The sequence below is a fragment of the Diaphorobacter sp. LR2014-1 genome (assembly GCF_002916785.1).
Classification (GTDB): Bacteria; Pseudomonadota; Gammaproteobacteria; order Burkholderiales; family Burkholderiaceae_C; genus Diaphorobacter; species Diaphorobacter nitroreducens.
This window is the reverse complement of the sequence record NZ_MTBE01000014.1, coordinates 1-56547: the sequence shown is the minus strand read 5'-3', so window position 1 is coordinate 56547 and position 56547 is coordinate 1. Positions and strand designations below refer to the sequence as shown.

The following is a 56547-nucleotide window of genomic DNA, read 5'->3' as shown; positions in this document are numbered from 1 at the left end:
CCGCGCGTGACGACGTTCGGCAGCGTCTTGTCGATCTGACCGCCGTAATCGGTGTAGACGGTGCCCTGGTTCATCTTCTGCTGTCGCGGTGAGACGACGGCGCGGATCACCGAGTCATTGACCTCGCTCTGCGACAGGAAGCCCGCCCAGCGCCCGACGCGGGTCAGCAGGTCCGGGGCGACCTGTGCCAGCAGCCGGCTGCGCAGCCCCTGGTCGCCATCGGCCCACCACTGTCGGCAGGACGGATAGCCGCCGCCGCTGTCCACCTGTGCCAGCCCTGCATCGCGGGTCGCGTCGTACGGCCAGGCCGTGCGCGGCGTGCGGGAGTGGTAGATGTCGTAGAAGCCGGCCGTGTCGAGGAAGTAGCTCGACCCAATCCAAGTCACGTCGTTCACCTGCTCGTCGGAGAGCGTCGGCCGGTTCATGAACAGCTTGGCGCGCGACGGCCCGTAGCAGTCGTGCGTGAAGTCGGCGACCTCCTGTGCCAGCACCGGATCGTCGATGCGCGTGGCATCGACTTCCATGCGAATCTGACGCAGGTCCGTGCCACAGGGAATCGCCGCCACCGCGGCGCCGGTGACCGCCTTCGAGATGGCGTGCATGAAGAACCACCACACCGGCACCAGCGCACTCTGGTTGTCGAGCGTGGTATAGACGTTGGCCCAGCCCGTGTCGTTGGGCAGCGGGACGCTGACCTGACATTGTGCGGAGCGCGTGGTGTCGAACTTGATCGTGGCGAGATCCACCGGGATGAACGGGATGCCGGCGAACATGATGACCACGATCGCCACCCACACCCGGTTCTCGATGCGCATCGACGACAGCACGCCCTTGTTGCCCTCGTCCGCACCTTCGCTGCGGGCCTTGAGCCATTCCTGGATCACGATGGCCACGAACGGCAGCGCGAACACGCCACTGGCCACGAGGATGTTCCAGATGCCGTTGTTGACCACCCAAGCCACCAGGGTCAGGTAATACTCCAGGTAGTCCGTGGTGTAGAGCGTCATGCCTGTCTCCCGGTCTCAGCCGTGCCGCAACAGTTGGCTGGCTTCCAGTGCGACCACGGCGATCACGGCCGCGGTCTCCGTGCGCAGCAGGCGCTGATGCGTCTCGCGGGACGGCTCCCGCCGCAGCAGGCGCCGGCGCATCCACCACCAGCCATAGGCCGTCGCCCCGTAGAGGCACAGCCGCCACACGAAGAAGTGGCCGGCGTGCGCCTGCAGCCAGTGCTGCCAGTCCTCGACGCCGCCGACCACGTGGATGCCGGCGATGTTCACCGCCACCGCGGCGGCGACCACTAGCAAGGTCCACAGCAGCGCCACGCCGACGCGGCGGTTGAACAGCCATGGCAGCCGCAGCCAGGCCAGCCGGCTCATGGCGTACCGCTCCGCGGCTTCTGGACTTCCCGCAGACGGTCGCGTGTGGTGTCGCCCTCGAAGACGCCGCGCGAACCGGCAGCGCGGGTGCTGTGGCGCTGGATGATCGCCATCGCCGAGTTGCCGGCCAGCGTGCGGCGCAGCTCCAGTTCGGTCTTGAGGTTGTTGATCTCCTGCTCCAGCGCGCTGTTCTCCTGCTCGACCGCCCGCACGGCCAACTCGTTGGCGGCGACGTTCGGCTCCTTCTTGCCGGTCAGCAACGTGCGTTGCAGCAGCAGGGCCTTCTCCAGCACGCTGGACAGCGCCGCCTCGGACGCGAGGCGGCGGCCCAGCACGTCCTGGTCGGGTTCATCGCGCAGGGCCTCGATCACGCCGCGGGTGATCGGCAGCGAGCTGCTGCCGGCTGCGTCGAGATTGGCCAGCGTCGTCGGCCGGGCGCCCGTCACCAGCTCCTGCAGCACCTGCAGCTTGGTCTCGTACTCTTCCTGGATCACTGGCGTGAGCCCGACGCCAGGCGTGGTCTGGGTCTTCGTGCAGTTTTCGCAGGTGCGTTGCTCGCGTTCGCCCAGCACGCGGTTCGCAAAGGCCGCGGCCGCGCCAGGCGACGACCAGGTTTGGCAGGTCAGGCGGTTGCCGCAGGCGTTGCGCGCGATCGACGAGGTATCGGTGGCGCTGCGCCCGTTGAGCAGGTTGTAGCCCGCGCGCGTCACATCGCCGACCACCTTGATCGAACTCTGACCGGAGCCGCCCGCGTTGCCGCCGCCGACCCAGGGCACGCCGTTGTTTCCTTTGTTGGACTCGGCCTGCTCGATGGCGGAGACGGCATCGGTGCTGCTGACCGCATCCCGCAGCGCCATCCCTTCGGCGAGCTGGTCCCAGCCGGCTTGGCCGCCGGCCATGTCCGCCATGCGATTGGCGATGGCCCGGCAGGTCATCTTCGAGCGGTCGAAGTCCAGGCGCGCCTGCAGGATGCCGTTGGTGAGCAGGTTGTACAGGCCCGGGTCGGCGCGCTGGATGATCAGGGCCGGCAGCGAGGCCACGGCGCTGGTGGCGTTCTGGATCACGTTGCTCATGATCGTCTGGAAGCCGTTGGTGATGCCGTTGAGCTGGTTCTGCAGCGTCGTGGTGATGCTCATGTCGCCGCAGATCAGGTTGCTGTTCCAGCCGATCCCCACGCCGATGCTCTGCATGTTGCCGGCACCACCCATCGACACGGCCCGGCCGCCGCCAATGCTGTAGAGCACGTCGTCGCCGATCACGCTGCCGCTGACGTTCACGCCATTGGGATCGATGCGGGTCTGCGCCCAGGCGACGCCGACGACCAGCGTGATGGCCGCCACGAGCAGCGTGGCCCGCAGGGGCGACTTCGCGCGGCGCAGGAAGTCAGGGAGGGATGCGGTCATCGTGGGTTCCTCACATGAAATCGACGCTGCCGAGGAAGACCTGGCCACGGCGCCGGCAGCAGGAGTACGGCCGCCACAAGGCCCAGGCGTAGTCGCCCTGCTGCGCCTGCACGCGGGTGCGGCTGTGCGGGAAGACCACGCAACTGTTCGAGAGCGTGGGCGTCAGCTCCTGCCACTTGCCCGTCGAGGTGTCGGTCTCCATCAGCGCGCCGGCCGGCCAGTAGCCGTCGCGGGCGTTGGCCAGCAGGGGCTGATACACGTGAATCTGGTTGCGGCGCGTCACGATGTCGCCGGCGCGCTGCGCGACCACGGCGCCGCTCTTGTGGTCGTCGGTCTGGTGCAAGAAGCCGCCGCGGGGATACACGTTGCCCCAGAGGTTCAGGCCGGTGCGCGTACCGATTTCGCGCCGGCCGGGGATGAGCGCTTCGGGGTAGAACGCTTCCGGGATGTTGTAGCGCCAGGCGATCGTGTCGAGCGTGCTCAGCAGATACGGCATGAAGGCCGTGCCAGCGCCTTCGCAGGTGTAGCCGGAGGCGCTGGCGAACTGGCTGAACACCATCCCGGCCGGATGGCCGATGACATCGGCGTTCTTGAACTTGGCGAGGTTGTTCTCGTTGTCGTGATTGGTCGTGCCGTCACCGCCAGCCTTGGCGGTCGGGTTGGGCATGCTCATCGCCCGGACTTCCAGCCACGGGTTTTCGCCGGTGTTCGAGTAGCTCGACACCACCGCATCGGGGACGTAGTGGCGCACCTTGACGGAGGTGCGCACCGAGCAGCCGAAGGGCGTGCAGTACAGCCAGTAGCAGATTCCGACCACGCGGTATTCGAGGCAGTCGGGGGACAGTGCCGACGAGACGATGGTGGCGGTGTCCAGGGCGAACGTCGACGTGGCCGCGCTCAGCAGCAGCGAGGCGGCGGTGGCGCGCAGGCGCCGGCGTGCCAGCGGGAGGCTCATGGCTGCGTGCTCCGGTAGGCGTTGATGCGCGCGACGGCGCGGTACACGTCGGGCTCGCCATAGACCACGTAGCGTCGATCGACCACCACGTCGGGAATCTTGGCGATGCCCAGTCCCCAGGCATCCGCGACACCTTGGTAGGCGTGGCCGATGCGGCGTTGAAGGGCCTCGCCGCCGTCATGCAACCGCTGCCGCACCAGGGCCTCGGCCTGTTGGGGGTCGGCCGGCAGGTGCGCGGCGAGTTCGACCTCGATGCGCGTGGCCTGGTCCAGCTCGATGACCCGCACGCCGGCCGGGGCCTGCACCGGATGATGGCTGTCGGTGACGACGAGCACATCGGCGGCCGCTGCGATGGGACCGAGCAGCGCGGCGCACAGTCCAGCGGCCAGCCGGGCGGCCAAGGGGCGCCGCGAGGCGGCAGGAAGGTTGGGGGAATGAGCCGGCATGTCGCGCCTCCGCGGAGTCGATGCAGACTCGTAGTCGAGCGCAACGCAGATCAGGGGACGACAAAGAAACCGAAACCGGTCAGTCCCGATTTTTCTGCGGGTCGGCGAAAAGAAACGGGAGCCAAGGGCTCCCGTGGTGATGAAATGAATGCGCCTGGGGTGCTGCTACAACAAGCCGACTTCGGCGAACGAGTACGGACTGCCCTTGCCGACGATGAAGTGGTCCAGCACTCGGACATCGACGGTGGCCAGGGCGCTCCTCAGCCGCTCGGTGATCGCACGATCAGCGGCCGATGGCTCGGTGGTCCCCGAGGGGTGCTGATGCGCCAGGATCAGCGCCGAAGCGTTGAGCGCCAGCGCACGCTGGACCACCACCCTCGGATACACCGAAGTCTGGTCGACCGTGCCCTTGAACAGCGGTTCGTAGGCGAGCACCTGGTGCTGGTTGTCGAGAAACACGACGGCGAAGATTTCGTTCGGCTCCGCGACCAGTTTCAGGCGCAGGTAGTCGCGCACGGCGACGGGACTGCCCAGCGCTGGACCGGCCTTGAACACGCGGTTCTCCAGCAGGGTGATGGCCTGCTGGATGATCCAGTCTTCGTGCTGGGCGGCGATCAGGGTGAGCGACTCCGGGCAGGAGTCGGCGATGACAAGAGACATGGCGAACCTCCAATGGATGAGATCGGAGGGCGCCTGCCCCTGGAGGGCAAACCCTCCTGGGGACGATGGGGATGGAACAGGTGACGAGCGGGCATCCACCACCGCGGATGCGGTGGCTGTTCGCGTCAAGGGATGCGATGCGAACGGGTTTCGATCAACGCGGACGAGCCGCGCCGCAGCCTTGAAGATCGATGGCTACCTGGGCATGTCACCGGCGACGCCGGCGGGCATGTCTGGGGAATGGGCGGGTTCGGCTGCGGTCGTGCTGCCGGCGGCAAGCAGGTCGATGGCCGACAGCAAGGCATCGCCTTCGACGGGGCCGTGCAGCAGGAGGGTCTTGCCGGACTCGCGGTCGCGCAGTTGCAAGGCCGGCGTGGCCGCGATGCCCTGCTGTGCTGCTTCCACCGCCTGGGCACGGATGACGGCATCGGGGCGCTCGCTGTCGAGACAACCCTGCATGGCTGGCGTGAGGTCGGGATAGCGCAGGCCCTCCGGCAGGCCCTGGCCGTCGCCACGGGTGTTCGCGTAGAGCCACGCCACGGCCTGCCAGAACGCGGCATGTCCGCCCGTCTCGCCCGCGCATTCGGCCAAGCGTGCCTCGGCAGTCGCGGCCGGCTCGTGCATGGACAGCGGCAGGTGGTGCCACTGCCAGTTCACTTCGGGATGGGCGTCGATCCAGCGCTTGAGTGCGGGGAAGTAGGCTCGGCAGTACGGACACTCCAGGTCGGCGTACCCGACCACCGTGAAGCGCGCATCGGCACGGCCATACAGCCAGGGCGGGCCGGCCGGTTTCGACGCTTCGGACCCGGCGACGGCCAGGGATACGGGCTCGGTTGCCGGGTGCGGCACGCGCAGCAGCATCCACGAGGCCACCGCAATCGTCACCACGATCAGCAGACCGATCCAGGGATGACGGCGGGCGAATGAAGGCATGCGCATCGTGTCGCTCCCGTCAGGCCAACGTGTCCAGCACCAGCGGTTCGATGCTCCGCGCACGGTCGATCTTCTCGGCCACGCGGAAGGCGGCATCCAGCTCGCTGATGCCGTGCTGCTGCATCAACTGGAAGCGTTCGGCCTTCTCCTCGGGCTCGGTCATCGCCATCGCCAGGTAGAGGCTGGGCGGCACGGCGCGGAACAGCACTTCCATCGACTTGGACAGAATGACGCCCTCGCTGAACTTGCCGGCCTCCTTGCGTGCCGAAAGCATCAGCGCCTTCTGCGAAGCGTTGAGTTCGCGGAAGCGCGCGATCTTCTCGACTTCATCGGGCGGCATCGACAGGCAGATCCACCACTCGATCATGTTGAGCATGGGCTCGGCCGCTTTCGGCAGGTCGTCCAGGTTCTGCGTGGCGAGCCAGAACCAGGCGCCGAGCTTGCGCCACATCTTGGTGATCTTGACCACGTAGGGCGCGAGCAGTGGGTTCTTCGTGATGATGTGGCCTTCGTCCGTCACGTTGATGATCGGGCGGCCCAGGAACTGGTCGCGCTCGGCGATGTTGTTGACCGTGTTGATGAGCGAGATATAGGCAATCGAGAGTTGGGCGTTGTAGCCCTCGCGCGCGAAGGTGGCCAGGTCCACGATGGTGATGTCCGCCTCGGGCCACGGCGTGCCGGACCGGTCGAACATCTCGCCGTCCACGCCCTGGCAGAACATATCCATGGCGTCGGCCATCTCCAGCAACCGGGCGCGCCGCATCTCCGGCAGCGTGGCGTCGCGGGCGCGCTCGCGCAGCGCGTCGCGCGCATCGCGCGTGAGCACCGTGCGTCTGTCCGCCACGCAATGCTGGGCCGCATCGAGAATGCACTGGCGGATCAGGCTGCGGTCGGCGCGCGTCATGCGCGCTTCTTCCTTGTCCTCGCCGCCGGTGATCATCAGTCGTGCAGTGATCTCCAGCTCCCCGAGGACGTCGCGCTGCTCGTCGCCTTCCACGGCCATGCCGGCATCGGTCTGGTCTTCGTCGAGCGCATCGGCGTCCAGCGTCTGTACCTGGCTCGGCGTATCGACCAGGCGCCAGGCGTCGGCGAACGGCGCCAGACTGACGCCCGCGCCCGGCGCGAGCTTCACCCGATGCACGGTGAGGCCCAAGCGTGCCGCGAAGTCGCCGAACAGGCCGAAGCTATTGCCCGCCTCGACGATGAACAGGCGCGGCCGATAGATCGCCGTGACTTGGTTCAGGATGTTGTTGAGCGTCGCGCTCTTGCCCGACCCCGTGGGGCCGAACAGGAACAGATGCGCGTTCATCTGCCGATCGAGGCGGTTCAACGGATCGAAGGTGATCGGACCGCCGCCGCGATTGAAGAACGTGATGCCCGGATGCCCCGTGCCCTGGCTGCGGCCCCAGACCGGCGCCAGGTTCGCCGCATGTTGCGCGAACATGAGCTGGGTGTACCACTGGAGCTTGTCGGCAGCCGGATCGAACACGCACGGCAGCCAGCGCAGATAACTGTTCAGCGGCGCCACCTCGTCCTCTTCGCGTACCGGTTGCAGGCCGGCGTTGAGCATCACGTTGACGAGCTGCAGGCCGCGCGCATCGAGCTGGGCCAGGTCGCGGCCGCGCAGGTAGAACGCCAGCGCGCCGCGGTAGAGCTTGTGCGCGCTGCCGATCAGGCCGCGCGCCTGCTGCACGTCCTGCCGGGTCTGCTCCGAGGCCAGGGTCTCGCCGACGGCCTTCCTGGTGAGGTGGTTGAGGTGCGCCTCCAGCACGTCCTGGGGCGTGGCGACCAGCGTCAGACACATCACCGTGTCCTCGGGCATCTGGTCGAACAGCGCGTTCATGGCATCGCCGCCCTTGCGCGTCTCGCCGGTCAGATGGCCCGTCACGGGTGGCGTGCGCAGGCGATCCATCACGATCACCCGATGCGGCATGCCGTCGAAGAACCACAGGCCGTTGGGCACGTCCGAACGGGGCTGGCCGAAGAACAGGCGCTGCGCGAAGTCGGTGCCGCTGGCGAGTTCGATCTCGCCCTCCTCCCGCTCTTCCGGGTAGCGGGTCAGCGCGTAGAAGCGTTCCCGATCTTCGGCAGTGGCGCCGAGCAGGGTCGGATTCGGGTTGAACCAGCGCAGCAGCCAGGCGTGGATGTCCGCCGCGCCGAGACGCCGAGCCTTCACGCCGGCATTCGCCAGCCCGCCGACGAGGCGGTCGCAGATCGTGGTCAGCGCCTGCTCGGGCGACTGGCCGCGCCGCGAGGTCTGGGCCGCGGACGTGCGGCGGTAGACCACCATGCGCACGCGCCGGACTTGGCCGCGCCACGGCAGGCGCGTCACCGTGGTGTCCTCGAACAGGCCCCCCGGCTTGGCGATGGCCCGCAGGTGATGGGCGAAGAAGCGCAGGTAGAAGTCGCTGAACGCGCTGCCCTGTGCACGCGGCTGCAGGTAGTTCGCCAGGGAGCGCAGATAGTTGTCCCAGTCGGCCTCGTCCTGGGCGTAGAGCTGCACCACCCAGGGGTTGTCGTCCAACTCGTCGAAGGAGTCCTGCAGGGCATTCTCCAGCGCATCGCGCGCCTGCCAAAGCCAGGCCATCTCGCGGCCCTCGGTACCGACCGGCGCCAGCTCGAAGAAGGCCGCCACCGACTGGCCATCTTCCAGCAACATGCACTTGCTGCCGGGCAGGTACTCGACCCAGGGCAGCAAGTCCGCGAACGACGGGGCGACGCCATAGAGCGCATCGTGGTCGGCCTGGGTGGCCGGCCTGCGCCGGCCCCGGCCGAGCGCGCTGCCCGGCTCGGCGACACCCTGTGCCGACAGCGCCGTTACGTGCCGTGCCCAGGCATCATCGGCCGCATCCACGGCGTCAGCAGGCGATACGTCGGGCTTGCGTGACCACGGCAGCGACCAGGCCATCAGTAGTCCTCCACGCGCTCGCCCGGCATCGCGTACTGCACGCGCTGGTAGAGCGGGAACACCGTGCTGTAGCCGGGCACCGGCACCGGGTCGGTGCCCGCCAGGTGCGGGAACACGTACATCACCAGGTCGGGGTTTGGCAGGCGGTGGAACTGGCGGTAAATCTCGTTCTGCGCGGTACGGGTGTAGCGCGCCTGCACGCCGGGCGCCGCCTGCACATCGGCATCGGCCAGCGGCCGGCGCAGGCCCTGGCGCGCATCGAGCAGTTGCCGCGCGGCCTGGCCGCCGCCCGCGCTGCCGCCGGTTTCCTGATGCCAGATGTCGAGCATGGTGCTGTCGCCGTGCGGCAGCAGCTTCTCCTTGCTGGTGGCGCAGCCGCCGAGCAGGGTGGCCGCCAGCAGCACGGCGGCCGCGTCAATCCAGATCCGAGGCATGGGCTTCTCCGGTGCGGTGGTGGACCCGACGCCCCTTGGCGTCGTAGTCGATGTCGAGCGGCTGCTCCAGATGCACGGCCACCCTGGCGCCGGGCTGCACGTAGACCGCCGCGAAGGCCTGGCCGTAGAGCTTGTTGACCCAATCGGCCATGTCGCGCACGCCGCCCGCGAGGATGCGGCCCATCGCTTCGTTGCCGCTGATGCCGACGGTGCCCAGCGAGCCGTTGCTGTTGGCGACCACGGCAACGCTGCCGTTGTCGGACTTGATGAGCGAGGCCGCGCCGGCGCCGGCTGCGGTGATGAGCGCCTGGCTTCCCAGGTACTGCTGGGCGTTGCTGCGCCGCTCGCCGCTGACGCAGGGGATGCCGTAGGGGTCGCTGATCCAGCCCAGGCCGCCTTGGATGCTGGCGCCGTTGTGACCCGAGTTGCCGCCGCTGCTACCGCCCTTGCTGCTGTCCTCCGGCACCGTGCGGATGGTGCCGTCCTGGAATACGAACGTGACCGAGCGGATTTGCCCGCGCACGCACGAGAGCGTCCAGTCGCCCGAGGCCGTGCCGCTGACCACGGCGCCGGCCACGTCGGGGATGTCGATGCCGTTGGCCGTGAGGTTGTCCGGGCCGATCAGCACCTTGAACGGATAGGGATCGTTGACGGTTCCATCGATCGGCACGCGCCCGATCAGCGCCGTCATGGCAACCGACCCCATGAGCGTCGAGTTCGATGGCACGGTGTAGACAGCCTTCGTGGATGCGCCCACCGCGCGGCTGCCGACGTCGGCGACGGATTCCACTGCGGCCGACAGGCTTTTCTGGGCCGACCCGAAGCTCAGGGGAAAGCTCGGCTCCTTGCTGCCGTTCTTGGCGTCGACCTTGGCATCGTCGGGCTCGACCCACTGCGTGCCACCGGCGCCGCGGTCGAAGCGCTGGCCGTCACCCTCTTCGAGCCCCAGTCCGACGGGCAGGTCGGACGGGCCACCCTTGCCGGCAAGGCCGTCCAGTTGCCGCTGCAGATCCTGCAGCAGCCCCTGGGTCTGCTGCCTGTCGCTGGCCACCTGGTTGCGTTCCTGCTCCAGGCGGTTGCGTTCGCCTTCCAGCGCGCTCTGGATGCGCTGGTCGATCGCGCTTTCCCGCGCACGCAGGCGCTCGTTCTCGGCCTTGTGCTGCTTGTTGTCGCCGAGCGCGCTCTGCAGCTCCGTGCGCAACTGCTTCACCTGGGCTACCAGCGTGGCGACGGTATCGCGCGGCGTGTCGCCGGCGATGCCCAGAGCCTTCATCTCCTCGGGCGTGAGCGTACTGGCCGCGCCCTTGGGAGCGGGCTGGCCGCCGGGAGCGCCGGAGAATAGCTTGATGCCGACGAACACCAGCAGCAGCGCCATCGGGATCAGCAGCCACTTGAGCAGCGGATTACTCTTCATCGCGCGCTCCTCCGGTGGAGCCCGCCGCGGCGGCCGGCGGCAGGTTCACGGTGGCGTCGATCGGGCTCAGCGCCGGCAGCAGCGACTCGGCCAGGCCGTGGCCGCGCGTGACCAGGTAGAGCACCGTGGTGTCGGACGCGGTACCGGCCGGCCCCAGGTTCGGATGCTGGAAGGTCGCCGCCACGAAGTTCCCCTGCAGGGCGCGCGGGTCGAGGTCGAGCCAGCGCGCCGAGGTATTGGTGAGTCGCAAGGCCGTCACCCACTGGTCTTCCAGGCGCCACGCGGCCAGTGCCCGCGCGTGCACCGGCAGCGTCGGCAGCAAGGTGTCCAGCGCGAGGCCGCGGCGCAGGTTCACACGCCCGATGCCGGCGACCGGCTCGACGGTGCGCAGCGGCGCGTACAGGTTCTGTGCGGCATGGCGCGTCAGCACGACCGGAACCGGCGTTTCGCGCCGGGGAACAGATTTGTCCGCGGGCGCTTCGGCCTGCTCGTCCACGCCGCCTGCTGCACCGCCGCCGTAGCGTTTCGCGGGGGCTTCCGCTTCCACGATGCGCACTGGCTCCAGCGGCGCCTGGTCGTCCTTCGCCGGCTCGGCGGCGATGTCGAGCAGGATCAGCGCGCCGGATTCCACGTCCTGCAGTTGCAGCCGCGTGGGCGGAATCGGCTCGCTTGCCCGCAGGTAGATCGCACCGCCCGCACTCTGCACGCGCAGGTGGTCGCCGACGCTGGCCGGCACGCCGACGCGCACATTGCGGTCGATGAAGACCACGCGCTCCTGACCGACCACCAGCGGCACCGGCAGGGGCAGGCGCTCCCAGCGCAGGATTTCCACGGCCTGGCTGGCCGGCACGAAACCGAGGATCAGCAGGACGCCGGCCAGGGCCGACAAGGCAATGGGCTTCATGGGGAGTCTCCCTGCAGATGGCCGGAGGCGTTGGCGGGCGCGCCGGCCTGGGGCGGTGTCGGCGGCGGTTCGATGCGCTGGGGTGCGCCGGCGTAGCAGTCCAGCGCCAGGCCGAAGGGGTTGTGCTCGGGATCGATGTCCAGCCGGACGACCTTGATGGGGTAGCGCACCAGGGCGCGCTTGACCTGCTCGGAGCCGTAGTATTCGTCCGCGCTCACGTCGAGCGTGACGATCCAATCGCGGTCGGAAACCACCTTGACGCGCGTGGCCGGATCATCGCCGTAGCCGCGGCCGGGAATCTCGTAGATGCCGCGCACGCGCTGACGCAGCTCGCCACTGGCGCGCCGGTACTCGTAGTCCTGTTGAAGGAAGGCCCGGCAGCTCGGCGTCAGGTAGGCCGACAGCGCGCGCAGGTTGCGCGGGTAGTCTTCCTCGCCGTTCGTGGGCCAGCGCTGCACCTGCTGCCAGATGTAGAACGAGAAGGCGTACACACTCTCGGGCGGCACGTCCCACCACTTGCGCGTGCTGCCCGAGCGCAGGTCCGGCGGCACATGGATGGTCAGACTCTTCGGCGCACTCCACCAACCGAAGCCGAGCAGCAGCGCCACCACGAACAACGCGCCGGCCCCCAGGCGCAGCGTCTTCACGTGCGCCTGCAGGTGCGCAACCTCGTTCTTGAAACGGCTCATGGCGCACCTCGATCGGCGTTGCGCCGGGTCGTCCAGTAGCCCGAGCGGGTGATGAGGCGCCGGCCGCCCAGGAGTGCCGCCAGCGCCGGGTGCCGCAGGGCCAGCCGCCACTGGAGCTGCCGGTACAACCAGGTGTCGGGCCGGCCGCGCTTCTGCGCGCGCAGAAAACCACCGCCGACGAAGACGCCCAGCGCGATACCGGCGACGATCAGCGTCGGCACCATGGCGATGCTGTGCGTGAGCCAGGCCAGCGGCAGGCCGAGCGCGAATCCGGCTGCGGCCGACAGGCCGGTGCAGATCCACAACTCGTCGGCGGTCAGCCCGCGCACGACCACCGGCTGGCGATTCAGCCGGTGCGGCAGGAAGCTGACCAGCGTGTCTTGCGGGGTCTCCGAGGGGACGGCCATCGCTTGCCGCCCTCACAGCACGCCGGTGGCCTTGGTGAGCAGCCAGATGCCGACCACCAGCAGGATCGCGCCCACGGCGACCGTCAGGCCGAACTGGCCCCAGGTGGCGCGGCCGGTGTGGATCTCCGAGTAGCGTGTGTAGGCGTGATAGCAGACACCGACGAACATCGAGGCGACCACGAGCAGCGCGATCAGCAGCACGATGTCGTAGCCGTAGTTCTGCAAGGTCTGCAGGATGCCGCTGCCTTGGCCGCGCGATGGGTCTTCCATGGTCGGCAGGCCCTGCGCGAAGGCCGACAGCGGCAGGCCCGCGAGCGCCAGCGGCAGCAGCGGTGCGGCGATGCGGGACGGAATGCGATGGGATGTCGGAGGCGTGTTCATGGCGTATGGCCTTTCGTGACGGTCAGGAGAGGAGGAAGAACGTCAGCACCAGGTACATCGCCACGAAGCGCACGACGACGGCGAGGAACTGACGTTCAGTGATGCGGTGCTCGGCCCAGCCGACGTAGGCGGTGCGCATGGCCCACACGCCCCACAGCAGCAACACGGCGAACACGAAGCCCAGCACCACGGCAGCAACGGCCGAAGGCGCGAAGCCGCCGTTGGCCTGGAAGGCGGCGACCTGATCGGCAGAGGGCGTCATGGCGACGGCTCCTCGTCGTCGGCGCGGTCGCGGCGGACGTAATCGCCGGCCAGCGGGACGGGATCGCGCGGCTGGGCGCGCTGGGGCACGAGGTAGTCCTGCAGGCCGGTGCGAACGCGCTGCAGGTCCGCGCGCAGTCGGGCGTAGTCGAAGTGGTAGCGGGCGCGTTCCTGGGGGGCGGTACTGGCGGCGTGCTCGGCGAGGCGGTCGAGCAGGTCGAGTTGGCGGGTGAGCGCGGCGAGCTGCTCACGCTCCGGGGTGTCGTCGGCGATGGCGGGTTGCATGGCCGAGAGCAACACGGCCAACAGCACGGCCAGCGAAGGCCATGCGGATGCGCGGCGGTTGGTCTGTCCCATCGTGCCATTCCCAAGTGAAGCGAATGGCCTTGATGCTGTGTCTCTTGCTCGGCTCGCGCCGCAATCAAACGGAACCGGTGGTCAACCGTATTTCAGATGTGATGCTTGCCTGTTAAGCCAATCCTTTGACTACCAGTCGTTCCAAAGCTTTACCGCCGCCTCGATGAACGCATCACAGGCCGCCTGTCGCCAGCACGTGTGGTAACCATCTCGCAGCAGGTAATACTGCTCGTTGGCACACACGAGGTCGGTTTTCGAGGCCTCCTGCCGATACCAATTCAAGGTGTTGACCACGCAGTCCTGATAGCTGGTGGTGAGCTTCTCGTTCGGCACGTTGTACAGCAAGCCTTCGATGTAGTACGAAGGTGCGATACCGGCCTTAATCAGGCCGTCTTCGACCATCCGGCTGCGCATGTTCTTGAACACCCGGGCCATAGGTTTGAGCCACTGCGAAGAGGCCTGATGCTTCGCCGTCAGGTTCGCCGAGTGCTGCTTTGGGTAGTTCGCGATTCGCTCGCCAGCAGCGTTGAAAAAGCAGATGCCTTCGACGTACTCAGAGTCGCTTGCTGACCGGAACTTGAAGTAGCGCCGGAATTGCGTCGCAACAATCACGTCCGACTTGCGCCGTGAGCCGCTCGCGTCAATGGCAATCGCCTTGTCGCCGGCTTTCACGGCCGAACCGTATTGCTCCTCAAGCACCGACAGTACGTCCCGCTTGAAGTCGGCATGTGTGTAGGTCGCGTCGCTGAATGCCTGCTTGTAGGCCGACTTTTCGTCATCGGACAAAGATTCGAGATCGCTGTGAAAGCAGTCGTCGAGCCGGATGACGATGTCCACGTCGCTCTCGGCGTAGATATTCGTGTCGTTACCGTACGAGCCTTGAAGGAACACTTTGAAGTTCTTGCCGGCATACGGCGTGGCGCTGTCCTCCAGGACGCTCTTGATCGTGTTGTAGGTGTTGCTCGACTGGGTAATCGATCCCTGGTGGGACCACGTTTCGAGCTGCGATTCTGGAATTGGCATGTTCTTCCCCTGGCTATATCAAGAGCTCGCGAAGCTGCGTCTCCCGCGACGCGAACGACTCCCGCCCTCGCTGGAACAAGACACCGAGCTTTTTGAGGTCGTGTTCCAGCAGATCAGTCGCCATTTCAGGCGTGACGTAGGAGTCGTTGATTCGGATGGTCGGTACGTCATGGAACAGGATCTGCCGCAGCTGGTCCATCGACTGCGTGTTGATCTCCAGGGTCTTCTGCAGCAACTGGACGCTGACGAGATATTTTTTCGCCAGCCACATCAACAGGCTCGGCTTCGGGTCGGGGTACATGCCCACGCCAACGCTCACAAGCCGGATGTCCTTGCGCTCTCTCTGAAGCGCCTGGACCGCATCGGCGATTGCGTACAGCGTCGGGTTGTTTGCGCAGTAGCCGCCGTCGATCAGCTCAATGTCCTCACCCATTGCGGTTCTGACAATCGTTCGCTCGAAGAACGGGTAGGCCGAGCACGACGCCTTGACAGCGTCTGCGATGCTCACACCAAAGCCCGGGACGAACGTACCGACTCGGCCATGCGCCTGCGCGACGCTGCCCTTAAAGATCATCGGGCGCTCGGTCAGCCACTTGGCCGTGACGATCCCGATGCCGGTCCTCACATCGCTGAACGTTGCATCGCCGAAGACCTCGCTCGCCAGCTTCTTCAGGGCCTGCGACCTAGCCGGAGCGGTCTTCTGCGACATCACGGTAGGCACGTGCTTGCGGTACAGCTCCAGGATGGAATCGACGCTGTGACCGAGCGCGATCAGTGACGCGATGATCGCGCCCGTACTGGTACCGAACACCAGATCGAACTTCTGGTGCAGTGGGCACCCGATCATCGCCTCGATTTCCTTGAGTACGCCCAGCGTGTAGAAGCCCTTAGCGCCGCCGCCGTCCAACGTAAGGACACGCAGGAAGGCAGACGACCCAGACTCTTCTGTCGACTCCATCATTTTCAATGTCCTCCCCACCGATGAAGAGCGTAGGCAACGCCGATGATCATCAGCTCAACCCTAAGCATGAGCCGTACCGCTCCAGCGTCCCTGGCTTGAGGCGAAGCTCTGCGAGATTCTGCATGGTGTCCGCACAGGTCCTCTTGTCGCTGCGGCGCTTGTGGTCATCATAAGAAGACTCATGTATGACTCGCAATCGATTCATGGACAGATTTTATGGCAGACCATATACTTTCCGCAATAACACGCACAAGCATTCGCTAACCCGAACGAGCCAGCCAGGATGTCGAACGAACAGCTTGCAGATCTCACCCAGCCACAACGCGATCGACTCGCGTTCGTGGAGTTGCGCGTGCGCTTCGTCGGGGAGATACGCCGCCAGGACTTGGTCACCCGGTTTGGCATCCAGTCCGCCGCTGCGTCCAGGGATCTGGCGCTGTACAAGGAGCTGGCCCCCGGCAACATCGACTACGACTCCAAGGGCAAGTCCTACGTCCTTGGGCCGGACTTCCAGCCGGTCTTCGCCTTCCCCCCGGAGCGGGTGCTGTCGTGGCTGACCCAAGGCTTCGGCGACGGCGAGCCGATGCGGCTCAAGGCGTGGGTGGCCAGCGAGAGCCCGTCTCGGCTCACGCACCCGGACCTGAATGTGCTCGCGAGCGTGACCCGGGCGATCCACCAGGGCTGTCCGCTCGGCATCGAGTACCACTCCATCTCCAGCGGCCGCACCGAACGGGAGATTGTCCCCTTTGCGCTGATCGACAACGGCCTGCGCTGGCACGTCCGCGCGTTCGATCGGAAGTCGCAGGAGTTCCGGGACTTCGTCATCACCCGGATCAAACGCCCCGTGGTGCTCAAGGGGCAACCCATGGCGCCCCACGAGATGAGCGATCAAGACATTCAGTGGACCCGGATCGTCGAGCTGGAGCTGGTGCCGCATCCGGATCAACCCCGGCCGGAGATCACCGAGATGGACTACAGCATGCGGGGCGGCGTGCTGCGGATGAAGCTGCGGGCTGCCACCGCCGGTTACATCCTTCGCCAATGGAGTGTGGACTGCACGCCCGACCACAGTCTGCGCGGGTACGAGTACCGGTTGTGGTTGAAAGACCACCTTGCCATCTACGGCGTACGAAATGCCGTGCTGGCGCCGGGCTACCGCTCCCCTGATCAACAACGGCTCGAAGCCGAGTCGGACTGAGGGGATGAGCATGCTGGCAAAACTCGAACGACTCATCGGCGAAATCGGCGATCTCAACAGCAAGTTGATCCTGCTGGTCGGTCCCAGCCGCAGTGGCAAAACCCAACTGCTCCGCCAGCTCGGCGCCAAGCTCAACATCGAGCCGCTCAACGTCGGCCTTGAGCTGGGGCGCCGGTTGGCTGCCACACCGAACAACAAGCGCGGTTTCTCGGCAGGCGAACTGCTGCGTGAGATCGCGGACAAGGAACGTACTGAAGATCCGCTGCTGCTCGACAACCTGGAGTTGTTGTTCGAGCCGGGCCTGCAGATCAACCCGCTTGACCTCGTCAGGCGGCTGGCTCATTCCAAGCGCGTCGTGGCCGTCTGGCCGGGCGAGCTGCGCGGTGATCGCTTGGTGTACGCCGACATAAGTCACCCAGAACATCGTGACTACAGCCGTGACGGCGTGGTCGTACTCGAAATTTGACGCTACGGGGAAGTGAGAACCATATGGCCAAGAACATGAAATACGGAGATCTGATCCAGTTCGAGCAGATCGAGTCAGTCATTCAACTGCTCGATGCTGGTCGCCCGGACGAGGCCAAGAAGCTCGTCGCGACCTATGTCATCTCCGATGACATGGCCGAGCGGATTTCCAAGCTCATGGTTCCCCAGCTCAGTTTTGACGACTCGGTCGATCACAAAGGTGTGCTCATCGTCGGCAACTACGGTACCGGTAAGTCGCACTTGATGTCGGTGCTGTCGCTGGTGGCCGAAGACGCCGCCTACGCGCCAATGATCCGCCACCCGAAGGTCGCCGAGGCGGTAGCCCCGATCGCCGGTCGCTTCAAGGTTCTGCGCATCGAGGTGGGCGGGCTGCAAATGCCGCTGCGCCAGATCATCACCCTGCAGCTTGAGCGTTTCCTTGAAAAAGTCGGCGTCGACTACACCTTCCCGACCGCCGACAAGGAGCTCAACAACAAGGACTCCTTCGAGGAGATGATGGCCGCGTTCGGCGAGAAATTCCCGGACCAGGGCGTGCTGCTCGTCGTCGATGAATTCCTGGAGTACCTGCAGTCCCGTCGCGACCACGAGCTGGTCCAGGACTTGGCCATCCTGCGTCAGATCGGCGAAGTCACCAAGCATCTGAAGTTCCGCTTCGTCGCCGGTGTGCAGGAGGCCATTTTCGACAGCGTGCGCTTCCAGCATGTGGCGGACAGCATGCGCCGCGTCAACGAGCGCTTCACCCAGATCCTGATCGACCGCCAGGACGTCAGCTTCGTCGTCTCCGCGCGCCTGCTCAAGAAGACGGCCGACCAGCAGAACAAGATCCGCGAGTACCTCACGCCGTTCGCCAAATTCTATGGCTCCATGAACGAGCGCATGGATGAGTACGTGCGCTTGTTCCCGGTCCACCCGGACTACCTGAAGACCTTCGAGCAGATCCACTTCACCGAGAAGCGCGGCGCGCTCAAGACCATCGAGTCCGCCATGCTGGCCATCCTCGATCAGGAAGTACCTGCCGACAAGCCGCTGTTCATCAGCTACGAGAGCTTCTGGAACACCATCAAGACCAATTCGGTGCTTCGTGCCGACCCGAACATCAAGGAAGTGATGCGCGTCTCCGAAGTGTTGGAGTCGCGTGTACAGCAGGCCTTCACGCGCCCGGCCTACAAAGCCATGGCGCTGCGCGTGATCAATGCGCTGGCCGTGCACCGCCTGACCACTGGCGGCGACATCCACGTACCCATTGGCCCCACGGCCGCCGAGCTGCGCGACGCCCTGTGCCTGTTTCAGCCTGGCGTGGAGGACATGCCGGGCGATCCGGCCGAGAACCTGCTGTCGATGGTGCAAACCGTGATGCGGGAAGTGCTGAAGACCGTCAATGGGCAGTTCATCTCCAAGGCCGCTGACACCGAACAGTACTACCTCGACCTCAAGAAGGACATCGACTACGACGCGCAGATCGAGAAGCGTGCAGAAGCCCTATCCGATGACGCGCTCGACCGCGCCTACTACAGCGCCATCAAGGCACTGATGGAGTGCAGCGACGATCTGCGCTACCCCGGTTTCCAGATCTGGCAGTACCAGATCGAGTGGCAGGAGCGTCGCGTCGAGCGCATGGGTTACCTGTTCTTTGGTGCCCCGAACGATCGCCCCACGGCCCAGCCCGAACGCGATTTCTACATCTACTTCATCCAGCCGTTCGACAAACCGAAGTTCAGCGACAACAGCCTCGCGGACGAGGTGTTCTTCCGCCTGAAGTCGCCCGATGAAGACTACAAGCGCTACCTGTCGCAATACGCGGCGGCACTCGATCTGGCGTCGACCGCCAGCGGTGGTGCGAAAGCCATCTACCTGTCCAAGGCGCAGGATTCGTTGCGGTCCATGAGCAAATGGCTGCAGGAAAAGCAAATGACCGCGTTCGAGGTCACCTATCAGGGCAAGACCAAGACCCTGCAGGACTGGTCCAAGGGCGTGTCCCTGCGCGACCGCGCACGTCTGGGCCCGGATGAGCGCATCAACTTCCGCGATGTGGTGAATATCGTCTCCGGCCTCGCCTTGGGCCAGCGGTTTGCTGACATTTCGCCCGAATACCCCACCTTCTCGGTGCTGGTGACGGAAGCCAACCGCAAGCAACTGGTCGGCAACGCGCTGCGGGCACTGGCTGGCGGCACCCGCACCAAGGATGCTGTTGCCATCCTGGACGCACTGGAACTGCTCGATGGCGAACGCGTCGATCCTGCCAACTCCCGCTACGCGCAGGAGGTGCTGAACCGCCTCAAGGCCAAGGGCCACGGCCAGGTGCTCAACCGCAGCGAACTGCTCTCGGGCACTTCGGACATCGAGTTTTTCGCGCCCATCAAATACCGGCTGGAACCCGATCTGCTGGTCACCGTGCTGGGTGGGCTGGTCTATTCCGGCGACATTGTGCTGTCGATCACCGGCGACAAGATCGACTCCGGCAAGCTGGCACAGCTGGCTGAACGCTCCATCGAAGAGCTCAAGCAGTTCAAGCACGTCGAGGCACCCAAGGAAATCAATCTTGCGGTACTGCGTGTCCTGTTCGAATTGTTCGACCTGCCATCTGGCCTGGCCCAGAAAGCCAGCCAAGGCGACACCGAGCCGGTCATCAAGCTGCAAGACAAAGTCAGCGCTCTGGTGCCGCGTGTACTCAAGGCGGGCTCCGACTTGCAACAAGGCAAGCTCGGCTTCTGGGGCCAGAACCTGCTGCGCGAGGAGGAAGCGAAAGACTGGCACGCCCGGCTGGATTCGCTGAAGAAGTTCACCGAGTCGCTGGCGCCGTACAACACCGTCGGCAAGCTCAAGAACCTGCGCGTCACGCAGGAAGATCTGGACGGCCAGAAGAAGAATCTGGAGATTCTGGCCGCCGTCGAGCGTCTGCTCGAACTGGTCGTGGAACTGGGCAGCACGGCGTCCTACCTCTCGCAGGCCGAAATGGTGCTGCCCGCCGAGCACCCGTGGGTGAAGCAGGCCGAGACCGCCCGCAAGGCACTGCAGGAAAAGCTGAGTCAGGACCGCACCGCCGAGCACGCGGCCGAATACCGGCAGACGCTCAACCAGCTCAAGAAGGACTACATCACCGCCTACATCGCCACCCACAGCAAGGCGCGGCTGGGCGTCGCCGAGGACAAGACCCGCAATGCCCTGCGCAAGGACGACCGCCTGCTGGCGCTGCGCGTGTTGGCCGGCGTGTCGCTAATGCCCACCAGCCAGCTCACCGCCTTCGAGGAGTCGCTCAACGGCCTGAAGAGTTGTTCATCGCTGGATGAGCCGACGCTGGTCACGGCAGCCGTTTGCCCCCACTGCCAGTTCCGCCCCTCTGCCGAGCAGCTGGAGCTGATCCCGGCGGCCAACCGCCTGCACAAGCTGGACGACGACCTGGACCAGTTGGTGGCCAACTGGCAGCAGACCCTGCTGGAGAACCTGGAAGACCCGTTCACGCAGGACAGCCTAGGCCTGTTGCCGCCCGCGTCCAAGAAGCTGATCGACGCCTTCCTGGCCTCACGCAAGCTGCCGGACCCGATGACCAGCGAGTTCGCTAACGCTGTGCAGGAGGCGCTATCGGGGCTGGAGAAGATCGCGGTCAAGGGCGACGAGATCAAGCAGGCGCTACTGCAAGGCGGTTCGCCGGCCACGCCGGACGAGCTGCGCAAGCGCTTCGACACCTTCATGAACGAGCGCTGCAAGGGCAAGGACGCCACCAAGCTGCGCTTCGTGATCGAGTGATGGACCCAACGGAGGAAGGCAATGGATATTGAAACCGCTGGGGCCATCAAGCTGTTTTTCCCCAACCCATCGTTGACATTGGTCTATTTCGAAGCCCTTGCCAATGCGCTGGATGCGGGTGCGACCGAAGTGTCCATCGATATTGATGTGCAGGCATACGACAAGCCGGACACGTTGAAGATCACCGTTACAGATAACGGCGATGGATTCACGGACGAGAATTTTGATCGCTTCAAAACCTTATTGAAGCCCAGAGACAAATTCCACAAGGGTATTGGTCGCTTGGTGTTCCTCAACTATTTTGATCGCGTTGAAGTCATCAGTACGCGAGACAAGTGGCTGCGGAAGTTTGTTTTCAAAGAAGGCTTTGACGGCAACGCGCCACTCCAAGAGCTTGGGGAGGTGCAGGGAGCCAATACGATATTGACGTTCACCGGCTTTGCGGGCGCGCGCGTCAAGTCCTATGACGATCTGAAGCCAGATGCCATCAAGCCGCTTTTGATCGAACAATTTCTGCCAACGCTTGACGCGCGCAAACGTGATGGCAGGGCGTTTACGATTTCGATCAACCTCAAGACAGCCGAGAGCAACACGCAAAAGGAATTTTTTCCTCACGAGGTGAAGATAACGCCCGCCGATTTGCCTTCAATGACCAAGATCACCATCCAGGATGATTCTCTGGATGCGTTCTCGACCATTGACATGCACTATCACGTCGAGCCGGTGTCGGGCAAAGGAAGCCTACTTGTTGCCTTCAGCATTGATGGTCGGACGATTCCGGTCAACTTGATACCAACTTCGTCTTTTCCTCCGGGCTACATGGGTGTGTTCCTATTCGAGTCGGAGATGTTTCACTCCAATGCCGACAGTTCGCGCCAAAAGCTGATACTGCCGGAAGGGCTCCAAGAAGCAAGTCTATATCGCGTCTTGCGCCGGGAAGTTGGCAAGGTGTTGGCAGACAAGATTCCGAAGATCACAGAAAAGAACGAAAAGGTAAAGGAAGAGTTCGAGGAGCAATTCCCGCATCTTCTGGGCTATTTCGAAAACGATACCGTTGGCTTGATTGATCGTGATGATGCTCTGGAGATCGCGCAACAGAAATTCTTCCGTGCTCAGAAGCAGGTGCTGCAATGCGAGACACTGACCGAAGCGGCGTATGTGAAGTCGCTGGAGCTGTCATCGCGCACTTTGACCGAATACATCCTTTACCGCGACAAGATCATCGGCCGCATGAAGGAAATGACGGCCGACAATGCCGAATCCGAAATACATAACCTGATCGTTCCGAGATTCAAGGAATTTTCGCGAGAAGCCATGCCTTCGGAGGTTTACCAGAACAACGCCTGGTTGCTCGATGACAAGTTCATGGTGTTTCGTACCATCCTGAGCGAGCAACGGATGGATACCGTCGTTAATGCCATACGGCTTGATGAAGAAAGCGAGAAGGATGCGGGCAGGCCAGATATTGCAATGATCTTCTCCGCTGATCCAAAAGATGCCAGCGCAGTGGACGTAGTCGTCATCGAAATAAAGAAGAAAACGGACGATGAAAAAGAAAACCAATACGCCATCAATCAACTGCTTGATCGTGCGGTGAAGCTGGCGGCGCATTGCCCCAACATCCAGAGAATCTGGTACTACGCCGTCATCCAGATCAGCGACACGATGGGAACTCGGCTGCGCCAGCAAAACTGGGCGCCACTTTTCTCCATGGGGAAGCTTTACTACCAGGAATTCCGAACCGAGCGAAGAGATGGAACTGTGGTTCCGACTCCAACTTTCGTCGTGTCCTTCGATGCCATCGTGGCAGATGCCGAAAGCAGGAACCACACATTCCTCGAAATCTTGCGCAATGGCATGAGGGAGTACGCCGCACAACAGGCCACGGGCCAGATGGGCAACTAGTCAAATGGCCAAGGCAAGCGGATTCGTCGTATTCCTCACGAAAGATCGGATGGACACATTCCTTGAATGTGTAGCCGAGGAGCGCGCGTTTGCCGAGCCTGTCGCCGACTTTCAGCACAGCCGAACCGCACCACTGGTTTGCTTCGTGGTTAACGCTGGGAAGTTGACGCACATTGGACTTGGGCGTCGTGGTGTGCGCGCTGGTACGGGCATGAGTCGGTTGAATATCGACAAGGCTGAAAAACTCGCGAACCCGCTGTCCGTTCGGAAACTGCTGAATCGTCTGCCCAAGCGCAATGCCGTATCCGTGCGTAAACGGTTTCGGTCGGGTGGATTGTTGACCGACAAAGGCTTCACCGCCGTCGTCGAAGTCATCCGCCAGATCGCGCCCCAAGCCAGCACACTGTTGGAACGCTTCAGTCAGACCAGAACGGAACGCATCCGACGGCTGTCGGAGCGAGCACGAGACAACTTGGCGCAGCAAAAAGAAGCGTTACTCACGGCGTTGTCGATAGCCGGGATCAGTCGCGACCCTGTTCAGGAGTGGACACCATCGGATGAAACACCGGTGTCTTTTCTCGACGGCCTGCCCAGCGTTCGGCTGCGCGAAGATCCGATGGTGGTCCACGATTTGCAGAACCTGCCCGGTTTCGAGGTGATCAAAACCTACCCCTACGGCGCAGCCGTCTTCGAGTCCGAAGCCACGTCGGAACGTCTCACTGTCATTCTTGCCAACCGCCTGCCGCTCGAAGAACAAACTGGCACCGACCTCATCTATTTCAACGAAACCTACCAAAGCTTTGTCATGGTTCAGTACAAGGCGATGGAGCGTGAGGATCGGCGTGATGGGCCAGCTGAAGCCGTCTACCGCTTGCCCAACGCACAGTTGAAGGAAGAACTCGACCGCATGGATGGCGTGCTCGATGCGCTGAAGGCTTGTGCGCCCAACACCGGTATTGGCGGATTCCGCCTGACCGAAAACCCGTTCTTCCTCAAACTCTGCTCTAGGCTCATATTCAACCCGGATGATGTAGGTCTTGTACCGGGCATGTACCTGCCGCTGGACTATTGGAAGCTGCTGGAGAAGGATCCTGGCATCCAGGGGCCGAAGGGTGGCCTGCGGATTACCTACGATAACGCGCAGCGTCATTTAGACAACACCGCGTTCACAACGGTGGTGTCCAAGGCGTGGGTTGGCACGACGCCCAGCCAGTCGCAAGTGCTTCAGGACGTCATTCGGGCAACCCTGGAAACGGGCAAAGCGGTGGCCATCGCCATCAAACCGAAGAAATCCGCCGAACCCCGAGACGGTGATCAAGAAATAGAAGTGGACGCAATCAATGAATGATGTCACCTCACTGACGATTCCAGCGAACTTGTCCGAATGGCTGACGCTGGCCAACGTCCTGTTGACCGCAACGTTCGCCGGACTCACGTTTTTCATTCTGCGCGCTAACCGTGCTGCAGTAGGTGCAATGCGTGAGCAGATGGCTGATCAGAATCGCCCCTTTGTCGCAGTGACCGTGCAGGTGCGCATGGGCACCCCTGTCATCCAATTGCTCATCAGGAATGTCGGTCGCTCGCCTGCACAGAATCTCCGACTACGCCTTGATCGGGACTTCTTTCAGTTTGGCGAGCAAGGCGAGGGTCGCAATCTCGCAAAGCAGTCGGCTTTCTCGCAGCCTATCGACTGTCTGCCACCCATGTCGGAGTTGCTCTTCGATCTCGGAATGGGCTTCAAGATCTTCGAAAGCGGAGCTGACCCGACGATTTGTCCCCATACGTTCGAAGTGTCGGCCGAGTACGAATATGGGAAGAACAAGTACAGTGAAAAGACCCACGTGGACCTGCGGCCCTATATGGGTACCAGCGTTCCGCACCATCCTGTCGTAGAGGAGTTGGAACGGGTCAGAAAATCCATCGATAACCTGAGCGGCGTGGTCAAGCAGTCTGCGAACGCGGTAATAAAGACCCAAGGCGCCGAGGACAAGAATGACTAATCTATTCAGCAGCACCACACAAAAAGATTCCGGCCCCGTGGAATGCCTTGGCCAGGCCTTCCCGAGCGAGCAAGCCCGGCGCGAGCACTTCACCAAGCTGCTGGCCGAGAAGCTGAAAGATCCGGCATTTCGCGAGATCGAAGGATTCCCACAGGGTACGGACGAGGCGATCCTGGCGATGTCGGACCCGCCGTACTACACCGCCTGCCCAAACCCTTGGCTGGCGGACTTCGTGGCGTACTACGGCAAGCCCTACGACCCCACGCTGAAGTACAACCGCGAGCCGCTGGCAATTGATGTGAGCGTTGGCAAGACCGACGCTATCTACAAAGCGCACGGCTACCACACCAAAGTGCCGCACTTGGCGATCGTGCCGTCGATCCTGCACTACACCGAGCCGGGTGACATAGTGCTAGATGGTTTTGGTGGTTCGGGCATGACCGGTGTGGCGGCTCAATGGTGCGGCACAGCCCCATCCAGCTACCGACACGAGTTGGAACTAGCTTGGAAACGGGAAGGCCGCACCGCGCCAAAGTGGGGTGCACGCCGCGCCGTGCTCAATGACCTATCGCCAGCCGCCACCTTCATCGGTGCGAACTACAACATTCCTTTCGATGTTGATGCCTTTTCTAATGCGGGCAAGCAACTACTCAAGGACTTGGCGCAGGACATTAGCTGGATGTTTGAAACGCTGCACAGCGATGGCAAAACTAAAGGCCGCATCGAATACACCGTGTGGGGCGAGGTGTTCAGTTGCCCTGAGTGCGCTGGAGAAGTGAACTTTCTCGACGAGGCATTGGACGAGGATTCTAAGCGGGTACGGGATACGTTTGCCTGCCCTCATTGCAATGCAGAACTAACCAAGAAAAAACTCGAAAGGCTTTACGTATCAAAGCTGGATCAGTCCACCGGCAACACCCTTCAAGCGCCAAAGCGCGTGCCCAGCTTGATTGCCTATCGTATAGGCAAGACTAAATACGAGAAAAAGCCTGACGCGGCGGATCTTGCACTATTGGCCAGAATCGAGACCATGCCTTTGCCCGGTACGGTCCCGAAGCGAGCATTTCCTTTCGCTGATATGTGGGAGGCGCCGCGTATGCGCGACAAGGGCATCACCCACACCCACCACATGTTTTTGCCGCGTGCAGCACAGGTGATGGGTGCGCTGTGGGCCAGGGCACATGCGCATTCGGATGTGCGGATTCGTGCATTTCTGGTTTTCATGGTTGAACAGGCGATTGCCGGGCTATCAGTGCTCAATCGCTATGGGCCTACGCACTTTTCTCAAGTCAACCGCATGCTAGCGGGCGTGTATTACGTTGCATCGCAACATGCGGAGTGCAGTCCTTGGTACATCCTTGATGGGAAACTGGATCGACTGGGTAAAGCCTTCAGCCAGTTCAAAGTCGGTGCCGGTGGCGTGGCGATCAATACAGGTACAGCCGCACGGCTTCCTCTTGCTGACAACAGTATTGACTACATATTCACCGACCCACCGTTCGGGGAGAATCTGCCCTACGCAGAATTGAATTTCCTGGTCGAGGCCTGGCACGGCGTGATGACGCAAGCAAAGCTGGATGCCATCGTTGACCGTACCAAGGAAAATCGCGCCGCTCAGAAATCGGTGGACGACTACCGAAAGTTGATGGCCGATTGCTTTGCGGAATACTTCCGTGTCCTTAAACCCGGTCGCTGGATGACTGTGGTGTTCTCCAATACTCAGGCTGCCGTGTGGAATGGCCTGCAAACGGCGATGCAGCAGGCCGGTTTTGTAGTGGCCAATGTCTCGGCACTCGATAAACAGCAAGGCAGCTTCAAGGCTGTCACCACCGCGGTGGCCGTCAAGCAAGACTTGGTGATTTCCGCCTACAAGCCTAACGGCGGCTTGGAGCAGCGTTTCGCCCAACGGGGAGCCACCCCAGAATCGGCATGGGACTTCGTTCAGACCCACCTGAAGCAGCTTCCGGTGGTGAAGGTGAAAAATGGTGAGCTGGAGTTTGTTGCCGAGCGTGATCCGCGCATCCTGTTCGATCGTATGGTGGCGTGGTTCGTCCAACACAGTGCGCCCGTGCCGCTTTCCAGTCTGGAGTTTCAGGATGGGCTCCGTGCTCGTTTTCCCGAGCGCGACGACATGGTCTTCTTGCCGGAGCAAGTAACCGAGTACGACAAGAAGCGTGCTCAGACCGCGCAAGCGCCACAAATGGAGCTGTTCGTTTCCGACGAGCGCAGCGCCATCGATTGGTTGGCTCATTTCCTCAAGCGACGTCCGTCCACCTACCAAGAGGTACACCCCGAATTCATTACCCAGCTTGGAGCTGGCTGGAAGAAGCATGAGGAACGTCCTGAGCTTTCAGCGCTGCTTGAGGCTAACTTCTTACGCTACGACGGTGCGAGTGATGTGCCCAGTCAGATTCACGGCTATCTCTCGTCCAACTACAAGGATATGCGGGAGCTGGAAAAATCTGATCCGCGTCTCAAAGCAAAAGCGCGGGATCGATGGTTCGTACCAGACCCAAATAACGGGAAACAACTTGAAGAAAAGCGCGAGAAGGGTCTGCTCAAGGAGTTCGAAACCTACAAAGCATTCGCTGGCCGCAAGATCAAGGAGTCGCGCCTGGAAGTGTTGCGCGCTGGCTTCCGCGCCGCATGGGCAGCCAAGGACTACAAGACCATCATTACCATTGCTAACAAGCTGCCAGAGGAAACACTGCAGGAAGACGAGAAGCTGCTGACGCTGTATGACCTCGCGCTGACCCGTACCGAGGACGGGATCTGAACGTGGCCGGCGGCGGGTTCACCATCGGCGACTGGTGCTGGTTCATTCGGCAGGCCACTCCGTGCCGGGTAGTCGAGCGCCAGGACGTGTGGGGCGAAGTCGCTTACCGCGTGTGGCTACCGGCCAAGGACGCCGTGGTGCGCGCCCGGTCGGTGGATCTGGCGCCGCTGGAGAGCGTTCGCCCAAGCGTGGACCAGATCCTGCACACCGTGGCGGCGGCCAAGCTGCTGGACGCGCTGGAGGACAACCTGCTGCTGGCGCCGATCCAGTCCAGCGTGGTGCCGCTGCCGCACCAGCTCTATGCCTTGAATCGCGCCGTCAGCCGCGACCGCATCCGCTACCTGTTGGCCGATGAGGTGGGCCTCGGCAAGACCATCGAGGCCGGCTTGGTGCTGCGCGAGTTGAAGTTGCGTGGCCGGGTGAAGCGCATCCTGGTGGTGGCGCCTAAGGGGCTGGTACGTCAGTGGCAGGCGGAAATGCGCCTGCACTTCGGCGAGAAGTTTCAGTTCATCGAACCGTCCGAGCTGGCGGCCTTCCGCCAGTGGCGCAGCGGTGGCGCGGGCGAGGAAGAAAACCTGTGGCGCATGCACGACCAGGTGATCTGCTCGCTGGACTCGGTGAAGCCCCTGGAAGGCCGTCGCGGCTGGAGCCTGGAGCAGCTCAACACCTACAACCGCGAGCGCTTCGAGGACCTGATTTCGGCGTCGTGGGATCTGGTCATCATCGACGAGGCCCACCGCATGGGCGGCAGCACCGAGCAGGTGGCCCGCTACAAGCTGGGCGCCGCGCTGGCTGAGGCATCGCCCTATCTCTTGCTGCTGTCGGCCACGCCGCACCAGGGCAAGACCGATCAGTTCATGCGCTTGATGCAGTTGCTGGACCGGGAAGCGTTCCCGGACGAGAGCAGCGTCAGCCGGGACCGGGTGCGCCCTTTCGTGATCCGCACCGAGAAGCGTGCCTCCATCAACGCCGAGGGCCAGCCGCTGTTCAAGCCGCGTGTTACCCGGCTGCAGGCGGTGGCCTGGCAGGCGCGCCACGGCGCACAGCAGCGCCTGTATGAGGCGGTGACCGACTATGTGCGCCACGGCTACAACCAGGCCATGGCTGCCAAGCAGCGCCACATTGGCTTTTTGATGATCCTGATGCAGCGGCTGGTCACGTCCAGCACGGCAGCCATCCGCACCACACTGGAAAAGCGCCAGGCCCTGCTCGATGCGCCACAGCCGCAGGCGAACCTATTCGAGAGCACCAGCGCTGACGAGTGGGCCGATCTCGATGGCCAGTCTCAGGTGGATCTGGCCATGCAGTCCAGTGGCTGGGAGCTGGAGAAATCCGAAGTCGAGATGCTGCTGGAGCTGGCGCGCGAAACGGAGGCCGCTGGCACCGACGCCAAAGCCGAGGCACTGCTGGAGCTGATCTACAAGCTGCAGCAGGAAGAAGGCGACCCGGCGCTGAAGGTGCTGATCTTCACGGAGTTCGTGCCCACCCAAGCGATGCTGGCCGACTATCTGGAGAGCCGTGGCTTCTCGGTGGCGACGCTCAACGGCAGCATGGATCTGGAATCACGTACTCGTGCCCAGCAGGTGTTCTCCAAAGATGTGCGTGTGCTGATCTCGACGGATGCCGGCGGCGAAGGTCTGAACCTGCAGTTCTGCCACGTCATCGTCAACTTCGATATGCCGTGGAACCCGATGCGAATTGAACAGCGCATCGGCCGCGTCGACCGTATCGGCCAGCACTATGTGGTGCGTGCCATCAACTTCGTGCTCGAAGACACGGTCGAGCACCGTGTGCGCCAGGTGCTGGAGGAAAAGCTCGAAGTCATTGCGCAGGAGTTTGGTGTCGACAAGGCGTCCGATGTGATGGACTCGGTCGAGGCCGACCCGATCTTCGATGAGTTGTTCGTGCACGGGCTACAAAACCCGGACGCGATCGAACAGGAGTGCGATGCCGTGGTGTCGCAACTGCGGTCCACGCTGGCGGAGTCGAAGAAGAACAGCGACCTGCTTTCCGAAGCGCATGACCTGGACGCCGATGACGCCCGCAAGTGGCGTGACCATCCGGCGCAGTTCTGGTTGGAGCGGGCCATTACCAGTGGTTTGGCTGCGCGTGGCGGATCAGCAACCAAGGTGGGCAATGCCTGGCGCGTGAAGTGGGCGGACGGCAGCGAATCGGCACAGGCGTGCTTTGACGCCCGGACGGCGGACGAGAACCCGGAATTGGAGTGGGTCACGATGGAAGACCCACGTGCCAGGGCCGTCATCAGCGAACTGCCGCGCTTCGTGGCAGGGCAGCCCCTGCCCGTGATCCGGGTGACGGGTTTGCCGGATTCGGTGCGTGGCATCTGGTCGCTGTGGGAGATCAGTCTGGCGGCGGAAGGATTGAGCCGAAAGCGCTTCCTGCCGGTGTTCGTCAACGAAGAAGGCCGCCCGTTCGTGCCGACAGCGAAGCGTGTGTGGAACCTGCTGCTGACCGAAACCGTAGACGTGCACGCCGTGACCGGCGCCGAGGAGTCGGTGAAGTGGTTCGAGGTGTCGCTCACGACCGCCAGTACCCAAGGCGAGCGGATCTTCACCGAGCTGCTGAACGAACACCATGCTCGGCTGAAAGAAGAACGCGAACGCGCGCTGTATGCCTTCGAGGCCAGAGGTCAGGCGATCGGGCGAATCGGCTTGCCCGCCGTGCGCGAGCATCGGCGCAAGCGACTGCAGCAGGAACACGATGCACGCATGGCCGCCCTGGATGACATGGAGGCCAGCGTGCCGGATTTGAATGCCGTGATGATGGTGCGTGTCTCCGGCGATGTGATGCCCGGAGGACAGGTGAGATGAGTTTGTGGACGGAACGAATTCTTAGCCACTTTACGGCCGACCTCACCCGGCTGTGGGTTGCCTGCGACCCCGACGACGTGCTGCTCGACGAGAAGCTGTTGTCCGAGCTGCGCGACCGGGGCTTCGAGGTGATGCTGTACGAAGACCCGTTCGCGTTTCGGGCGGAGTACGAGGAGCGGTATCGCGCCGCATGGGATCGCGGTGAGCCGGGACCAGCGCCCTCGCTGGTCTTGCACCTGCGCAGCGCCGACGCGAATGAGTTGCCGTGGGACATCGTGCACCACGGACGTGCGGTGCGGCTGAGCCTTGCGGAGCTTTTCCCCAGGCTGGCCTACAGCGCGGTGCAGCAAGTCGAGCCGGAGCATTTCGCAGGCCTGTTTCATGCCCACCAGACCGAGTTGCAGTCAGTGCGCGGCGAGAACGAGTCGAAGGACTTCATCCTCGAACACGTTTATCAACTGACGCCGCGATCCATTCGCAACCCGGTGGACTTCTGGCGTGAGCTGCTGCGAATGCACTTCGCCAACCGTTCGTTGCCGCCCCTGTTCGCCCAGCATGCGGCGGGCATCATCCAGGGCAAGGGGCTGTTCTCGGATCAGCCCGTCGGTACATGGCTGGCGTCCAAGAGTGCGCTGCTGCGGGTGGTACAGGACGCGTGGTATCGCTACCTGTCGACCTTGGGGCTGGATGGCACGCGCACAGGGGAACCGCCACCGCCAGACTACGTCGCCAAGATCGAGATTCCCTTCGATCACTCCGATGTGCAGGTGCTGGTCGACTCTATGTTCCTCGACGGCAGCTTGCACCCGCTAGCGGTGCACAGCGTTCCGGCGGGGATGCCGAGCTGGATCAAGGCCGGCATTGTCCAGGACCCAGCGGCGTTGCAGGCCTTGGTGCTCAAAGGCATCGACGGCCTGATCGAGGCAACCCCAACGGCAGCCTCTTCGCACAAGGACTGGAGCGAGTTCGCCAAGCGCTATGGTGAAATCCTGGCCCGCACGCATGGTCTGCCCGGCACGGAAGGCAGCGAGCATCTGCCTGCGATTCGAGACCGCATCAAGATCCTACAGACGCAATCGGACGAACGACTGCAGGCGTGGGTCGCGGCTAAGCACTACGCCGACCTGATCCTGCAGCCGGTCACCAAGGGACCGGTGATGGTGCATCACGTTCCGCGTTTCTTGCGGCATCGGCGTTCTGCAGGTGAAGCCAAGGTGGCCCTGCTGGTATTCGATGGGCTGGCATTTGACCAGTGGGTGCAGATTCGGGAGCGGCTGATCGCCAGCACGAAGCGCTTTGCGTTCGACGAGGGAGCGGCGTTTGCCTGGCTGCCCACCGTAACATCGGTGTCGCGCCAGGCACTGTTCTCGGGCCTAAAGCCGCGAGAGTTCGACGACTCGATTGATCGAACGGACAAGGAGGAATCCTTGTGGAAGACGTTCTGGCAGAACGAAGGCGTCAATCCAAACGAGGTGATGTATCGCCGCGCGCTGCGCCAGCTCAATCAGCTCGACGCACTGGAATCGGATCTGATTGACCGGCGTCCGAAGGTGGTGGGCCTGGTGATCGACGAGGTGGACGACCGACTCCACAAGGAGCGATCGAAGAAGGACGTGGCCATGTGGATTGGGAACTGGCTGACGACCGGCTTCGTCGATCGGCTGTTCTCGCTGCTGCTGGACAAGGGTTACCACATCTACCTCACGGCAGACCACGGCAACGTCGAGTCCGCCGGCGTCGGCAGGCCCAACCAGGGCGTGATTGCAGAGACGCGCGGTGAACGCGTTCGGGTCTATCGCAGCGAACACTTGCTGGCCGATTCCGCTGCGGCCTATCCCATCACGGTCAGGTTGGACATCGCTGGACTGCCCGCGAACTTCATGCCCCTATTCGCAGGCGGACGTACCGCCTTTGTGCCGGAGGGCGAGCAGGTGGTGGTCCACGGCGGGGTATCGGTCGAAGAGTTGATCGTGCCCTTTGTGAAAGTCAGTTATGTGATTGGTACCGAATGAATTCATCAGCCCCTCAAATCGGCTTTGATCGGTTCATTCAGCTTGATTGGGCGGCTGCGGCACTGAATGTTCGTGCTGGCGCGGCTGGACTAGATGATCTGAATGCACTGCTCGATGCAGCCGGACTTGGCGCCGAAGCCAAGAAGAAAACACGCACCGTACTGAACCGGCTGTGGCTAGAGCCGCGCGCCGAGCTTGTCGATTACGCGGATCGCGGCGTGGCCATCCATAAGACGCAGCCGGATATTCCAGTCGCCGCGCTGTGCTGGGGCATGGCCGTTGCGACGTACCCGTTCTTCGGCAAGGTGGCGGAACTGGTGGGCCGCCTGTCCGCCATCCAGGGCGATTGCGCATCCGCCGAAGTGCATCGGCGCATGAGTGAGACCTACGGGGAGCGCGAAGGAACCCGGCGCATGACCAACATGGTCATCCAGAGCCAAGCGAGCTGGGGCGCCGTTGAGCGAGTGGAAAAAGGCAAGCGCGTCATCCGTCTGGCTCCGACAGCCATCGACAACGACGAGCTCACCGCATGGCTGATCGAAGCCGCTGTGCGCTACGCCGGTAAGCCCGTTTCCGTGCCTAGCCTGCAATCGGTGCCCGCGCTGTTCCCGTTCACCCTGACGCGGCCCCTGGCCTACGTGGTGTCGAACGGCTCGACCCTGAGCCTCCGGTCGGAAGGCCCGAGCAACCAGTTTGTCGCTTTGCGGAATAGGTAGTCATTGCTCATGTCTTGGCGATCCAATATCGACTTCGCTGTAAAGCGCGTACGAAAAGCGGTCGCAAGACGAATCGCAGCATTATGGCAGTACACCTACAGAGCCCAATACCAGCTTGGAGTGTGGAAGCTTCGATACGGCAATATCGCTTTTTATGCCGTGCTTTTCCTTCTCGTCTCTGCAAGCGCCTACCTGTCTCCGGCTCTCCAGAATGTGCTTGCCAGCTATTACTCGACAGAACACACGATCGAAGGTCTGCGCGGTTTGATCCTAAATGCGGGAACCGCGCTGATAGGGGCGGCTGCGATCGTTACGTCGCTCGTACTGTTCGCCATGCAGGTGAACATCGAGCGCATGCCTCATGGGCTATTCCGCCGTCTGAGCGCAGATCGGAAGTTGCTCGGCGCGTTCGCGTCGGCATTCCTCCTTGCAATCGGAGTTGCCACTCTGTCGACTTTTGTGGATAAGGCCCGGCTGGCGCTCGTCGTGCTCGCAGCCTCATGGGCGGTCGTATTCATACTGATCTCGTTCATGTACGCCTATCGGCGCGCTTTGGTTCTCATCAATCCCTTGCAGCAACTCGGCATACTCATTCAAGACACCCGTACGGAATTGCGGACCTGGGCTAAACGGGCTCAGCGCGCGATGCCACTCCTTGAGCGCGAAGAAAGCGCAAGTGCCACGTCGTCACCATCGGACTCCACACACGATATGGCTCGTACAGCTTTTTTTCAGATCAACAATCGATGGGCCGATGGCACAAAACGAGCGATCCGGCATGCGATGTCGTTTGCTCGGCGCTATGCGGAACAAGGAGATTATGAGGTTTCTGGCGCGGCACTGAACTCCGTCGTTGGCATCAATGCTGCCTACATCGACTCCAAGGGTAAAACTTTCTACGCCAACAGCCCATTTGTCGAAAATCCATTTTCCAGCGACGGCTTCATCAACGATACGTTGGAGCACCTGCGGCAAAACGTGCAGAGTGGGATTGCACGTCGGGATGAGCAGCAGATCGAGCAGACACTGCAAGCGATGGCTGCACTGGTCCGGGTGTATCTCGGTATCGATTACTCCAGCCCGTATGCCTCGAAAAGCCACGCGCAGCTCGCTGCAGGATACCTTGCAAGCGCCGTGCAGGCCGTAGTTCCTCATGGCATGGCCGATGTTCTGCTAGAGGGGCAACGGCTCATGGGGCAATCTGCGCAGTATCTTCTCGTCCATGGAGATCCGAACGACATAGCAACGCTCAGCGAAAAAATTGCGTTGATTGCGTGTACTGGCTGCGCGAAGGAGGATTACCGCCCCGTCACGATGGAAGGCATGACGCAGCTTGCGAATCTCACCTTTGATCTACTTCGCTCTGGGAGCCGCGACATTCACTTCGCCGTTGGGGAAATCCGACGAGATGTTGCTTTGGTGGTGAAGCTATTTCTCAACGTACCAGATACTCCCCTGTCGAGCAGCCATAGCACATTCCTAGGGCCGTACTACTCGTCGACGAGCATGCAGAGCTTGAGGTCGCGGCTTACGGCATTGGCGAACGCGATCTCTGAAGCGCAACCGGACAACACGGGCGCCCAATCAGTCATACGGAACATCGAGCGTTGGGCAGATGGCCTTTACCAAACGGAGAAGGAGCTCCTTCTCGAAGCTGTAAAGGCGAAGTCTCACTTCGCGTTTGACATGATTCACTGGATCACAGGCGTGACCGAAATCCTGTTGGCAATATCAAATGCCCCCGCATGCGACCATCACAGCCAAGAGGAACTTCGGAAGCACGCGCGCTGGCTGATTGCGACCTTGACCTGGATTCCCGATGACAAGGACACGGTGACCTTCGTTGAGAACTTCCAGATGACCGAGGCATTGTTTGAAGCCGCTGTCAATGCTCGAAATCGTGGTTGCGATGAGATCGCAAGGGAGATCGGGGAAAGCCTGTTGTCATGGACATTCAAAGGCGGGAGGTATCAAACAGGCTGGGGAGTGCTTGAGAGGGGGCTTTGTGGTCTTGCAGCATTCGCCGTCTATGGTGGGGATGAAGAGATCTCACTACTCAGAACCGCAGTCGTATCTCGATTGACCGGGAAGTCTGCTCTGGAGCAGGAAATCCGCGATCGAACTGCCAGAGAAATCCTGGAACGCGCCGCGAACCTGTACAGGCAAGGACACTGGTCGTCACGGATCGAAATGGCGATTGCTCAATCCGACCATGCGAAACTGCGTCCACTGCTGGAGGAAATTGCCTTCGCGCTGTCGCCAGGCACAGCCAACAAGTAGGCTCGGGCCGCCTGCACACGGTGTTACGTCCCGGCAATTGGTGCAGCCGTCTTACAAGTACTTCTTGAACGTCGCCGCCGCAATGCACACCGCTACGCCGAGCAGTGCGGCGCTGGGCAGCAGGATCAGCAGCGGGTTCACGCTCACCGGCAATGCGAGGTAGATCACCCAGGGCAGCACGGCCAGCGGCATGAGCGCGGCCTTCGCGCGGTGGTAGATGAAACCCGACTCGCGGCCGGCGCCGAAGCGGCGCACATCCCGGCGCACCAGGCCATCAACCAGGCCGACGAAGGCGGCCATCAGGAACAGCGGCAAGGTCAGGCAGAGCACCAGCAGCCGCACGAGGAAGACCAGCGCCGTGTAGGCCGCCGCGATCAGGTAGCTCTCCACGTTCACGTAGACCAGGCCGATGTAGTAGCGGAAATCCTTGGTCGGGCGGTGGCTGCCGGCGCTGGCCTGCGCTGAGGCATCGCGTATCCAGTCCAGCAGGCCGCTCTTCACGAACAGCCAGTCGTAGCCCTCCTCGACCAGCCGGTGCGCGGTGCGCCCCGGCTCCTGCACCAGCGCGCTGCGCGTGAAATGCGTGGAGAGCTGATCCAGCTCGTAGTGCAGCATGCCCTGCGCGTGGCGCCAGCCCTGCTCGGGCCAGAAGAAGTGCATGCCGACGCATTCGATCAGGATGCACAGCAGCAGCGCGCCGCACAGCACACCGAAGAAGCGGAACGGCAGCGTGACCAGGCCGGCGATCAGCCCCTGCTGTCGTTGCTGCTGGCGCTGTGCCGCGACGGCCGGGTCGCTCATGCTTCCGTTCCGTCAGCGGCGGTCGCCATCTGCTTGAAGTCGTCCAGCAGGTCGGCGGGCAATGCGCCGTCCTGCAGGCCCTGCATGCCCTGGTTCTCCCACCAGTCGCCGGCCTCGACGTAGTGCTGGCGCATGTAGCCGGCCAGCTGCTGCAGATCTTTGGGCATGGCCTCGTCGGGGTCGGGGGCCGGCAAGGGCATGCGCACCTTCCAGAGCGTGCCGCCCTCGATCAGCGCGAAGCACTGCCCCTTGGGCAAGGCCACCACATGTGCGGGCTCGATCAGCGGCACGCTGGTCGTGCTGATGCGGTCCTGGGTGCTGGACGTGAAGGCGGTGTTGCCGAGCGGATCGGAGCTGTCGGTGGCGCCGCTCATGATCGCGGTGGCGTGGACATCGACCTTGGGCAGTTGCCGCGTCAGCAGTTCTGCGGTGGCGGTCTCGCGCACGCGCAACATGAACAGGTTGTTGAAGTTGCCGATCACCTGGCCGGCCTTGGCGCGGTTGCCGATGCGCGCCTCGATGTCGCTGAGCGTCTGCGTGTAGGCCGTCACCTGCACGCCCGCCCCGCCCCCCTTGTTGACCATCGGGATGAACTCGTCGCCCATCAGTTCGTTGAACTCGTCGGCATGCACGTTGATGGGCACCTTCACACCGGTCGACGCACCCGGCAGGCCGTCGTCGATGCCGAACTTGTAGATGTGCCCCGCGACCGACACCAGATCGCTGAACATCGAGTTGCCGACAGCCGCGGCCACCTCCGCATCGGACAACGCATCCAGCCCCACGTAGACCACCGCGCGTTTGCGGATGATTTGCATCCAGTCGAAGATCGGCCGCGGGTCGGACAGGTCCGAATAGTTCGGTGCGAGCAGTTGCGCGATCTTGCCGGTGGTGAGCTTCTCCAGCAGCGGCAGCAGCGAAGCGACGATCTTGTCGAAGTACGTCCGGTCGTAGCGCACGGCGCTGCGCAGGCCGTCGAGCACCGGGTCATAGACGCGCACTTGGGAGAGGTACTGTTCGAGGGCCACCACGCGCTTCTCGCGCCCGATCATGTTGCGCGGGATGTTCTTGTCGTTCAGCCTGGCTTCGAGCTGGACGATTACCTCCCAGGCCTTCGGCTCGTTCTTGGCGAAGTAGTGCTGGGCGTACTCGATGAACAGCGCGTCGATGTTGATGACGTGGCGCTGGATCAGCAGGTAGTCGGGCCGCTGTCCCAGCTCCACCAGGGCGCGGGCGATGATGTTCACGAAGCGCCAGGCGAACTCGCGGAAGGCAGCGCTGTTGCCTTCGCCGGAGAGCTGGCCCGCAATGCGGGTGGCGACCTCGGAGATGCGCCCGAAGCGGCCCACCGCGTTGTAGCGCGCGCTGATGTCCGGCCAGCCCAGGTGGAAGACGTAGAACTCGCCTTCGCGCCCCGCGCGCTTAGCCTCCACGTACATGCGTTTCAAGAGGTCGGCATCGCCCTTGGGGTCGAAAACGATCACCACCTCGTACTCGCCGGCCGCATTGCGGCGGCGGATGTCCTGAGTGATGAACAGCTCGGCCAGCCGCGTCTTGCCCACGCGCGTGGTGCCGAGCACCAGGGTGTGGCCGACGCGCTCGCCCAGCGGCAGGGTGACGTCGACCTCGTGCGGCTCGATGCCATGCAGGCGTGGCAGTCCGCCGACCGACGGCAGTGGTCGCGCCGGGTTGAGCGGGCTGTCCCAGGCCAACGCGCGCGCCAGCGTCGAGACGGGAAACGGCGCGAACTCAAGCCGCTCCTCCAGCCGCCGGGCGGCCCGGTAGATCGCCGTCGGCTCGACGTAGCGGCGGAACTCCGGCCGATAGGTCTGCATCAGCCGGTGCGTGTGCCGCTGTTCCCAGCGAAAGCCCTGGCCGACGAACAGCCGTTGCTGACTCACCGGCACGTCGCGGCTGGTCATCACGTAGCGCGGCAGGCGGCGGATGTTGCGGCGATAGCGCAGGATCGCCCAGGCATCGCGCAGGCGAATCGCGCCGAAGGTCAGGAAGGCCAGCGCCGAGCCCAGGCCGAGCAGCGGGTTCAGCGCGAGCGACCACGGTGCCACCAGGCACAGAATCGCGGCGCCGGTGCAGACCGCCACGGTATAAAGCTCCACCGCTGGCCGCAGCAAGACCTCGACCGCATGCGGTTGGGCCATTTGCGCACCTACTGCTCGACACCGGTGGCCGTGATGAGCACCGGGTAGTGGCGCAGGCCCAGGCGCTGGGCCAGGTCATCGCCGGAGGCCGGCGACAGGATCAGGCCGGGCGCCAGCCTGCGCAGCGCCGTCAGCGCAGCCATCGACTCCACGTTGACCACCAGGCCCACGGCCTGCAGCTCTCGCAGCGCCGCCTGCCGCTGCCGCAGCCAGGCGCGCGAACGCTCGTCGTCGCCGATCAGGAACAGCGCCGTCAGGCCCGGCGCCCGGATGACGCGGCGCTGCACCTCGCCCGGCGACAGTTGCGTCGAGCGCACCGGCAGCATGGCGGCTTCGGCGTCGGCCGTGTTGCCCGCGCGAGGGGTCGGCATCGGGGCCGGCGGCGTGGCCTGATCCGGCTGAGGATTCAGCGACTGGTAGTACGGCAGCGCGGAGTCGCCGCCGCGGTCTTCGACGACGATCAGCGGCCCGGAGACGGTCTGGGCGAAGATGGTGGTCGTGGACAGCAGCCCGATGGCGGCGATGAGGACGGTGTGGTTCATGGCGTGGTGGCCTGGAGAGTTGGAACGGGAACGCCGGGGTCGAGTACGCGGGTCAGGTGCCGATGCACACTGCGCCGGTATCGCGCCGCGGGTGCCCCGCCGGCGGGCCGGTGGTAGCGGCCGATGGCAAGCAGCCAGTCCTCGCCCGGCGTGTGCTGTTCGCGCAGGATTTCCGCAGCGATGGCGAGGTTGCGGTACGGGTCCAGCAGCTCGCAGGGCTGCGTGTAGCGATGCGTGTGGTAGCCGAGATTGACCTGGCCGAGGCCGGCGTCGATGCGATTGGCCGGCGTGTGGGCGAGCGCACGGTGCAGCCCCGCGCAGGCCTCGACGCGGGTGGCGTAGCGCTGTGGCGAGCCGGCGACGTTGAGCGTCCACGGCCAGGGGATCAGGCGCCCGCGCAGCATGGCGCCGCTCTCCTGCAAGGCCACCGCGTACAGCACCGCCGCCGGCACGTCTGCACGGTGCGCCGCCAGTTGATAGGCCGGCGGCGGCACTTCCCGCGCCAGGGCGGCCAACGCCCAGCCGACGGTGGTGAGCAGCAGCGCGGCGCTGGTGCAGCGGATGGCGACGCGGGACGGCCGGTGCTCCCGGCCCGGAGCACCTATTGCCGCTGCCATTGGCCGTTCACCTCGCGCACCACGGCCGGCAGATCGCCGGGCAGGCCGAGCGACAGCCAGCGTCCCGCATCGTGGTTGAGCGTGATGGTGCGGGCGCGCACCCTGGCCGGGTCGATGCCCGCCTGGGTGGCCCACTGCCGGATGCGCGCGTCGTCCTGACGGCTGCCGACCATGTAGAGATCGAAGGCCGTGCCGGCCGCCTGCAACTGCTGCACGCGCTGCGCGCACGGTGCGCAGTCGGCCTTGACGAAGACCGCCAGGCGCCCGGAGCCGGTGTTGCCGGCACCCTGCGCCTTGGCGCCGGGCAGGCTCACGCGCGGCTGGCCGGGAAACAGGCGCTGCCACGCCGCGTCGTAGGCGCGCTGGTAGGCCAGCGTCTTGCCGACGCGCTGGGCCTCGGCCTGCACCTGCAACTCCGCGTAGCGCCTGCGCTCCTCGTCGCTGCGGGCCTCGATGCCCAGCGCCGTGAGCGGATCGAGCTGGGGCGAATAGACCCCGAGCGGCCCCTGCATCAGTTGCCGGTAACGCGCCCACTCCTCGGAGCGAAGCCCCCACTCCCGCGCCTGCCTCTCGTCGAGCGCGGCATCAGCGCCCGGCTGCACTTGAGCGGGCACCATGCGCGAGTTCGTCACCGGGGCCGGTTGGGCGGATGCGCCGAAAGTGGCGAACAGGACGACGGCAGCGAGCAACGGCCGCAGGTTCATGGCGACCTCCTACGGCACCGCAACGCGCTGCGTCTGGCCGTTCACCTGGAACACGCCCGCCTGCGCCTCGATGGACTGCAGTTGCCAGCCGCCCTCGGCGTCGCCCTCGCGCAGCAGCCGGGCGCCCGCGAGCGAGGCCGCGGCGGTGGAGGTGATCGACAGAAAGCGCTCGCCTCCCCGCAGCTCCACGCCGAGCACCCGGAACGGCGGCTCCGGCACCTTGGGCTTCGTCGCAACCGGAGTGCGCGGGCGAGCGGCGGATGCCACCTGCCGGGTTTTCTCCAGGCGGGTTTCGATTGCGTTCACGCGCGCCAGCAGCGTCTGCAGGTCGACGGCCAAGGCCCTCGCCTCATCGGCCTCTTCGAGGCGCGTCATCCGTTCGTCCAGCGCCTGCCGCGCGTTGGCGAATTCGGCCTGGCTGATCGGCACCGGCCGGCGCTTGTCCGCATTGGCCTGGTGTTCGAGATCGGCCACGCGCAGGCCCAGCGCATTGACCTGCGCATCCTGTGCGGTGCTCTGGGTCTGTTCGGCGAGCCGCGACAAGCCGACGCTGTTGATGAGTGCCACGGCACTGATGAGCAGCAGCCAGAAGGCCGCGGAGATCTTGAGCCAGCGCGTGCGGGAATCGCGCTCGGATGACGCTTGGGGAAAGGTCATGGCTGCAGCTCCTCGGGCCGGTCGGCGTCCGGCACGGGCGTGGCGGTGTCGGGCGGGTTGGCGGAAAGGAAGGCGGGAGCACCGCGCCGGCTGAAGCAGACCTGGCGAGTCAAGTCATCGACCGACAGCTCCCAGGCGGGGCCGGCAAGGGTCAGCAAGGCATCGCGCAGCATCAGCGGGCCCAGGCGCAGGTGTGCGGCAGGCAGCGGCAGCGCGTAGAGCGTGGCGGGTTCGGCCGCATCGCAGAGCCGGTAGCCGGAGCGCAGGAGCACATGGCGCATGGCGTCGCCCACGCTGGCATCGAGCGCGGGCGGAATCGAGACCTCCACCGCCTGTTGCAAGAGATCACGCTGCGCAGGTTCCGACACCAGCTCGACCAGGGTGTAGCGGCCGTAGCGGGCCACCGGAACGAAACCCGGCTCCGGCGCGACGGCGGTTGGCGATGCGGCCGGCACCGCTGGCGCAGACGGCGCAGCGGTCGTGGCGCAGCCGGCGGCCAACAGGCTGCCGGCCAGCAAGCCAGCGACGAGGGCCAGGCGGTGAACAGCGCGGATGGATGGTTGCATGGAGGGCGCTTCCCTGGAACACGGAGCGCTCACCATCGCCGCCGCTTGGCCTGCGGGCAGCAAACAAAACGCACTGGCGCCCGCCCGAATACATGGCGGGGCGGCGCCATGGACTGCCATACGCCCAAGAAAAACGGCCCCGAAGGGCCGTGGAAAGAAGCCGGCGACCCCGAGGGGCCGCCGGCATGGGCACATGGATCAGACCGTGACAAGCTGCCGCGCCAGTGCGACCTCGACGGAATCACCATCCTGGTTCAGAACATCCAGGCCCGACTCGGGTACGTCTCCCGACGTGCTTTGCGAGACCATGATCTTCCTGGCCATCAACCCCAGGCAGGTCATCTGCGAGGAGTTGGCGTAGCCGAGGTAGATCACGCGCACCGGCTGCTTCTGGCCGATGCGCCATGAGCGCCGGGCGGCCTGCTGCAACGAATACACGTTGTAGCCGGACTGGAGGAACACGATGGTCGGGAACTCCAGCAAGTCCAGGCCGGTTTTCACCAGCTCGGGATTGGTGATGAGCACGTCGATGCCGCGGTCCAACTGCTCGGCGATCCAGTCTTCGCGGCGGGAGGCATCCACGCTCGCGCGCAGTACCGCCACCTTGAAGCCTTCCTGCTCCAGCAGCACCTTCAAACGCGACGTGGTGTCGCGCGTGCCGGTGTAGACCGAATAGACCAGGGTCTTGCGCCCTTCTGCCTTCTCCTGCTTGCAGATCTCGATCAGCTCGCGTTCCTTGGGCATCACCTCCAGCTCGTTGAACTGAGCCGGAACGAACGCCAAGGTGTTGCGCGTGCGCGGATGCACCACGGTTTCCGACCGGAAGCAGCAGTCCGGCCAGGCCAGCAGCACGTTGAGGACTACACCGAGCAGCGTCGTGTCGCGCTTCGCCAGGGCCTGCTTCAGCTCCTGGGTCAGCCGACCCGCCAGATCGCGGTAGGCCGCGGCCTGCGCCGTGTCCATCGCGACTTCGCGGAACTCCTCGTCGTAGGGCGGCAGCACGTTGCCACCGATGTCCTTCAACTTGAGGAAGACCGTGAACGGCAGGACGCAACGCAGCACGCCCTTCGGACCGAAGCCCGGCGCCTTGACCGTGCGCACCGATACCTTGGTGCCCTTGGCCGTCTTGTGCGCCGTGCCAGTGCTCTCGGAATAGATATCCTTCAAGACACCGTGATCGCGCATGAACGCCATCGCGGCCGACGTCATGCTGCCGCTCTTCGTCGGCCGGTAGCCGTCTTCGATCATCCGCCCCGGCAGGGCTCGGAACAGCAGGTGGAACAGGTCGTCGCCGTAGCCGCCCATCAGCGTGCCGGTGAGCAGCAGCGTCTTGCGCGCCTTGGCCGACAACACCCCCATGGCCTGGCCCTGTGCGGAACCGCCGTTCTTGTACTCATGCGCCTCGTCGGCGATGAGCAGGTCGAACGTGCCTTGGGGAAGCTGCCTCTTGATGAACTCGGACGGCTGGTAGCCGCCCTCGCCGAAGCCGAACTCCATGTTGGCCATCGCGCGTTCCATCCGGTGGGCTTGCCGATCCGAGAAGACCAGTTCGCCGCGGTCGTCCATCAGGTTGATGAACTCGTGGATGTTGTCCCCGAGCATCGACGCGAGGAAGGCGTCACCGAACTTCTGCATCAGCTTCTGCGCGGTGACTTCCCCGATGGTTGGGATGCGCTTCAAGGCTTTGAGGACAGCGGAGGACTGGTCGCTCGCGGACAAGCCCCTCGGACGGATCAACGACCACAGCGGTGCACGGCAGTGGCTGCACTTGCGGCGGGACTCCTCGGCTTCGAGTTCGACTGGGTTGATCGGCTCGCCGTCGAGGTCGGTGATGACATGCCCGCAATCCGGGCAGGCCCCCACGTCGCCGTGAGGCGTGCGCCGGCGAACGAAGACAGGTTTCCAGTGGAACCCCATCCGCATCCGTACGCGGCCCAGGACGAAGAACTCCTGGCCCTGGGCCGGCACGCCCAACTGCTCGCGCAGTTTCAGCAGCTTGACCAGCGTGTCCGGGCCATTGAGCACCCAGACCTTGGCACCGGCCACCGTCTCCTGGATCTCGCGCCGCCACTTGTAGACCAAGTGGGGTGGCGAGAGCACCAGGGTGCGGCGGTAGCCTTCGGCGTTGAGCACGGCGGCCGTAGCGATGCCGACGGTCGTCTTGCCGCAGCCCATCTCGCCATTGACGATCGCGGCGCGTTCGCCGCGGTCGACCAACAGCTCGGTGACGGCGTGGACCACATCGGCTTGCGCCGGGAACAGCTTGCGCTTGAGTGCGGCGAGGATCATTTGCCGATGCACCCGCACCTGGCCGGTGTAGACCGGAGGATTGGCGCGGTTGAGCGAATCGAGCAGCTCGTCGCCGAACTCCGATACGAAGTCCTGCAGGCTGAGCGTGAGGGGTGAAGCGGCCGTTTCGAGCAGGTCGCCCTGCACTTCGGTTTCGGGAACGGTTTCGAGATCGAGGGACATGGTGATGCTCCAAAGCAATGGGGCATGCACCTCCCCCATGGGGCGGTGACATGCCCCTGGGTGGGAAAAAAGACGCGGCAAAGAAAACCGTAGGTGCCGCTGGATGCGGATCAGTATTCGCTGGGCAGCAGCAGTGTGGTGACGCTGCGATCCCATTCGGTGATGATCCAGAGCTTCAGGTCGCGCGTGACCTGGTAGGACGAGAACAGACGATCCTCGCCGGACTTCAGCGCGGCGTCGTTCTGCCGCCAATCGCTGTCGTCCAGGTCGCCCCAGTCGCCATGAAGATGGCGGCGCAGGTACGCGCTGGGATTGAGCCGGCCCTGTCGGACCAGCTCGTCGACGCCGGCGGTCATGACCACTTGCCCGGGCGAAAAGCGTGCTTGTGATGCGAGGTTGAGGATTGCGAGTGCCATGGTGGTTTCTCCTTCTGGAAGAAGGGGCCACGGCACCCCATCGGGGGCAACGTGACCCCGGTGGGTGGATGAAAGCGACGGCGAACCGTCAGGGAACAGGGATCAGCGGATGGTCAGCACTTCGCCCCACGTGGGCGAGCCCAGCGTCAAGTCCCATGCACGAATGACCGGCACGAACTTGTCGGTGAGGGTGCGCGTCTCGGCCACGGAGCCGTCGTCGCGTTCGGTGTATTCCGTCTGGAGGGTCTTCTCCTTGTGGGTATCACCTTTGACGACGAGCACGCGCCCGCTCTTGGACTTCACTACGCCGGAGATCGCACCTGCGGCCAAGGCCAAGGCGAGATGCCAGTGCGACAAGGCCCGCGCGGGCGGACGCAGCGATCGCTGCGCGGCGCCCAGGTGCGTATCGAGCGCCGGCCAGAGACCTTGCAGCCGGCCGACTTCATCGGCGAACTGCTCGGGCTCCATCGTCACGCGATAGAAGTGCTCCGGCTCGGCCGGGCTGGCAGGGACGGTGTACGGCAGGAACGGCCATTCGAGCGGCAGTTCCTCGGCTTCGGCGTCACCCTGTCCGATCTGCAGCAGCAGACCGCGCAAGGACTTGGCCGACTCCGACGCCTGGTCGCGTTGACGAATCCTGCGACCGAAGATCACCACCTGCTTGAACTGCGTTTCCACCGCACGGTAGATGCGCAGGTCGGCGAAGTGGCGCGTCAGCCATCCGACCAGCTCGGCATCGAGCACGTAGGACGGCACGATGAAGATCAGCACGCCGCCGTACTGCAGCAGCGGCAGCGCGCGCTGATAGAAGAGCTTCTCCAGCCGCGCACGGCCCTGGCCCTGATAGCCGATGTTGCCGTTCACGTCCTTGCTCAGGTCGCCATACGGCGGGTTCAGCCACAGCAGCCCGAAGGACTGGCGCGAGATCAGCGTGTCCATCAGGTCACCTTGGATGCAGCGATCGACCAGTTGCCGTGCGTGGCGGGCGCGCTCGGCGTCGTACTCGACGGCGAAGGCCTGGACCTGCTCGCGCCCGAGGGCGTGAGCGGCTTCGGCGATCGCCACGCCTTCGCCGGCGCAGGGATCGAGGATGGACATGGCGCCGGGAGACGGCGCCAGTGCGGACAAGGCCCGCTCCAGCGTCGGTTCGTCGGTGGGGAAGTAGCCGTTACGGATGAAATTGCGCGCCAGGCGCGGAAACATGAGTGTCATGGATTTCTCCTGGTGATGGATGAGGGAAGGCGGGCACGCGCGGCGCGCATGCCCGTGGGGATGGCTCACGCCACACGCCGAAGCGGTGCGTTCGCGGCCAGTTCGTACTGCGTGGCGCCGAGGGTGCCGTTGCGGATCAGCTCGCCCAACGCCTTCGTCAGCGCTGGGACATCGAGGGCCAGCCGATGGCCTTCCAGCGGCCCGAGGGCCAAGGGAAGACCGGTCAGCATCCGCCGTGTCTGCAACAGCTCCAGCACGGTGTCGCGCCAGTGGTCGAGCAGTGGCAGCGGGCAGGTGTCCTGCACCAGCGTCCACAGCCGGTCGAGCCGGTGAGCGGAATCCCTGGGCAGAAGCGCCAGCGCGCTGGCGTTGGCCTTGTCTGGCTTCACGCAGCGACGATCGAACAGCCACACATTCGTCAGCGAACCGAACAGCGTTCGCCGATAGGCGCGGGTGATGCGCTTTTCCAGGTTCTCGACGTTGCCGACGAAGACCGGAATGGATGCGCCCTGCTCGGTGATGACGTGGAACTGGTCCAGCCCCTGTTCATCCCGGCTGAGGGTCAGGCGGGCGAGGAACTCCTGAACGGCGGTGTCGCGCGCCCAGATCGACAGAAAGACGAGATTGCCCTGCTCGTCACCGACGCAACCGTCGGCCATGAGGTCGGGACACTCGTCGATGCGGTACAGCGGTTTCGCGGAAGAAGGTGCAGGCATGGTGATGTCCTCTTGGAAATGAAGGAGCAACCACAGCCCGCGGGGCCGTGCTCGCCCCGGTTGGGTGAAGGAAGATGCGTGCCGCTAGGCAGCGCGCCCCGCGTGGAAGCTGTGAACCCGCTCGCGCCACTCGGAGCTTTGCACCGGCGCCATGTCGAGATAGCGCAGCGGGCACGAGTAGTAGTACGGATGCACGGACTCATCGAGGGACTTGTAGCCCCAATCGCCGCCCGAGCTTTCCAGCAGATGGCAGCCGATGTAGCAGACGGACTCACCGGCCACGAGGCCCATGACGCCCGCCTGCCTGGCGGTGACGCGAACCACGGTCCACAGAACGTCGCCGTCCAGCGTGTGGTCGATCACTTCGCAGCAAGCGCGTTCGGACGCCTGCGGAGCGAGCAGCTCGCGGATCAACTGATCGCGCGTCTGACGAACGAAGGTCCAGCCCATGAAGGTCTCCTTGAAGAAAAGGCCGGAGCCCTCCCCCTCGGGGGAGAACCCCGGCGGGTGGCGGAATGCCGCGCAAGGCGGCGGATGGATCAGGCAGCCTTTAGGTGCCAGTCCTGGGACAACGGAGCGAACTCGTAGCCCAGCTTGTCGAGACGGTCGCGCTGCTGACGCAGCACACGACGATCCACGGTCGCATCGAGCTTCACGGTCTCGCCCAGGGGCCACAAGGCACCGAACAGCGCCGCGTCGTCTGCCTCGGCCGAGGCCGCAGCGGACACGGGAGCCGGTTCGCTGCCGAACGGCGTGGTATCGACCAGGGGATCGCGCGGACTGCGCGGCTTCGCCTTCGGCTTGGCCGGGGGCGATGCCGGCGCGGGCGCCTGCGCTTCCTCGTCGATGGGATCGACCTCCTGCGGACTCAGCCGGCGGGCTTCGTCGCGGCTCAGGGCGTCGATGTTGGACAGCGTCATCCCGCCCAGATGGGCGCGGATCTCGATGACCATGCGGCCGTTGGCGTTGTACGTGGAGGGGCGAATCTCGACGATGACGAAATCACCGTCGTACTTGCCCTCGCGGTACTGATCGAGTTCGGCGTTCTTCACGACGAACTCGCCGATCGAGGTCGCCAGGCGGCCGACGTTGAAGTCGCCGTTCCTGCCGTGGATGGTCTTGATGGCCAGTTGGCCGGGGATGGTGATCATGAAGGTCTCCTGCTGACGAAGAGAAGACAAGGCCCCAGGGATGGGGCCTTGCGGATCAGAACGACTCGGCAACGGCCAATGCGGGGGCATCGGCTGCGTCGTCGGCAGCATCGGCGACGGGCTCGGAAGGCTCCGGTGCCGAGGCTTGCTGCGCAGCGGGCGCGTCGGACGTCACAGGGACTTCCGGCTCGCGCTCGTCGGTCTCGGTCGGCTTGGGTTCGGCCTTGTAGACGAGCTTGCCGTCGACCTTGATCCAACTGACGAACAGCAGGCGGGCCTTGAGGCTCACCCCCTGCTCGCCGGCACGCTTGCCCTTGGAGTAGGTGAAGGTGTCGGTCCACAGGTCGCCCAGGCGGAAGCCGATCATCACCTTCTTCTCGGCGTCGACCGCCTGAATGCAGCGGCGCACCAGGTGCTGCGCTTCCGATCCCGATACGCGCGTGTCGAAACGCACATACGAGACGTCATCGCTGGGACCGTTCAGGGCCGCGATGTCGCAGGCCAGGAACGCATCGCCTTTCTTGGGCTTCACTTCGCGGATGCGATTGAGGTACCCGAGGCCGGTGATGTGCAGATCGAAGTAGGACTTTTCGGTGGAAGTGGTCATGGTGAATCTCCTGAAGAACAAAGAGGCGGAGACACACCCGACCCAGGCGGGGAAGGTGTGGAACCCCCGCGTGGGTTGATGGAACAGCTTGGTGGCATCGCCATCGAGAACCGATGGCCGTTCGCGCATGGATGCCGGTGCGAACTGGGGTGATCAACGCGGTCGGAACCGCATCGCAGCCTTGAAGATCGTGGCTGCCTGGGCATGTCGCTGACGGACGTCAGCGGAACATGGGCGGAAGCGTGGCGCCGGGGCGGCGCGCATGCGAGCGGTAATTGGCACTCGCGGCTGTCCGCATTGCCGGGAAGAAAGAGGCCCCCGGAGCGGGGGCCAGGGATGGGCGGTCAGTTACCGCTGGGCGCGGAAGGAACCGCCTGCAGCGACAGGTGTGTCGCGGTGGCGGACACGTCGAGATCGTCCTCGCTGTGCAGGATGCACGCAAACACGCCCTCCTTCGGATCGAAGAACTCGCCAAAGTCATCGCCGCCGAACTCGGCGCGCGCCAGCTCCCACCAGTCATCGAACGCATCGACATCCGGGTTGCAGCCAGCGGCATAGGCGATGGTCTTCTGGCGACCATCGGGTCGGCGCTCGCCGCGCTCGGCCAGGAAGTACACGCCCTGATCCTTGACCAGGATGACGCGGCATTGATTCGCCACCGCTTCGGCGAGCACGGGCCGCAGCTCCGTGCCTTTGAATCGAACAGTCATGGGTGTGGTCTCCAGGGAGGCAGGAAGAGGCTTCCCGCCGCGAGGGCGGGAAGCTGCTGGGAGGTCAGTGCCGGACAGCCTTGCGACTCGACAGGCACTGCACGCGGATGCGTCTCCAGCTTCCGTCGTCGATCAGCCGTTCCAGCGTCTCGCCGAGGGTGTCGAAGAACACCTCATCGACCCGTTCGACCAGCTCGCCGTCGCGGCGCAGCTCCACCGCGTAGAGGTCGGGGCCACGCTCATACAGCACGGTGACGCGACCCTGGAACTTCATCGTGGCGACGGTGAAGCCGATGGCCGGCGGCGTGCGGATGATGTCGGCGGGCAGCGGATCGACCCAGGTGATGTCCCGAGCACCGGCGTCCACCAGCAGGTGGGTGATGCGCCGGAAACCGTCGGGAGCGGGCAACTGCTCCAGTTGGTCGATCAGTTCCTGCAGCTCGGGGCAGCGCGGCTCGGGGATCGGCAGCTTCGCCGGTGCGAACCCGAGCACGAACCGCTTCACCGTGTAGGGCTGGCCGTCGGCGGTGAACTCGGTCTGCTCCTCGGGCGTGTCCGCCCGCTGACCGTCGAAGCGGCGTCTGACATAGGGTTCGACCTGCACCTTGGCGCCCTCGTCGGGCACCTCGGTCACGAGCGTTCGATCGAGCACCGCGAACTCGGCTCGTCCCGTCTTGACGACGATGGCCTCGTCGGTGGTGGCGATGACCTTGCCCTCGAAAGGCTTCGGGTCAATGTGAAAGCCCAGCGTCGAAACCTTGGGCTGGCCGTCGAAGATGTTGAACTTGAACGAACGGACGTTGGAAGGCACATGACCGACAACGAGCGTCGGCATCTGTGCGCGGATGGCTTGGGTATCCATGGGGAGACTCCTTGTGGCAACCAAGGGACTCCCGCCCGCAAGGGAGGTCGATCCCTTGAGGGTGAGGTGGATGGACGCGGGTGCGCCCGGAGAACGAAACAACCAGCACGGCGAACCGCGCCGCAGTCTCGAAGGTCTCGACTGCCTGGGCATGCTGCCGGCAACGCCAGCGAACATGCGGCCAGCGTGCGGCACATGGCGGCGGCCGTCCGCCTGGAATCGGCAACGCGCCGGCACCGCGTTCCGCGCAAAAGAAGAGCCCCGACGTGGGGGCTCGAATGGGTTGCGGGTTACTCGTCGTCGTAGAGCGTCAGCCCGTCCAGCACGGGCGCGTCGGCATCGAACACCAACATGCGAACGTCGGCGAGCGCAGCCAGGTGCAACACTTCCACGAGGGACTCCGGCACGCCCTTGGCCCGGTGCTCCTGCCGCAGCTCTTCGGCGGTGATGCCCTCGACATGCTGCAGGTTCGCATCCGTCCAGGGCGTGGCGACCAGCTTCACGCCGACCGCCGGGCTGTAGGGAATGCGGAAGGCCACGAACAGAAAACCGCTCGGCGTGGCGATGTCCGCCAGTTCGGCGAGGAAGCGACCGGCCTCCTCGGTGATGTGCGCCGAACTGATTTCCCAGGCACGGCTGTAGAACCCGGTCTCGAAGCGCAGGCGGCGTACCACCTCGCGCGCGGCTTCCTCGGAGTAGGTATCGCCGACGTGCAGCGGCTGGCCGGCTTCTTCGGCCATGACGGCGTAGACGAGGTTTCGGGCGATACCGTGGCTGGGGCACTGCGCGTCCAGCTCGGGCGGCACGTTCTGGCCCTCGGTGATCAGCGCGAAGTCGTCGCAGAAGACGCAGGCATGGCGCTCGACCTGGCTGTCCGGCAGGTGCGACTGCGAGACGTGCAGCGGCAGATAGCTCAGCGGGCAGTCGTCGTCGTAGGAAATCGCCAGCAGCCGCTGCACGGACAGGCCATCGTAGCCGCGGGCGAAGGGATTGTTGGAATGGGACATGGGATTCCTCCAGCAGAGGATGGCCGAGGCAATCCCCTGCCGGGGATTGAACCCCAGCGAGTGGATGAAGTGGCAACCGGTTAGCCGGCCGCGGCGTCGGGCCGCCCTGGTGGCGGGCGGTGCAGGTCAGTGGAAGATGGTGATTCGGGACATGGCCGCTCCTGCGAAAGGAAGGAGGGACATGGCCCCGAACGAGGACGCATGTCCCTCGTGGGGTGGGATGAAAAGACGGTGGGTTGCCAGGCGCGGCTCACCAGCCGTTGTAGTGCAGCGTGAGGTCAGCGATGACCTGGCGCCGTTCCAGATCGAGGCCGCCGAAGTCGGACAGCCCCTCGAAGCCGCAACGCTTGAGCATCGCGCCGCCCTCGCGGGAGTTGTAGAAGCTCACCATCGCGGACAGGAACATGCGTTGACCGCTGCTCAGCACGCCCAGGGCGTCGTTGAGCATCAGCATGTTGGGCCGCAGGTCCCACTTGGTGGTGGCACGCTGCAGACCTTCGCGTGTGCCGTCGCCGAACCACTCGTGGCCGGCGATCTGCGCGCCGCGCTTCCAGGCCTCGAAGAAGGCCTGCGGTGCAGCGTCGAAGTGCGCCTGTTCCAGCGCCATCTGATCGAGCACGTCTTCGGGTAAAGACAGATTCATGAGAGAACTCCTTGAAGGGTGGGAATCAGGGGTGAGCGCGCTGTGTCCAGGCATGGGTATCCAGGGCGCGCTGTGCTGCGAGGTGGGTCGGGAAATACTCGACGGACTCCCGCGATACCGGTCCTTCGTCGTCTTGTGTGCCGATGTAGTGGCCGGCCGCGCTGCGCAGCACCTGTAGCGGCAAACGCTTGCCGGTCCAGGTCAGCGCCAGCGCACCACTGCGCACTGCGGTTGCAGAGGAAGATGCAGAAGGTTCAGACATGCCGTGCTCCTTGGTGGGTCGGGGAGCACGCATCCCGCAGGGGATGGGGTTCCCCTCGGGTGGTTGAGAAAAGTGCATCGTCGCCAGGCCGGCGAGCGTCCGCGGTGGGCGATGCGAAGCGGACTGGATCGGTCGACGCGGCGAACCGCGTTGCAGTCTTGAAGACCGAGACTGCCAGGGCATGCCGCTGACGACTGTCAGCAACGCATGGCGTGAGGATGGGCGCGAAGCATGGCTGCCGTCGCAGGGAAAACCGAATCGCGGACGGCCCGCTTTAGGGCAATGGCCCGCGTCACGGGACAAGGCAAAGACCAGGGCGCCGAAGGCCACACGGGCCTTCGGCTGAAGAGAAAGGAAAACCACCTGTGGGCTGCGTCAGCGCAGGCCGTCGTCAAAGCCGTTCGCTGCGTCAGCAATCGCACCCGGCCCGTTTCGTGGCTGGGGCCGGAAACCTCTGGCGTGCATCCACACACAAAGGGAGCCCGATGTTTCGCCGGCGGGCACCGGCACGGAATACCCTCGGCCCAAGGGGCCTCCTCACGGCTCGCGCGGCGGCAAGGCGTCAGGAAGCCCCTCGTGACCGAGGCAAGGCACACCGATCAAGGGAATGGCGGCGGGCGCGATTCGTGGAGCAATGACCTTCTCGCCCCGTCGCCCGACGACGGGCAGACGGGGCGCGCACACCGTTGCAGAAGGAGACGCGCGCTTTGGAGTCCCGCGCGGTGCGGGACGTTTGCCTCGCCGCCAGTGAAGTGGCCGGCGCGGCAGGGGGAAGCGAGGATCAGGACGCCTTGGAGGCAGCGCGCCGCTTGCGCGGTGCGCTGCGCGGGCCCGTCGGGGACTCGATCGGCAACGTGCCCTTGCAGTCCGGGTAGCGCGAACAGGACCAGAACGCGCCGCTCTTGCCCGTGCGCTGCTGCATCGGTGCGCCGCACTGCGGGCAGGCCGGCGCCGGCGGCAGCTTGAGCGAGAGCGTTGCGCCGCGGTACTGCTGCACGAGCTGGCCGACCCACACGGACTGCTTCTCGATGAAGGTGTCCAGCGCCATCTGGCCGGCCTCGATCATGTCCAGCGCCTGCTCCCACACCGCCGTGGTGCCGGGGTCGGCGATGGCCGAGGGCACCGCGTCGATGAGCGTGAATGCCGCGTCGGAAGCGCGGACGGCGCGGCCTTTCTTGACCAGGTAGCCGCGACCGATCAGACCGTTGATGATGTTGGCGCGTGTCGCCTCGGTGCCGATGCCGGTGGTATCTCGCAGCTTCTGTTTCAGCCGCGGGTCGGTCACGAACTTGGCGACGGTCTTCATGGCCTTGATCAGCTCGCCCTGCGTGTAGGGCTTGGGCGGCAGCGTCTTCAGCGCCTTGAGATCCACCTTTCCGACCGGGCAGGACAGGCCCGCATGCAGGGCGGGCAGCACCTGGCTGCGCTGCGCATCCTCGCCATCGGCATCGTCCGGCCCTGGCGTCGCCAGCACCTCACGCCAGCCGATGACGGCGATCTGCTTGCCCACGGCCGCCAGCGACTGACTGCCGCACGAGAACTGCGCCACCGTCCGGTCGAACTCATGGTGCGGGAGGAACTGCGCGAGGTAATGGGCGCGGATCAGCCGGTAGACGGCCAGCTCCTTCTCGTTCATGGCCGACAGGTTGGCGGGCTCCAGCGTCGGGATGATGCCGTGGTGAGCCGACACCTTGCCGTCGTTCCACGCACGCGAACGCTGTTGGCGATCCAGGCGCTCGATCAGCGGCCGCAGGCTGGGGTCGGTCTTGACCAGGCTGTCGAGTACGGTCGGCACCTCGGCCAGCATGCTCTCGGGCAGGTAGCCCGAATCGGAGCGCGGGTACGTTGTCGCCTTGTGCGTCTCGTACAGCGCCTGGGCAATGTCCAGCGTCTCCTGCACGTCGAGGCCCAACTGCTTGGAGCACACCTCCTGCAGCGTGCCCAGGTCGAACGGCAGCGGCGGTGCCTCGCGCACGCGCTCGGTGTCCACCGACACGACCTGCGCATCGCGTGCCGCGCGAATGCGATCCGCAGCCTGCTGCGCCACCGGCTGCTGAAGGCAGCGACCCGCTGCATCCGTGCTGCCTTCGGGCGGTATCCAGCTCGCGGTGAAGGATTGGCCGGCATGGGATAGCAGCACATCCACGGCCCAATACGGCATGGAGACGAATCGCGCGATCTCGCGATCACGATCCACGACCAACTTCAGCGTCGGCGTCTGCACGCGCCCCACCGACAGCACGCCCGTATAGCCGGCCTGACGCCCCAGCAGTGTGAACAAGCGGCTCAAGTTCATCCCGATCAGCCAGTCGGCGCGCGATCGGGCGAGTGCGGAGAAATACAGCGGCAGCGTCTCGGCGGACGGCTTGAGCGCACGCAGCGCTTTGCGGATCGACGCATCGTTGAGCGCCGACAGCCACAGGCGCTGAATCGGCCCGCGGTAGCCGCACAGGTCGATGATCTCGCGGGCGATCATCTCGCCCTCGCGGTCGGCGTCGGTCGCTATCACCAGCTCGCCCGCCTTGGCGACGAGCTGCTGCACGACCTTGAATTGCGCTGCGGTCGCCGCCTTGGGCTCGACACGCCAACGCTCGGGAAGAATGGGCAGTTGCTCGATGGCCCAGCGCTTGTATTGCTCGCCGTAGCCTTCGGGCGGAACCGCCTCCACCAGATGACCGATGCACCAGGTCACGACGACACCCGCGCCGCTGTAGCAGCCGTTGCCGCGTTGGCCGGCGCCCAGCACACGGGCGATGTCCTTGCCCTGGGACGGCTTCTCGCACAGGAACACGCGCATGAAGCCTCCTTGGAAATGTGCGGTTCATCGGAAGGGCGTCAGCTTGGCGGGGCCAGGAGATGCCGGCAGCAAGGAAGCCGATTGATGCAGACACCGCTTTGTGATCGGCAGGCGGTCCGTTGCCGCAGCAGTGCGCATAGACCGCAGGAGCTGGCACAGCAAGAGCGTCGTTTCGGGAGGGCGGCTGGAACTCTGTGGACGACCTTGGAGCTATCCCCTGGGGATAGCTCGCTGGTGCATCGCGGGCGTATGACGGTTGCTACAGCCGCCCTCGGGGGAGCGGCGATGGGCGAACTACTGTCCGCCGGCCGGCTTGGCGCTGAGCGCCACCGACTCGATGCGGTACGGCAGGATGCCCACGCGCCGCGCCTCGACCTTGAACGTCACGCGCTCGTTCTCGTCGGCGTCCTCCCATTCGTCGCGCACGGTGCGGCCCTCGACCAGCACCCGCATACTTTTCTGGTACAGCGTCTTCCAGTGCTCGGCGTCGCGGTGCCACAGCTCCACGGGCGCCCAGAAGCCGCCGCGATCTTCGTACTCGCCGTCCTTCTTCGGGATCGGGTTGTCGAAGTAGACGTTCAGGCGAAGCAGCCGGCGCGGCTCGTCGTTGCCGTTCGGGAATTCGCGGTAGTCCGGCGCAGAACCGATGTTGCCCTCGCCGACGAAGTGCGTGCTCATGGTGATTCCTTGGGGGTGGTGGATGGAACGGACGCGGCGTGCCCGTGGGCACGCCGCAGGTAAGCCGCTTCGGCCTGCGCGGCCTTGCTGGCGCACTCCTGGGCTTGGCGGCCCAGCGTGTGAAGGAGGCTGATCTGCATGTTCAGCGCGATGCGTTGCAGTTCCATCGCGTACAGGTCGTCGATCAGCGAGGCCGGCGTCGCCGGGCGGTCGAGCAGCGACTCCCACAGCGCCACGCCCATCAAGGAACGATCGTGGTTGCGCCAACGCAGGAAAGTCGTGCCTGCGCCAGTGGTCTGCTGGGCCAACTGGACATCGAGCAGCGAGAAGGGATAGGCCCGTGCCTGTTGCAGCACGCGCCGCTGCGCCAGGGCGATCAAGTCGTCGCGCAGCGCCATGCACTGGTTGGCCCAAGTCTCCAGACTTCCCTTACCTTTAACAGGCCGTTGAAAAAGTGCTTTTCGAACGCATCAGGGACGCTGAGTGCGAAGACACGAGCTGCCCAGACGCGTCTGCGCAGCGATTGCAACGGCCCATCTGGCCGGTTTGCAGGCCCTCCCGCCCATTTCGGGCGCACGTATCCCTGGGCTCACGCATGATGCGCGTCCCACCAGCCGCCGATGCTGCCCATTCGCACAAGGTTGTAGGTGGCAAAGCACAGCAGCGCCTGGCCCGTGAGCTTGGCCTGACCGATCAGCTTGGTCTTTGCCAGACCACCGACGGTCTTGATCCAGCCAAAGGCCTCTTCGATGCGCTTGCGCACCTTCAGGCTGGTCTTGTAGCCCTCGTGCCGTGTCACTCGCGCATCCACCGCCGAGTGTTTGTCCTTGGCCGCCACGTGGGGCGTGACTTTGAGCTTTCTGCAGCCTTTGATGAAGGCCTTGCTGTCGTAGCCCTTGTCGGCACCGACCGTGGCCCGTTTGTTCCTGTTGCCCCGACGCTCCAACATGGCCAGCGCCGCCTCGCGCTCGGCCGTGCCGCTGGCGTGGGTGATCTCGACATCCACGATCAGCCCGTTGCGGTTCTCCATGAGGATGTGCCCCATGTGGCACAGGCGGGATTTGTCGCCCTGGCTCTTCTTGAACAGCCGGGCATCGGCGTCCGTGGTGCTCTCGTGGGTGTCGTTGCAGCGCTCCTGCCCCTTGAAGTCCACCTCGGGGTTGCGCCCAGGCGGCGTGCCGCTGTCGTCGTCTTTGCGCTTGAAGCTCTTGTGCGAGGCCCAGGCGTCAATGAGCGTGCCGTCCACGCTGAAGTGCTCGTCGCTGGCGAGCTTGCCCCACTGGGCACTGAGCTTGACGCGCTCGAAGAAGGCGCGGGCGAGGTCTTCGTTGAACAGACGTTCGCGGTTGGCGCTGAAAGTGGAGTGGTCCCAGACCTTGTCTTCGATGTTCAGGCCCACGAACCAGCGGTACAGCAGGTTGTAGTTGATCGCTTCGACCAACTGGCGCTCGCTGCGGATGGAGAACAGGATCTGCAGCAGCAAGGCCTTGAGCAGCATCTCCGGTGGC

51 protein-coding genes and 1 pseudogene (1 of these 52 only partly in view) are annotated in these 56547 nt (G+C 64.4%); 11 read left to right on the top strand and 41 right to left on the bottom strand.

The window, feature by feature from the left end; genetic code table 11:
- From BV908_RS11685 to BV908_RS11600, 18 genes are all read right to left on the bottom strand, one after another.
- Window positions 1–1007, bottom strand: partial view of a conjugal transfer protein TraG N-terminal domain-containing protein gene (locus tag BV908_RS11685; RefSeq protein WP_103738220.1) — the 5' portion only. It extends 517 nt beyond the left edge of the window; the window shows 1007 of its 1524 coding nt (coding positions 1–1007); it begins with the start codon at window positions 1005–1007; its stop codon lies off the left edge, out of view.
- Window positions 1008–1022: 15 nt separating this feature from the next.
- A complete protein-coding gene (locus BV908_RS11680) occupies window positions 1023–1376 on the bottom strand; it encodes a hypothetical protein (protein ID WP_103738219.1) in 354 nt (117 codons plus the stop codon).
- Window positions 1373–2779 carry an integrating conjugative element protein gene (locus BV908_RS11675; RefSeq protein WP_103738218.1) on the bottom strand — a complete coding sequence of 469 codons (1407 nt, stop codon included), beginning with the start codon at window positions 2777–2779 and terminating at the stop codon, window positions 1373–1375. The genes BV908_RS11680 and BV908_RS11675 overlap by 4 nt, the downstream gene beginning before the upstream one ends.
- 10 nt (window positions 2780–2789) lie before the next feature.
- Window positions 2790–3734 (bottom strand): TIGR03756 family integrating conjugative element protein, encoded by a 945-nt coding sequence (locus BV908_RS11670; RefSeq protein WP_103738217.1) that lies wholly within the window; start codon window positions 3732–3734, stop codon window positions 2790–2792.
- A complete protein-coding gene (locus tag BV908_RS11665) occupies window positions 3731–4180 on the bottom strand; it encodes a TIGR03757 family integrating conjugative element protein (RefSeq protein ID WP_103738216.1) in 450 nt (149 codons plus the stop codon). The genes BV908_RS11670 and BV908_RS11665 overlap by 4 nt, the downstream gene beginning before the upstream one ends.
- A gap of 165 nt (window positions 4181–4345) precedes the next feature.
- Window positions 4346–4840, bottom strand: a complete 495-nt coding sequence (gene radC, locus BV908_RS11660) for a DNA repair protein RadC (protein WP_103738215.1) — start codon at window positions 4838–4840, stop codon at window positions 4346–4348.
- A gap of 195 nt (window positions 4841–5035) precedes the next feature.
- Window positions 5036–5779, bottom strand: a complete 744-nt coding sequence (locus BV908_RS11655; protein WP_103738214.1) for a thioredoxin domain-containing protein — start codon at window positions 5777–5779, stop codon at window positions 5036–5038.
- Between the two features lie 13 nt (window positions 5780–5792).
- On the bottom strand, window positions 5793–8681 hold the full coding sequence (locus BV908_RS11650) for a conjugative transfer ATPase (RefSeq protein ID WP_103738213.1): 2889 nt from the start codon (window positions 8679–8681) through the stop codon (window positions 5793–5795).
- Complete coding sequence (locus tag BV908_RS11645) at window positions 8681–9115, bottom strand: TIGR03751 family conjugal transfer lipoprotein (RefSeq protein ID WP_023083166.1); 435 nt, start codon at window positions 9113–9115, stop codon at window positions 8681–8683. The genes BV908_RS11650 and BV908_RS11645 overlap by 1 nt, the downstream gene beginning before the upstream one ends.
- Window positions 9096–10529: a TIGR03752 family integrating conjugative element protein gene (locus BV908_RS11640; RefSeq protein ID WP_103738212.1), complete on the bottom strand. Its 1434-nt coding sequence runs from the start codon at window positions 10527–10529 to the stop codon at window positions 9096–9098. Before BV908_RS11640 ends, BV908_RS11645 begins: the two co-directional genes overlap by 20 nt.
- Window positions 10519–11433 carry a TIGR03749 family integrating conjugative element protein gene (locus BV908_RS11635; protein WP_103738211.1) on the bottom strand — a complete coding sequence of 305 codons (915 nt, stop codon included), beginning with the start codon at window positions 11431–11433 and terminating at the stop codon, window positions 10519–10521. The genes BV908_RS11640 and BV908_RS11635 overlap by 11 nt, the downstream gene beginning before the upstream one ends.
- The gene (locus tag BV908_RS11630) at window positions 11430–12122 is read right to left on the bottom strand and encodes a PFL_4703 family integrating conjugative element protein (protein ID WP_103738210.1); all 693 of its coding nucleotides are present in this window, start codon (window positions 12120–12122) and stop codon (window positions 11430–11432) included. The genes BV908_RS11635 and BV908_RS11630 overlap by 4 nt, the downstream gene beginning before the upstream one ends.
- Window positions 12119–12529 (bottom strand): TIGR03750 family conjugal transfer protein, encoded by a 411-nt coding sequence (locus BV908_RS11625; protein WP_103738209.1) that lies wholly within the window; start codon window positions 12527–12529, stop codon window positions 12119–12121. Before BV908_RS11625 ends, BV908_RS11630 begins: the two co-directional genes overlap by 4 nt.
- A gap of 12 nt (window positions 12530–12541) precedes the next feature.
- Complete coding sequence (locus BV908_RS11620; RefSeq protein WP_031754986.1) at window positions 12542–12910, bottom strand: TIGR03745 family integrating conjugative element membrane protein; 369 nt, start codon at window positions 12908–12910, stop codon at window positions 12542–12544.
- Between the two features lie 22 nt (window positions 12911–12932).
- Window positions 12933–13172, bottom strand: a complete 240-nt coding sequence (locus BV908_RS11615; RefSeq protein ID WP_003294214.1) for a TIGR03758 family integrating conjugative element protein — start codon at window positions 13170–13172, stop codon at window positions 12933–12935.
- Window positions 13169–13528: an RAQPRD family integrative conjugative element protein gene (locus tag BV908_RS11610; RefSeq protein ID WP_103738208.1), complete on the bottom strand. Its 360-nt coding sequence runs from the start codon at window positions 13526–13528 to the stop codon at window positions 13169–13171. Before BV908_RS11610 ends, BV908_RS11615 begins: the two co-directional genes overlap by 4 nt.
- A gap of 129 nt (window positions 13529–13657) precedes the next feature.
- Window positions 13658–14551, bottom strand: coding sequence for a nucleotidyltransferase (locus BV908_RS11605; protein WP_172751383.1), 894 nt, complete (start codon window positions 14549–14551; stop codon window positions 13658–13660).
- A 13-nt stretch (window positions 14552–14564) separates the two neighbouring features.
- Window positions 14565–15512, bottom strand: coding sequence for a patatin-like phospholipase family protein (locus BV908_RS11600; RefSeq protein WP_103738207.1), 948 nt, complete (start codon window positions 15510–15512; stop codon window positions 14565–14567).
- Between the two features lie 283 nt (window positions 15513–15795).
- Here BV908_RS11600 and BV908_RS11595 point away from each other — a divergent pair, with 283 nt between their 5' ends.
- The 11 genes from BV908_RS11595 to BV908_RS11545 are packed head-to-tail and all read left to right on the top strand — an operon-like array spanning window position 15796 to window position 35460.
- Window positions 15796–16710, top strand: coding sequence for a WYL domain-containing protein (locus tag BV908_RS11595; RefSeq protein ID WP_103738206.1), 915 nt, complete (start codon window positions 15796–15798; stop codon window positions 16708–16710).
- A gap of 4 nt (window positions 16711–16714) precedes the next feature.
- Window positions 16715–17176 (top strand): BREX-3 system P-loop-containing protein BrxF, encoded by a 462-nt coding sequence (gene brxF, locus BV908_RS11590; RefSeq protein ID WP_103738205.1) that lies wholly within the window; start codon window positions 16715–16717, stop codon window positions 17174–17176.
- Window positions 17177–17199: 23 nt separating this feature from the next.
- Window positions 17200–20940, top strand: a complete 3741-nt coding sequence (locus tag BV908_RS11585) for a DUF6079 family protein (RefSeq protein WP_246867495.1) — start codon at window positions 17200–17202, stop codon at window positions 20938–20940.
- Window positions 20941–20961: 21 nt separating this feature from the next.
- Window positions 20962–22845 carry an ATP-binding protein gene (locus BV908_RS11580; protein WP_103738204.1) on the top strand — a complete coding sequence of 628 codons (1884 nt, stop codon included), beginning with the start codon at window positions 20962–20964 and terminating at the stop codon, window positions 22843–22845.
- 49 nt (window positions 22846–22894) lie between these two features.
- Window positions 22895–24193 carry a hypothetical protein gene (locus tag BV908_RS11575; protein ID WP_210434018.1) on the top strand — a complete coding sequence of 433 codons (1299 nt, stop codon included), beginning with the start codon at window positions 22895–22897 and terminating at the stop codon, window positions 24191–24193.
- On the top strand, window positions 24186–24845 hold the full coding sequence (locus BV908_RS11570) for a hypothetical protein (RefSeq protein ID WP_146052252.1): 660 nt from the start codon (window positions 24186–24188) through the stop codon (window positions 24843–24845). The genes BV908_RS11575 and BV908_RS11570 overlap by 8 nt, the downstream gene beginning before the upstream one ends.
- Complete coding sequence (locus BV908_RS11565; protein WP_103738202.1) at window positions 24838–27621, top strand: DNA methyltransferase; 2784 nt, start codon at window positions 24838–24840, stop codon at window positions 27619–27621. Before BV908_RS11570 ends, BV908_RS11565 begins: the two co-directional genes overlap by 8 nt.
- 2 nt (window positions 27622–27623) lie before the next feature.
- Window positions 27624–30452: a helicase-related protein gene (locus BV908_RS11560; RefSeq protein WP_103738201.1), complete on the top strand. Its 2829-nt coding sequence runs from the start codon at window positions 27624–27626 to the stop codon at window positions 30450–30452.
- The gene (gene pglZ / locus BV908_RS11555) at window positions 30449–32464 is read left to right on the top strand and encodes a BREX-3 system phosphatase PglZ (RefSeq protein ID WP_103738200.1); all 2016 of its coding nucleotides are present in this window, start codon (window positions 30449–30451) and stop codon (window positions 32462–32464) included. Before BV908_RS11560 ends, pglZ begins: the two co-directional genes overlap by 4 nt.
- On the top strand, window positions 32461–33180 hold the full coding sequence (locus BV908_RS11550) for a hypothetical protein (RefSeq protein ID WP_103738199.1): 720 nt from the start codon (window positions 32461–32463) through the stop codon (window positions 33178–33180). The genes pglZ and BV908_RS11550 overlap by 4 nt, the downstream gene beginning before the upstream one ends.
- A 9-nt stretch (window positions 33181–33189) precedes the next feature.
- Window positions 33190–35460 carry a hypothetical protein gene (locus tag BV908_RS11545; RefSeq protein ID WP_146052251.1) on the top strand — a complete coding sequence of 757 codons (2271 nt, stop codon included), beginning with the start codon at window positions 33190–33192 and terminating at the stop codon, window positions 35458–35460.
- 51 nt (window positions 35461–35511) lie between these two features.
- Here the strand turns inward: BV908_RS11545 and BV908_RS11540 are convergent, their stop codons facing one another.
- The 23 genes and pseudogenes from BV908_RS11540 to BV908_RS11420 all read right to left on the bottom strand — a co-directional run.
- Window positions 35512–36261 carry a TIGR03747 family integrating conjugative element membrane protein gene (locus tag BV908_RS11540; protein WP_103738197.1) on the bottom strand — a complete coding sequence of 250 codons (750 nt, stop codon included), beginning with the start codon at window positions 36259–36261 and terminating at the stop codon, window positions 35512–35514.
- Window positions 36258–38420: a type IV conjugative transfer system coupling protein TraD gene (gene traD, locus BV908_RS11535; protein ID WP_103738196.1), complete on the bottom strand. Its 2163-nt coding sequence runs from the start codon at window positions 38418–38420 to the stop codon at window positions 36258–36260. Before traD ends, BV908_RS11540 begins: the two co-directional genes overlap by 4 nt.
- Window positions 38421–38428: 8 nt before the next feature.
- Window positions 38429–38962: an integrating conjugative element protein gene (locus tag BV908_RS11530; protein WP_003141015.1), complete on the bottom strand. Its 534-nt coding sequence runs from the start codon at window positions 38960–38962 to the stop codon at window positions 38429–38431.
- Window positions 38959–39579, bottom strand: a complete 621-nt coding sequence (locus tag BV908_RS11525) for a lytic transglycosylase (RefSeq protein WP_013982131.1) — start codon at window positions 39577–39579, stop codon at window positions 38959–38961. Before BV908_RS11525 ends, BV908_RS11530 begins: the two co-directional genes overlap by 4 nt.
- The gene (locus tag BV908_RS11520; protein ID WP_013982130.1) at window positions 39564–40283 is read right to left on the bottom strand and encodes a TIGR03759 family integrating conjugative element protein; all 720 of its coding nucleotides are present in this window, start codon (window positions 40281–40283) and stop codon (window positions 39564–39566) included. Before BV908_RS11520 ends, BV908_RS11525 begins: the two co-directional genes overlap by 16 nt.
- Window positions 40284–40292: 9 nt before the next feature.
- A complete protein-coding gene (locus BV908_RS11515) occupies window positions 40293–40940 on the bottom strand; it encodes a hypothetical protein (RefSeq protein WP_016446167.1) in 648 nt (215 codons plus the stop codon).
- Complete coding sequence (locus tag BV908_RS11510; protein ID WP_016446168.1) at window positions 40937–41506, bottom strand: PilL N-terminal domain-containing protein; 570 nt, start codon at window positions 41504–41506, stop codon at window positions 40937–40939. The genes BV908_RS11515 and BV908_RS11510 overlap by 4 nt, the downstream gene beginning before the upstream one ends.
- Window positions 41507–41704: 198 nt before the next feature.
- The gene (locus BV908_RS11505) at window positions 41705–43978 is read right to left on the bottom strand and encodes a helicase-related protein (protein ID WP_016446169.1); all 2274 of its coding nucleotides are present in this window, start codon (window positions 43976–43978) and stop codon (window positions 41705–41707) included.
- Window positions 43979–44088: 110 nt separating this feature from the next.
- Window positions 44089–44394, bottom strand: coding sequence for a hypothetical protein (locus BV908_RS11500; RefSeq protein ID WP_103738195.1), 306 nt, complete (start codon window positions 44392–44394; stop codon window positions 44089–44091).
- Window positions 44395–44496: 102 nt separating this feature from the next.
- The gene (locus BV908_RS11495; RefSeq protein WP_103738194.1) at window positions 44497–45606 is read right to left on the bottom strand and encodes a DUF6094 domain-containing protein; all 1110 of its coding nucleotides are present in this window, start codon (window positions 45604–45606) and stop codon (window positions 44497–44499) included.
- Window positions 45607–45671: 65 nt separating this feature from the next.
- Window positions 45672–46322: a hypothetical protein gene (locus BV908_RS11490; RefSeq protein ID WP_018076220.1), complete on the bottom strand. Its 651-nt coding sequence runs from the start codon at window positions 46320–46322 to the stop codon at window positions 45672–45674.
- 84 nt (window positions 46323–46406) lie between these two features.
- A complete protein-coding gene (locus tag BV908_RS11485) occupies window positions 46407–46772 on the bottom strand; it encodes a hypothetical protein (RefSeq protein WP_103738193.1) in 366 nt (121 codons plus the stop codon).
- A gap of 89 nt (window positions 46773–46861) precedes the next feature.
- Entirely contained in the window at window positions 46862–47473 is a 612-nt protein-coding gene (locus BV908_RS11480) for a DUF3275 family protein (protein WP_004255049.1), read from the bottom strand.
- A gap of 55 nt (window positions 47474–47528) precedes the next feature.
- Window positions 47529–48080 (bottom strand): STY4534 family ICE replication protein, encoded by a 552-nt coding sequence (locus BV908_RS11475; protein WP_004255052.1) that lies wholly within the window; start codon window positions 48078–48080, stop codon window positions 47529–47531.
- A gap of 344 nt (window positions 48081–48424) precedes the next feature.
- Complete coding sequence (locus BV908_RS11470; protein ID WP_023124353.1) at window positions 48425–48790, bottom strand: DUF3085 domain-containing protein; 366 nt, start codon at window positions 48788–48790, stop codon at window positions 48425–48427.
- Between the two features lie 64 nt (window positions 48791–48854).
- The gene (locus BV908_RS11465; protein WP_023109320.1) at window positions 48855–49652 is read right to left on the bottom strand and encodes a hypothetical protein; all 798 of its coding nucleotides are present in this window, start codon (window positions 49650–49652) and stop codon (window positions 48855–48857) included.
- Between the two features lie 290 nt (window positions 49653–49942).
- Window positions 49943–50659, bottom strand: a complete 717-nt coding sequence (locus BV908_RS11460) for a hypothetical protein (RefSeq protein ID WP_016851998.1) — start codon at window positions 50657–50659, stop codon at window positions 49943–49945.
- Window positions 50660–50909: 250 nt separating this feature from the next.
- Window positions 50910–51302: a hypothetical protein gene (locus tag BV908_RS11455; RefSeq protein WP_003141051.1), complete on the bottom strand. Its 393-nt coding sequence runs from the start codon at window positions 51300–51302 to the stop codon at window positions 50910–50912.
- 25 nt (window positions 51303–51327) lie between these two features.
- Window positions 51328–51564 (bottom strand): hypothetical protein, encoded by a 237-nt coding sequence (locus BV908_RS11450; protein WP_016446173.1) that lies wholly within the window; start codon window positions 51562–51564, stop codon window positions 51328–51330.
- A gap of 781 nt (window positions 51565–52345) precedes the next feature.
- Entirely contained in the window at window positions 52346–54361 is a 2016-nt protein-coding gene (locus tag BV908_RS11440; RefSeq protein ID WP_103738192.1) for a DNA topoisomerase III, read from the bottom strand.
- 294 nt (window positions 54362–54655) lie between these two features.
- Window positions 54656–55039 (bottom strand): single-stranded DNA-binding protein, encoded by a 384-nt coding sequence (locus BV908_RS11435; protein ID WP_016852001.1) that lies wholly within the window; start codon window positions 55037–55039, stop codon window positions 54656–54658.
- Window positions 55036–55476: pseudogene (locus BV908_RS11430) on the bottom strand (DUF3158 family protein); the annotation flags it as partial. The pseudogene BV908_RS11430 and the gene BV908_RS11435, both read right to left, overlap by 4 nt.
- Before the next feature lie 152 nt (window positions 55477–55628).
- Window positions 55629–56547, bottom strand: a 919-nt coding sequence (locus tag BV908_RS11420) for an IS5-like element ISDisp1 family transposase (RefSeq protein ID WP_103737516.1), incomplete at its 5' end; no start/stop codon positions are given.

What these genes read in the sequence shown, in the direction of transcription:
- BV908_RS11680 (WP_103738219.1), bottom strand. Translation starts at nt 1,376, where the DNA reads ATGAGCCGGCTGGCCTGGCTGCGGCTGCCATGGCTGTTCAACCGCCGC.
- BV908_RS11675 (WP_103738218.1), bottom strand. Translation starts at nt 2,779, where the DNA reads ATGACCGCATCCCTCCCTGACTTCCTGCGCCGCGCGAAGTCGCCCCTG.
- BV908_RS11670 (WP_103738217.1), bottom strand. Translation starts at nt 3,734, where the DNA reads ATGAGCCTCCCGCTGGCACGCCGGCGCCTGCGCGCCACCGCCGCCTCG.
- BV908_RS11665 (WP_103738216.1), bottom strand. Translation starts at nt 4,180, where the DNA reads ATGCCGGCTCATTCCCCCAACCTTCCTGCCGCCTCGCGGCGCCCCTTG.
- radC (WP_103738215.1), bottom strand. Translation starts at nt 4,840, where the DNA reads ATGTCTCTTGTCATCGCCGACTCCTGCCCGGAGTCGCTCACCCTGATC.
- BV908_RS11655 (WP_103738214.1), bottom strand. Translation starts at nt 5,779, where the DNA reads ATGCGCATGCCTTCATTCGCCCGCCGTCATCCCTGGATCGGTCTGCTG.
- BV908_RS11650 (WP_103738213.1), bottom strand. Translation starts at nt 8,681, where the DNA reads ATGGCCTGGTCGCTGCCGTGGTCACGCAAGCCCGACGTATCGCCTGCT.
- BV908_RS11645 (WP_023083166.1), bottom strand. Translation starts at nt 9,115, where the DNA reads ATGCCTCGGATCTGGATTGACGCGGCCGCCGTGCTGCTGGCGGCCACC.
- BV908_RS11640 (WP_103738212.1), bottom strand. Translation starts at nt 10,529, where the DNA reads ATGAAGAGTAATCCGCTGCTCAAGTGGCTGCTGATCCCGATGGCGCTG.
- BV908_RS11635 (WP_103738211.1), bottom strand. Translation starts at nt 11,433, where the DNA reads ATGAAGCCCATTGCCTTGTCGGCCCTGGCCGGCGTCCTGCTGATCCTC.
- BV908_RS11630 (WP_103738210.1), bottom strand. Translation starts at nt 12,122, where the DNA reads ATGAGCCGTTTCAAGAACGAGGTTGCGCACCTGCAGGCGCACGTGAAG.
- BV908_RS11625 (WP_103738209.1), bottom strand. Translation starts at nt 12,529, where the DNA reads ATGGCCGTCCCCTCGGAGACCCCGCAAGACACGCTGGTCAGCTTCCTG.
- BV908_RS11620 (WP_031754986.1), bottom strand. Translation starts at nt 12,910, where the DNA reads ATGAACACGCCTCCGACATCCCATCGCATTCCGTCCCGCATCGCCGCA.
- BV908_RS11615 (WP_003294214.1), bottom strand. Translation starts at nt 13,172, where the DNA reads ATGACGCCCTCTGCCGATCAGGTCGCCGCCTTCCAGGCCAACGGCGGC.
- BV908_RS11610 (WP_103738208.1), bottom strand. Translation starts at nt 13,528, where the DNA reads ATGGGACAGACCAACCGCCGCGCATCCGCATGGCCTTCGCTGGCCGTG.
- BV908_RS11605 (WP_172751383.1), bottom strand. Translation starts at nt 14,551, where the DNA reads ATGCCAATTCCAGAATCGCAGCTCGAAACGTGGTCCCACCAGGGATCG.
- BV908_RS11600 (WP_103738207.1), bottom strand. Translation starts at nt 15,512, where the DNA reads ATGATGGAGTCGACAGAAGAGTCTGGGTCGTCTGCCTTCCTGCGTGTC.
- BV908_RS11595 (WP_103738206.1), top strand. Translation starts at nt 15,796, where the DNA reads ATGTCGAACGAACAGCTTGCAGATCTCACCCAGCCACAACGCGATCGA.
- brxF (WP_103738205.1), top strand. Translation starts at nt 16,715, where the DNA reads ATGAGCATGCTGGCAAAACTCGAACGACTCATCGGCGAAATCGGCGAT.
- BV908_RS11585 (WP_246867495.1), top strand. Translation starts at nt 17,200, where the DNA reads ATGGCCAAGAACATGAAATACGGAGATCTGATCCAGTTCGAGCAGATC.
- BV908_RS11580 (WP_103738204.1), top strand. Translation starts at nt 20,962, where the DNA reads ATGGATATTGAAACCGCTGGGGCCATCAAGCTGTTTTTCCCCAACCCA.
- BV908_RS11575 (WP_210434018.1), top strand. Translation starts at nt 22,895, where the DNA reads ATGGACACATTCCTTGAATGTGTAGCCGAGGAGCGCGCGTTTGCCGAG.
- BV908_RS11570 (WP_146052252.1), top strand. Translation starts at nt 24,186, where the DNA reads ATGAATGATGTCACCTCACTGACGATTCCAGCGAACTTGTCCGAATGG.
- BV908_RS11565 (WP_103738202.1), top strand. Translation starts at nt 24,838, where the DNA reads ATGACTAATCTATTCAGCAGCACCACACAAAAAGATTCCGGCCCCGTG.
- pglZ (WP_103738200.1), top strand. Translation starts at nt 30,449, where the DNA reads ATGAGTTTGTGGACGGAACGAATTCTTAGCCACTTTACGGCCGACCTC.
- BV908_RS11550 (WP_103738199.1), top strand. Translation starts at nt 32,461, where the DNA reads ATGAATTCATCAGCCCCTCAAATCGGCTTTGATCGGTTCATTCAGCTT.
- BV908_RS11545 (WP_146052251.1), top strand. Translation starts at nt 33,190, where the DNA reads ATGTCTTGGCGATCCAATATCGACTTCGCTGTAAAGCGCGTACGAAAA.
- BV908_RS11540 (WP_103738197.1), bottom strand. Translation starts at nt 36,261, where the DNA reads ATGAGCGACCCGGCCGTCGCGGCACAGCGCCAGCAGCAACGACAGCAG.
- traD (WP_103738196.1), bottom strand. Translation starts at nt 38,420, where the DNA reads ATGGCCCAACCGCATGCGGTCGAGGTCTTGCTGCGGCCAGCGGTGGAG.
- BV908_RS11530 (WP_003141015.1), bottom strand. Translation starts at nt 38,962, where the DNA reads ATGAACCACACCGTCCTCATCGCCGCCATCGGGCTGCTGTCCACGACC.
- BV908_RS11525 (WP_013982131.1), bottom strand. Translation starts at nt 39,579, where the DNA reads ATGGCAGCGGCAATAGGTGCTCCGGGCCGGGAGCACCGGCCGTCCCGC.
- BV908_RS11520 (WP_013982130.1), bottom strand. Translation starts at nt 40,283, where the DNA reads ATGAACCTGCGGCCGTTGCTCGCTGCCGTCGTCCTGTTCGCCACTTTC.
- BV908_RS11515 (WP_016446167.1), bottom strand. Translation starts at nt 40,940, where the DNA reads ATGACCTTTCCCCAAGCGTCATCCGAGCGCGATTCCCGCACGCGCTGG.
- BV908_RS11510 (WP_016446168.1), bottom strand. Translation starts at nt 41,506, where the DNA reads ATGCAACCATCCATCCGCGCTGTTCACCGCCTGGCCCTCGTCGCTGGC.
- BV908_RS11505 (WP_016446169.1), bottom strand. Translation starts at nt 43,978, where the DNA reads ATGTCCCTCGATCTCGAAACCGTTCCCGAAACCGAAGTGCAGGGCGAC.
- BV908_RS11500 (WP_103738195.1), bottom strand. Translation starts at nt 44,394, where the DNA reads ATGGCACTCGCAATCCTCAACCTCGCATCACAAGCACGCTTTTCGCCC.
- BV908_RS11495 (WP_103738194.1), bottom strand. Translation starts at nt 45,606, where the DNA reads ATGACACTCATGTTTCCGCGCCTGGCGCGCAATTTCATCCGTAACGGC.
- BV908_RS11490 (WP_018076220.1), bottom strand. Translation starts at nt 46,322, where the DNA reads ATGCCTGCACCTTCTTCCGCGAAACCGCTGTACCGCATCGACGAGTGT.
- BV908_RS11485 (WP_103738193.1), bottom strand. Translation starts at nt 46,772, where the DNA reads ATGGGCTGGACCTTCGTTCGTCAGACGCGCGATCAGTTGATCCGCGAG.
- BV908_RS11480 (WP_004255049.1), bottom strand. Translation starts at nt 47,473, where the DNA reads ATGATCACCATCCCCGGCCAACTGGCCATCAAGACCATCCACGGCAGG.
- BV908_RS11475 (WP_004255052.1), bottom strand. Translation starts at nt 48,080, where the DNA reads ATGACCACTTCCACCGAAAAGTCCTACTTCGATCTGCACATCACCGGC.
- BV908_RS11470 (WP_023124353.1), bottom strand. Translation starts at nt 48,790, where the DNA reads ATGACTGTTCGATTCAAAGGCACGGAGCTGCGGCCCGTGCTCGCCGAA.
- BV908_RS11465 (WP_023109320.1), bottom strand. Translation starts at nt 49,652, where the DNA reads ATGGATACCCAAGCCATCCGCGCACAGATGCCGACGCTCGTTGTCGGT.
- BV908_RS11460 (WP_016851998.1), bottom strand. Translation starts at nt 50,659, where the DNA reads ATGTCCCATTCCAACAATCCCTTCGCCCGCGGCTACGATGGCCTGTCC.
- BV908_RS11455 (WP_003141051.1), bottom strand. Translation starts at nt 51,302, where the DNA reads ATGAATCTGTCTTTACCCGAAGACGTGCTCGATCAGATGGCGCTGGAA.
- BV908_RS11450 (WP_016446173.1), bottom strand. Translation starts at nt 51,564, where the DNA reads ATGTCTGAACCTTCTGCATCTTCCTCTGCAACCGCAGTGCGCAGTGGT.
- BV908_RS11440 (WP_103738192.1), bottom strand. Translation starts at nt 54,361, where the DNA reads ATGCGCGTGTTCCTGTGCGAGAAGCCGTCCCAGGGCAAGGACATCGCC.
- BV908_RS11435 (WP_016852001.1), bottom strand. Translation starts at nt 55,039, where the DNA reads ATGAGCACGCACTTCGTCGGCGAGGGCAACATCGGTTCTGCGCCGGAC.